This window comes from Psychrobacter sp. Ps2, from assembly GCF_022129405.1.
Classification (GTDB): Bacteria; Pseudomonadota; Gammaproteobacteria; order Pseudomonadales; family Moraxellaceae; genus Psychrobacter.
Genome location: NZ_JADQAM010000059.1, coordinates 1 through 57,671, shown reverse-complemented (window position 1 = coordinate 57,671; position 57,671 = coordinate 1). Strand labels below are relative to the sequence as shown.

At 43.2% G+C, this 57,671-nt stretch carries 51 protein-coding genes and 1 riboswitch (1 of these 52 running past the window's edge); of the genes, 26 read left to right on the top strand and 25 right to left on the bottom strand.

The window, feature by feature from the left end; genetic code table 11:
* From I3254_RS10415 to I3254_RS10395, 5 genes are all read left to right on the top strand, one after another.
* A protein-coding gene (locus tag I3254_RS10415; RefSeq protein WP_238052807.1) for an ATP-binding protein crosses the window boundary here: on the top strand, positions 1-192 show its 3' end. It extends 1,938 nt beyond the left edge of the window; 192 of the gene's 2,130 nt are visible here — the last part of the coding sequence; its start codon lies off the left edge, out of view; the stop codon is at positions 190-192.
* Between the two features lie 256 nt (positions 193-448).
* Positions 449-1,219, top strand: coding sequence for a methionine ABC transporter ATP-binding protein (locus I3254_RS10410; protein ID WP_057761581.1), 771 nt, complete (start codon positions 449-451; stop codon positions 1,217-1,219).
* Positions 1,220-1,238: 19 nt separating this feature from the next.
* A complete protein-coding gene (locus I3254_RS10405; RefSeq protein WP_057761583.1) occupies positions 1,239-1,925 on the top strand; it encodes a methionine ABC transporter permease in 687 nt (228 codons plus the stop codon).
* 170 nt (positions 1,926-2,095) lie between these two features.
* Positions 2,096-3,073 carry a MetQ/NlpA family ABC transporter substrate-binding protein gene (locus tag I3254_RS10400; RefSeq protein ID WP_238052806.1) on the top strand — a complete coding sequence of 326 codons (978 nt, stop codon included), beginning with the start codon at positions 2,096-2,098 and terminating at the stop codon, positions 3,071-3,073.
* A 339-nt stretch (positions 3,074-3,412) separates the two neighbouring features.
* Positions 3,413-4,261, top strand: coding sequence for an aldo/keto reductase (locus I3254_RS10395; protein WP_238052805.1), 849 nt, complete (start codon positions 3,413-3,415; stop codon positions 4,259-4,261).
* A 100-nt stretch (positions 4,262-4,361) separates the two neighbouring features.
* Here the strand turns inward: I3254_RS10395 and ccmE are convergent, their stop codons facing one another.
* The 5 genes from ccmE to ccmA form a co-directional block, all read right to left on the bottom strand.
* Complete coding sequence (ccmE, locus tag I3254_RS10390; RefSeq protein WP_102091822.1) at positions 4,362-4,862, bottom strand: cytochrome c maturation protein CcmE; 501 nt, start codon at positions 4,860-4,862, stop codon at positions 4,362-4,364.
* Between the two features lie 243 nt (positions 4,863-5,105).
* On the bottom strand, positions 5,106-5,327 hold the full coding sequence (ccmD, locus tag I3254_RS10385; RefSeq protein ID WP_238052804.1) for a heme exporter protein CcmD: 222 nt from the start codon (positions 5,325-5,327) through the stop codon (positions 5,106-5,108).
* A gap of 16 nt (positions 5,328-5,343) precedes the next feature.
* The gene (gene ccmC, locus I3254_RS10380; protein ID WP_238052803.1) at positions 5,344-6,132 is read right to left on the bottom strand and encodes a heme ABC transporter permease CcmC; all 789 of its coding nucleotides are present in this window, start codon (positions 6,130-6,132) and stop codon (positions 5,344-5,346) included.
* Positions 6,133-6,418: 286 nt separating this feature from the next.
* Complete coding sequence (locus I3254_RS10375; RefSeq protein WP_238052864.1) at positions 6,419-7,126, bottom strand: heme exporter protein CcmB; 708 nt, start codon at positions 7,124-7,126, stop codon at positions 6,419-6,421.
* A gap of 84 nt (positions 7,127-7,210) precedes the next feature.
* Entirely contained in the window at positions 7,211-7,840 is a 630-nt protein-coding gene (gene ccmA / locus I3254_RS10370; RefSeq protein WP_238052802.1) for a heme ABC exporter ATP-binding protein CcmA, read from the bottom strand.
* 162 nt (positions 7,841-8,002) lie between these two features.
* Between ccmA and I3254_RS10365 the strand changes: the two genes are divergently transcribed.
* The 3 genes from I3254_RS10365 (at position 8,003) to I3254_RS10355 (ending at position 10,997) form a co-directional block, all read left to right on the top strand.
* The gene (locus I3254_RS10365; RefSeq protein WP_238052801.1) at positions 8,003-9,106 is read left to right on the top strand and encodes a hypothetical protein; all 1,104 of its coding nucleotides are present in this window, start codon (positions 8,003-8,005) and stop codon (positions 9,104-9,106) included.
* Between the two features lie 30 nt (positions 9,107-9,136).
* Positions 9,137-9,955, top strand: coding sequence for a YbjN domain-containing protein (locus I3254_RS10360; protein ID WP_238052800.1), 819 nt, complete (start codon positions 9,137-9,139; stop codon positions 9,953-9,955).
* A gap of 127 nt (positions 9,956-10,082) precedes the next feature.
* Entirely contained in the window at positions 10,083-10,997 is a 915-nt protein-coding gene (locus I3254_RS10355; protein WP_238052799.1) for a histone deacetylase, read from the top strand.
* A gap of 58 nt (positions 10,998-11,055) precedes the next feature.
* Here I3254_RS10355 and I3254_RS10350 read toward each other — a convergent pair whose 3' ends face one another.
* Both I3254_RS10350 and coaBC read right to left on the bottom strand, forming a co-directional pair.
* Entirely contained in the window at positions 11,056-11,838 is a 783-nt protein-coding gene (locus tag I3254_RS10350; RefSeq protein ID WP_101206033.1) for a sulfite exporter TauE/SafE family protein, read from the bottom strand.
* Positions 11,839-11,918: 80 nt separating this feature from the next.
* On the bottom strand, positions 11,919-13,334 hold the full coding sequence (gene coaBC, locus I3254_RS10345) for a bifunctional phosphopantothenoylcysteine decarboxylase/phosphopantothenate--cysteine ligase CoaBC (protein WP_238052798.1): 1,416 nt from the start codon (positions 13,332-13,334) through the stop codon (positions 11,919-11,921).
* A gap of 128 nt (positions 13,335-13,462) precedes the next feature.
* Here coaBC and radC point away from each other — a divergent pair, with 128 nt between their 5' ends.
* From radC to I3254_RS10330, 3 genes are all read left to right on the top strand, one after another.
* Positions 13,463-14,146 (top strand): DNA repair protein RadC, encoded by a 684-nt coding sequence (radC, locus tag I3254_RS10340; RefSeq protein WP_238052797.1) that lies wholly within the window; start codon positions 13,463-13,465, stop codon positions 14,144-14,146.
* A gap of 349 nt (positions 14,147-14,495) precedes the next feature.
* Positions 14,496-17,429: an acyl-CoA dehydrogenase gene (locus tag I3254_RS10335; RefSeq protein WP_238052796.1), complete on the top strand. Its 2,934-nt coding sequence runs from the start codon at positions 14,496-14,498 to the stop codon at positions 17,427-17,429.
* A gap of 515 nt (positions 17,430-17,944) precedes the next feature.
* Positions 17,945-19,321, top strand: coding sequence for a dicarboxylate/amino acid:cation symporter (locus tag I3254_RS10330; RefSeq protein ID WP_101206037.1), 1,377 nt, complete (start codon positions 17,945-17,947; stop codon positions 19,319-19,321).
* A gap of 117 nt (positions 19,322-19,438) precedes the next feature.
* Here I3254_RS10330 and I3254_RS10325 read toward each other — a convergent pair whose 3' ends face one another.
* On the bottom strand, positions 19,439-20,194 hold the full coding sequence (locus I3254_RS10325) for a TSUP family transporter (RefSeq protein ID WP_057761611.1): 756 nt from the start codon (positions 20,192-20,194) through the stop codon (positions 19,439-19,441).
* Between the two features lie 464 nt (positions 20,195-20,658).
* Here I3254_RS10325 and nhaA point away from each other — a divergent pair, with 464 nt between their 5' ends.
* From nhaA to I3254_RS10310, 3 genes are all read left to right on the top strand, one after another.
* Positions 20,659-21,861 (top strand): Na+/H+ antiporter NhaA, encoded by a 1,203-nt coding sequence (gene nhaA, locus I3254_RS10320; protein WP_179799353.1) that lies wholly within the window; start codon positions 20,659-20,661, stop codon positions 21,859-21,861.
* 200 nt (positions 21,862-22,061) lie between these two features.
* Positions 22,062-22,664, top strand: a complete 603-nt coding sequence (locus I3254_RS10315) for a DUF2799 domain-containing protein (RefSeq protein ID WP_238052795.1) — start codon at positions 22,062-22,064, stop codon at positions 22,662-22,664.
* A gap of 77 nt (positions 22,665-22,741) precedes the next feature.
* Entirely contained in the window at positions 22,742-24,130 is a 1,389-nt protein-coding gene (locus I3254_RS10310; protein ID WP_238052794.1) for an oxygenase MpaB family protein, read from the top strand.
* A gap of 132 nt (positions 24,131-24,262) precedes the next feature.
* On the opposite strand, the gene I3254_RS10305 is transcribed toward I3254_RS10310, so the two are convergent.
* Positions 24,263-24,997 carry a CoA pyrophosphatase gene (locus tag I3254_RS10305; RefSeq protein WP_238052793.1) on the bottom strand — a complete coding sequence of 245 codons (735 nt, stop codon included), beginning with the start codon at positions 24,995-24,997 and terminating at the stop codon, positions 24,263-24,265.
* 557 nt (positions 24,998-25,554) lie between these two features.
* On the opposite strand from I3254_RS10305, the gene I3254_RS10300 reads away from it, so the two are divergent.
* Positions 25,555-26,118, top strand: coding sequence for an NUDIX hydrolase (locus I3254_RS10300; RefSeq protein WP_238052792.1), 564 nt, complete (start codon positions 25,555-25,557; stop codon positions 26,116-26,118).
* An 82-nt stretch (positions 26,119-26,200) separates the two neighbouring features.
* Here I3254_RS10300 and I3254_RS10295 read toward each other — a convergent pair whose 3' ends face one another.
* Positions 26,201-29,266: an insulinase family protein gene (locus I3254_RS10295; protein WP_238052791.1), complete on the bottom strand. Its 3,066-nt coding sequence runs from the start codon at positions 29,264-29,266 to the stop codon at positions 26,201-26,203.
* Between the two features lie 296 nt (positions 29,267-29,562).
* Here I3254_RS10295 and I3254_RS10290 point away from each other — a divergent pair, with 296 nt between their 5' ends.
* Together I3254_RS10290 and I3254_RS10285 are read left to right on the top strand one after the other, a co-directional pair.
* Positions 29,563-30,024, top strand: a complete 462-nt coding sequence (locus I3254_RS10290) for a universal stress protein (protein WP_238052790.1) — start codon at positions 29,563-29,565, stop codon at positions 30,022-30,024.
* A 99-nt stretch (positions 30,025-30,123) separates the two neighbouring features.
* Complete coding sequence (locus tag I3254_RS10285; protein WP_057761630.1) at positions 30,124-30,585, top strand: universal stress protein; 462 nt, start codon at positions 30,124-30,126, stop codon at positions 30,583-30,585.
* Between the two features lie 107 nt (positions 30,586-30,692).
* Here I3254_RS10285 and I3254_RS10280 read toward each other — a convergent pair whose 3' ends face one another.
* Positions 30,693-31,628, bottom strand: a complete 936-nt coding sequence (locus I3254_RS10280; protein WP_238052789.1) for a LysR substrate-binding domain-containing protein — start codon at positions 31,626-31,628, stop codon at positions 30,693-30,695.
* Between the two features lie 220 nt (positions 31,629-31,848).
* On the opposite strand from I3254_RS10280, the gene I3254_RS10275 reads away from it, so the two are divergent.
* Entirely contained in the window at positions 31,849-32,970 is a 1,122-nt protein-coding gene (locus I3254_RS10275) for a YeiH family putative sulfate export transporter (protein WP_238052788.1), read from the top strand.
* A gap of 240 nt (positions 32,971-33,210) precedes the next feature.
* Here the strand turns inward: I3254_RS10275 and I3254_RS10270 are convergent, their stop codons facing one another.
* Both I3254_RS10270 and I3254_RS10265 read right to left on the bottom strand, forming a co-directional pair.
* Entirely contained in the window at positions 33,211-33,420 is a 210-nt protein-coding gene (locus I3254_RS10270; protein WP_045453470.1) for a cold-shock protein, read from the bottom strand.
* 243 nt (positions 33,421-33,663) lie between these two features.
* Complete coding sequence (locus tag I3254_RS10265; RefSeq protein WP_238052787.1) at positions 33,664-34,086, bottom strand: YbaN family protein; 423 nt, start codon at positions 34,084-34,086, stop codon at positions 33,664-33,666.
* A 433-nt stretch (positions 34,087-34,519) separates the two neighbouring features.
* A riboswitch (TPP riboswitch) is annotated at positions 34,520-34,636 on the top strand.
* 171 nt (positions 34,637-34,807) lie between these two features.
* Between I3254_RS10265 and I3254_RS10260 the strand changes: the two genes are divergently transcribed.
* Positions 34,808-35,704 (top strand): ABC transporter substrate-binding protein, encoded by an 897-nt coding sequence (locus I3254_RS10260; RefSeq protein ID WP_238052786.1) that lies wholly within the window; start codon positions 34,808-34,810, stop codon positions 35,702-35,704.
* Between the two features lie 120 nt (positions 35,705-35,824).
* Here the strand turns inward: I3254_RS10260 and I3254_RS10255 are convergent, their stop codons facing one another.
* The 5 genes from I3254_RS10255 to I3254_RS10235 all read right to left on the bottom strand — a co-directional run bounded on the left by I3254_RS10255 (position 35,825) and on the right by I3254_RS10235 (position 43,680).
* Complete coding sequence (locus I3254_RS10255; protein WP_238052785.1) at positions 35,825-37,120, bottom strand: VWA domain-containing protein; 1,296 nt, start codon at positions 37,118-37,120, stop codon at positions 35,825-35,827.
* A gap of 547 nt (positions 37,121-37,667) precedes the next feature.
* Positions 37,668-39,377 (bottom strand): hypothetical protein, encoded by a 1,710-nt coding sequence (locus I3254_RS10250; RefSeq protein WP_238052784.1) that lies wholly within the window; start codon positions 39,375-39,377, stop codon positions 37,668-37,670.
* The gene (locus tag I3254_RS10245) at positions 39,370-39,978 is read right to left on the bottom strand and encodes a hypothetical protein (protein ID WP_238052783.1); all 609 of its coding nucleotides are present in this window, start codon (positions 39,976-39,978) and stop codon (positions 39,370-39,372) included. The genes I3254_RS10250 and I3254_RS10245 overlap by 8 nt, the downstream gene beginning before the upstream one ends.
* 139 nt (positions 39,979-40,117) lie before the next feature.
* Complete coding sequence (locus tag I3254_RS10240; protein ID WP_238052782.1) at positions 40,118-40,558, bottom strand: hypothetical protein; 441 nt, start codon at positions 40,556-40,558, stop codon at positions 40,118-40,120.
* 152 nt (positions 40,559-40,710) lie between these two features.
* Complete coding sequence (locus I3254_RS10235) at positions 40,711-43,680, bottom strand: valine--tRNA ligase (RefSeq protein WP_238052781.1); 2,970 nt, start codon at positions 43,678-43,680, stop codon at positions 40,711-40,713.
* 260 nt (positions 43,681-43,940) lie between these two features.
* Here I3254_RS10235 and I3254_RS10230 point away from each other — a divergent pair, with 260 nt between their 5' ends.
* Complete coding sequence (locus I3254_RS10230) at positions 43,941-45,083, top strand: formate/nitrite transporter family protein (RefSeq protein WP_238052780.1); 1,143 nt, start codon at positions 43,941-43,943, stop codon at positions 45,081-45,083.
* Positions 45,084-45,273: 190 nt separating this feature from the next.
* Here the strand turns inward: I3254_RS10230 and I3254_RS10225 are convergent, their stop codons facing one another.
* From I3254_RS10225 to I3254_RS10200, 6 genes are all read right to left on the bottom strand, one after another.
* Positions 45,274-46,197 (bottom strand): bile acid:sodium symporter family protein, encoded by a 924-nt coding sequence (locus I3254_RS10225; protein WP_101206055.1) that lies wholly within the window; start codon positions 46,195-46,197, stop codon positions 45,274-45,276.
* 306 nt (positions 46,198-46,503) lie between these two features.
* Positions 46,504-47,010 carry a heavy metal-binding domain-containing protein gene (locus tag I3254_RS10220; protein ID WP_238052779.1) on the bottom strand — a complete coding sequence of 169 codons (507 nt, stop codon included), beginning with the start codon at positions 47,008-47,010 and terminating at the stop codon, positions 46,504-46,506.
* Between the two features lie 93 nt (positions 47,011-47,103).
* Positions 47,104-47,544 carry a YbjQ family protein gene (locus I3254_RS10215; RefSeq protein ID WP_238052778.1) on the bottom strand — a complete coding sequence of 147 codons (441 nt, stop codon included), beginning with the start codon at positions 47,542-47,544 and terminating at the stop codon, positions 47,104-47,106.
* 108 nt (positions 47,545-47,652) lie between these two features.
* Positions 47,653-48,210 carry a YecA family protein gene (locus I3254_RS10210; protein ID WP_201568674.1) on the bottom strand — a complete coding sequence of 186 codons (558 nt, stop codon included), beginning with the start codon at positions 48,208-48,210 and terminating at the stop codon, positions 47,653-47,655.
* 307 nt (positions 48,211-48,517) lie between these two features.
* Positions 48,518-48,754, bottom strand: coding sequence for a hypothetical protein (locus tag I3254_RS10205; RefSeq protein WP_057761656.1), 237 nt, complete (start codon positions 48,752-48,754; stop codon positions 48,518-48,520).
* Between the two features lie 186 nt (positions 48,755-48,940).
* Complete coding sequence (locus I3254_RS10200) at positions 48,941-50,392, bottom strand: hypothetical protein (RefSeq protein WP_238052777.1); 1,452 nt, start codon at positions 50,390-50,392, stop codon at positions 48,941-48,943.
* Between the two features lie 449 nt (positions 50,393-50,841).
* Between I3254_RS10200 and serB the strand changes: the two genes are divergently transcribed.
* From serB to hemJ, 6 genes are all read left to right on the top strand, one after another.
* Entirely contained in the window at positions 50,842-52,032 is a 1,191-nt protein-coding gene (gene serB / locus I3254_RS10195) for a phosphoserine phosphatase SerB (protein ID WP_238052776.1), read from the top strand.
* 204 nt (positions 52,033-52,236) lie between these two features.
* The gene (locus I3254_RS10190; RefSeq protein ID WP_238052775.1) at positions 52,237-53,232 is read left to right on the top strand and encodes a DUF368 domain-containing protein; all 996 of its coding nucleotides are present in this window, start codon (positions 52,237-52,239) and stop codon (positions 53,230-53,232) included.
* A 282-nt stretch (positions 53,233-53,514) separates the two neighbouring features.
* Complete coding sequence (gene aciT, locus I3254_RS10185; RefSeq protein ID WP_238052774.1) at positions 53,515-53,907, top strand: AciT family ciprofloxacin tolerance protein; 393 nt, start codon at positions 53,515-53,517, stop codon at positions 53,905-53,907.
* Between the two features lie 206 nt (positions 53,908-54,113).
* On the top strand, positions 54,114-54,620 hold the full coding sequence (locus I3254_RS10180; RefSeq protein WP_102090478.1) for an SCP2 sterol-binding domain-containing protein: 507 nt from the start codon (positions 54,114-54,116) through the stop codon (positions 54,618-54,620).
* 245 nt (positions 54,621-54,865) lie between these two features.
* Positions 54,866-56,029, top strand: a complete 1,164-nt coding sequence (gene bioB, locus I3254_RS10175; protein ID WP_269117539.1) for a biotin synthase BioB — start codon at positions 54,866-54,868, stop codon at positions 56,027-56,029.
* A 40-nt stretch (positions 56,030-56,069) separates the two neighbouring features.
* On the top strand, positions 56,070-56,504 hold the full coding sequence (hemJ, locus tag I3254_RS10170; protein ID WP_238052773.1) for a protoporphyrinogen oxidase HemJ: 435 nt from the start codon (positions 56,070-56,072) through the stop codon (positions 56,502-56,504).
* A gap of 178 nt (positions 56,505-56,682) precedes the next feature.
* Here the strand turns inward: hemJ and I3254_RS10165 are convergent, their stop codons facing one another.
* Positions 56,683-57,321: a hypothetical protein gene (locus I3254_RS10165; protein WP_238052772.1), complete on the bottom strand. Its 639-nt coding sequence runs from the start codon at positions 57,319-57,321 to the stop codon at positions 56,683-56,685.
* Between the last annotated feature and the right edge of the window lie 350 nt (positions 57,322-57,671).

The window sequence follows — 57,671 nt, the reverse complement described above, 5'->3', positions numbered from 1 at the left end:
CGGGAAGAAGTCTTTAGCCCATTTGTACGTTTACAGCAAAAAAACAAAGGCTCTGGATTAGGGTTATCGTTAGTCTCACAAATCGTTACCGCTCATCAAGGGCGCATTATTACAGATACGCTAAATGGTCATACTAGATTTTTGGTAACCATCCCAATTCATCATGACCCTCATTACAACTATCACGAGTAATCAATCCCCATCATTATATAGATAGCTATCACACTGTCACCTTCATACTTAGCATTTTAACTGCTTATTCTTAATAGCTATTAATCATAAGCCGGACACGTATGTGCATATCCAAAGTGCCTGATAATATGCTATATTACCGCCCCTTATTATACGGTTATTGACTGTTGTCGTTTTGACAAGCTTCTTACATATTGAAAGAGGCCTGATGACGGGTTTTTGACCATTAAAAAATTTATTAAATTTTGAGCCCTCCATGAATGACATGATTGTCTTAAACGATGTGACCAAAAGTTTTTTAAGCGACCGATCAATCAAAGACAAAGACGGCAAGCCACATTGGTTTACCGCTGTTGAGCCGACATCTCTGACTATCAAACAAGGCGAAATCTTTGGTCTAATGGGTTATTCAGGGGCAGGTAAATCTACCTTATTGCGCCTAATTAACATGCTTGAGCGTCCAGATTCGGGTCAAGTCGTGATAGATGGTACTGACCTAACCACGCTGTCTGCCAGTGAGCTGCGTATTGCTCGTCATAATATCGGTATGATTTTTCAGCAGTTTAATCTGATGTCTAATCAAACGGTCTTTGACAACGTGGCATTTAACTTAAAAATCTCTGGTTATCCAAGTCGCGACATTCATAAGCGCGTTATGGATTGTCTTGCGATTGTTGATTTGACCGATCGTGCTGGTCATTATCCTGCGCAGTTGTCAGGTGGACAAAAACAGCGTGTGGGTATTGCTCGCGCGATTGCCCCTAGTCCAAAAGTATTGTTGGCCGATGAGCCAACCAGTGCGCTTGACCCTGCAACGACCCGTAGTTTGCTGACTTGTCTGCGCGATATCAATGAGCAACTTGGCGTGACTATCGTCATTGTGACTCATGAGATGAGTGTTATTCGTAGACTTTGTGATCGCGCAGCGTTATTGCATCAAGGACAACTATTAGAAGTTGCGGATGTGCGAGACGGTCTGATTCAAGCAACCACCCCGATTGGCAAAGGCCTAGTCGTCGAGGACTAATGAGGCAGGAGAAATAGATATGTTAACTGGTACTGAATTATCCGCCTCTATAGACAAGTTACTTGTTTTACGCAAAGAGATCGTGAGCGCGTTTATTGATACGTTTGTGATGCTCGGTATTTCAACCACAGTCGCAATCGTCATCGGTGGACTGTTTGGCGTATTCTTGTTTTTGTCTAGTGATCGACAGTTTTTGCAAAACAAGACGTTGTACGGTGTGCTTGGCGGTATTACCAACTTTATGCGTGCCTTCCCTTTCGTGATTTTGATGATTGCGATGAGTCCGTTTACCAAGGCCATCGTTGGTACGGGTATCGGACCAATTGCTGCATCATTGGTACTTGCTATCGCTGGTTCGTTTTATTTTGCGCGTTTGGTCGAGCAAAATTTACGTGAAGTGCCGCGCGGTATTATCGAAGCAACCGAATCAATGGGTGCACGACCTTTTACCATTATTAAAGTATTACTTAATGAAGCACGCTCAGGTTTAGTATTGTCAGTCACTATTCTTTGTATCAGCTTGCTCTCTTATTCAGCTGCCGCTGGTATGATCGGTGGTGGCGGTTTGGGTGATCTAGCCATTCGTTACGGCTATTATCGCTATCAAACCGAGGTAATGATTTTTATCGTGATTGTATTATCAATCATGGTCGTCTCGATTCAAGCCTCTGGTAACTGGCTCGCCAATCGTTTAGACAAACGTTAAACCGCTTTAGAGAATACTTGACTTTACGAGCGACTAGGTTTATTTTTGGCAACACTCAACCCTTATCTCAGCTCTTACAACAAAAGCAGCATTACTATTTATAATGTTGCTTTTTTAATGTTCAGACGATAAACGTTTTACTCAACCCCATTCATTATTAAGGACATATTATGAAATTAACAGATATCAGCCGTCAGTTAGCTACCGCATTTGCCGCTGTTGGTGTATCAGGTCTAGTCTTAGTCGGTTGCAGCAATTCATCAGCGCCAGAAGCGACTAAAGAGCCAGTAACCGAAGGTGCCACTGCAGAAACTGCCGCTAGCGATATCGATCCTGAACACACCAAAATTGTTATCGGTACGACTGAAGGTGATTTTGCTGATATGGTTCGTAACCAAGTAAAAGGTACACTTGAGGCACAAGGTTATGAAGTTGAGCTAATTGCATTTACTGACTATGTGCGTCCTAACCTTGCATTGGCTGAAGGCGACTTAGACATCAATATCTTCCAGCATAAGCCATATCTTGATACCTTCAAAACAGAGAACAATCTTGATCTCGTTGAAGTATTCCAAGTACCAACTGCACCACTTGGTATCTACTCAGGTAAAAAGACCAGCCTTGATGCTGCATTCAAAGGCATGAGTGTTTCTGCGCCTAACGATCCAAGTAACTTTGCTCGTGCATTGGTCATGATGGATGATTTGGGTTGGATTAAACTAAAAGACGATATCGATCCATTGACAGCATCAAAAGCTGATATCGCTGACAACAGCAAATACGATATCGAAATCGTTGAACTAGAAGCGGCTCAATTACCACGCGCGCGTGATGAAGTTGACTTCGCGGTTATCAATGGTAACTATGCTACTGACTCTGGTATCAAATTGACCGAAGCATTGTTCCAAGAGCCAAGCTTTGCTTATGTAAACTGGTCAGCGATCAAATCTGCTGATACTGGTAAGAAATGGGTTGAAGATGTGACCAACGCTTATAATTCAGAAGCTTTCAAAAAGTATGCTCATGAAACGTTCCCTGGCTACAAGTACCCAAAAATCTGGGGTACTGACCACAGCGCACATATGGACACTGCTGCTAAAACTGAAAACGCTGACGCTCCAGAAACTACAGAAGCTGCTGCTCAGTAAGACTTTAAATCAAAAACACCTAGCTTTTTAGGTGTTATGATTAATAGAAACGCCCATCACTTAGAGTGATGGGCGTTTTTTTTGTCTTTAATTTTGGGAGTGCTGTCTTCCAATACCGTTATCAAAAGACTAACTGTGCATTAAATAACTATCAAATAACTATCAAAAATCACGTTACAGCCTGTTTGCCCTTTGTAGGAAACCGTCACTCACTCTTCCACTTGTCCTTGGTTTTTCTTATAGTGGACGGGCTCAATAGTAATTTACTCGTTAGACCATACTATTGATGACATTTAAAACTAATGAAAATTATAAGATACACATAACAAGGATAATAATATGAGCGCTAAAAACTATAATATTCGTACCGCTGGACAAGCAAATATCCCAATCCTAGGGCTAGGTACTTGGCAGTCAACTGGACAAGATTGCGTGGATGTGGTCAAAAAAGCGTTAGAAATGGGGTATGAGCATATCGATACCGCTCAAGCTTATGGCAATGAAAAAGAAGTTGGCGAAGGTATCAGACAGTCAGGCGTGGCTCGCGATAAGTTCTTTTTAACTACCAAGATTTTTCCAGATGATATGAAGTTTGAACCAGAAAAACTGGTCGCAGCAGCGAAACGTTCTTTGGAAGATTTGGGTACAGATTATGTCGATCTATTGCTATTGCACTGGCCTGATGACCGCGTGCCATTATCTGAGACCATTCCTGCGCTGTGTGAACTCCAAAAGCAAGGCGTGACGCGTCATATTGGTGTTTCAAACTTCAATATTGCTAATATTATTGAGGCCAAGAAATATGCTGATGTACCTATCGTCGTGAACCAAGTAGAGTTTCATCCGTTCATTAAGCAAAACACATTGCAGACCTTTTTGAATAATCATCATATTCTACTAGAAGCCTACTCACCATTAGCGCGTGGTGATGTATTTGATAACGAAGTAATTAAAGAGATTGCAGATAAGCACAATGTAACACCAGCACAAATTTCACTAGCGTGGATCTTATCAGACAAGCATCGTGTGGCTATTCCAAAAACGTCTAACCCTGATCACTTGCAAGGCAATCTAGATGCCATCAAAGTTGAGTTGAGTACAGATGAGTTAGAAAAAATCGGTAACTTAGCCAGCTCTGACGGTCGTAAAATTGAGCACCCTGACTATAGCCCAGTATGGGATGACTAACAGGGTTAATAAGTACGATTAACTGATTAGCTAAACGCAGCAAAATAAAAAGCCACCGATAATCGGTGGCTTTTTTATATGGTATGAAAATTCACAATCATTACTGTTGTAGCGTTTCAGTCTCGTGAATCTTTTCAGCAGGATTATACTGTTCAGAAGTAGGTATCGCTCCGCTGCGATTGTTTTCTTTCATAGATTTGGCAACTTCTGGTGGCATATAGTTTTCGTCATGCTTAGCCAGTACTTCACCAGCGACGAAAGTATCGCCCTGCATTTTACCCGTAGCAACGACGCCTGAGTTTTCAGCAAATAAATCTGGCAGAATACCTTGGTAAGTCACGGGCACAGTTGATTGAAAATCAGTAATCGCAAACTCAACATTTAATGGATTGTCTGCTGCACGCTGCACACTACCGGCAACCACCATACCACCAGCACGAATACGTTTGTCCTGAGGCGCTTCGCCTTGGGCAATAGCGGTTGCATCAAAGTAGTAGTCAGTTTGCTGCCCGATGGCATAGATAACCAACATAACTGCTACTGCCGCACCTGCCAGCGTAAACATAACCCACGTCAGTTTTTTCCGACGAACTGCATTCATACCACTACCCCATTAATGAGTCACTGTTTTAGGATCCATAATCAATCTATAAAACAGAAAAGTTTGAAGAAACCACCATTAGAAAAACGTTCTAAAAATGTCTTTCTAATCGTACTCTTCTAATCGCTATATGGTAGCATTTTTCAGACAAATCAATAAGCCTCATCACTGCCTATAAGGTCATATTTTTGTCAGTGTAAGGATACGGATTCTTACGCTAAAACCCTGATATTAAGATGATTTTTATTCAGCTTGTTTGATCACAGGCGTTGAGGTTTTGGTGGTTCGCTGGGCTTGACGCGCTTGCTGAATAGTCAGCTGTTTGATAAGTGACTGTCGTTGTCTGCGGCTATAGATAATAAATGCCAACATCACGCCGATCGTTATCGCCCAGCACGACCATACAAAAACCCCATGCTTACCCATGGCGAAAAACTCAGATACGCTATAAAAGTAAGGCTGCATAGTATTTTCCTAGCCGTTATTTGTGTTGACCACGAATGTATTCTTTAACCCACGCTTTGCCTTGATCACGGTATAAAATCAGCGTGTTGGTACGATAAATCGCTAATGTCCCAACCAGTAAATAGCTGCCAATAATCATCAGCAGCAAAGGCATCCACATATCTGCCGACATCTTCGGTGCGGCAGTCAAACTAAAAGTCGCGCCTTGATGCAAAGTATTCCACCACTCTACTGAATACTTAATAATAGGCAGATTCACTGCGCCCACGATAGATAAAATAGCAGCCGCTTTACCGCGATTGGCCGTATGCTCAAAAGCGGCAAACAGTGCCATCACGCCCGCGTACAAAAACGCCAATATTAGCATTGACGTAAGGCGTGCATCCCATACCCAGTAAGTACCCCATGTTGGTTTCGCCCAGATAGAGCCTGTAAGCAAACTGATGACACACAGTAAAAACCCCATTGGGGCAAGTGCCTGCGCGACCAGACTGGCCGTCTTAATCTTCCATACCAAATAAATTACCCCCAAGACCGCAAGGGAAAAATAGATAGAAATGGCAAGACTGGCCGCTGGAACATGGATAAAGATAATGCGATAGCTATTGCCCTGAAGATAATCAGGCGGCGCAAAAGCAAGGCCCCATACGCTACCAATGAGCAAACAGAGACTGGCTAGTATCGCTAACCACTTGACCCAAGGGCTAAAGATACGAAAAAACTGCTTGGTACCCACAGTGGTCAAGAAACCCTGCCAAATGCGCTGCCACAAGCTAGGGGATGAGACGTTATTCAGGTTGGGCATGGGAAGAAACCTATTACACAGCTTACTGGCGATAAAGAATGCGGTCTATAAAGGCACCACTATCAACTCACCTGCTGGCGTTAAACACTGGATAGAATCTACAAAGAGCTGTTTACGTATTCAATTGACTATTATAGCAAAATTGCCAGTTTTCACCACGATGTTAATACATGTGATGCAGATAACTAAATTTCGATGACTGGATTTAGATGGCTAGGTTTAGATAACTGGGTTTAGCTAATCAAATTTCGACAACTGGACTTTAGGATTGCAACAATCAAATCGTTTAATTAAGCCATGACATTTTTAAAGTTGTAGCAATCACCCAAGGCATAACCAAGACAGAAATAATACTTCCTGCTAGTAATAAGGCTAGAATAGGCAAACCGTTCAGCCCAGAGGCAAATAAATCAACCGCACCCGTAGCAAAAATCAATACTGGCAACTGCATCGGTAAAGCAATCAAAGGCACTAATACTGCCCCATTCTTTAACGATAGCGTCAAGCTACTGGCAATCGCGGATAGCATTAGGAGCATTGGACTACCTGTCACGATAGAAGCCATCAATATCCACGCTTCAAACCAACTGAGCTGAAATAACGGCACGGCAAGCAAGCTAAGCGCTGCCACAATACCACTGCTAAAAATCCAATGAATGACCAGTCTAATAAGAACCCATAGCGGTAGTGACGCTTTGGCCACGACCAATTGCGCAAGCGTACCATTATCAAGCGCAGGCTTGAATAATCCATCAACGCCCATTACCAGTGACAGCAACGCAGCAATCCACACTGCTGATACGCCCAGACGCTGCAATAGCGCAGGCTCACTACCGACCGCTAGTGGAAACAAAGTAATAATTACTAAGAACAGCACTAATGGATACAACCATTGTACCGCTCCTTGCTGCTTGACTTGCCATTCACGTCGCCACAGCTGCAGGAAGCCGATACTGCGAGGCACTGCGACAATAGCATTTGGACTTTTATTCATGGCTGCTACTGATCCTACTTGTATTGGACTGTCTGTCATTATTTGTCCTTGCACATATACTGATGGTACTGATAGCAATCAAACTTATACCATGTAGTCTGACAAATCGAGCACTTGATTGGCGACACCAACTGCTTGATGACTGGTCATTAGTATCGACCCGCCAGCCTGTGCAAAATCGCATAACCGCTCTTCCATACGTGCCACCATATCGACATCTAGCGCCGTGAAAGGCTCATCAAGTAACCAGAGCGGTGTCACGTCAGGAGTTAACAAGTACAATCGTGCCAGCGTGATGCGCCGCGTTTGCCCAGCGGACAGATGACTTGAGCTGATCGTTTCAAACCCTTGTAGCCCAACCCATGTGAGCGCATTATCAATATCAGCAGCGCTTGGAGTAATACCATATAAGTTCAGTAGAAACGTTAGGTTTTGTGCTACTGTCAGATTCGGATGGATGCCCAACTGGTGTGAGACATATAAGGGCTGGATAGGCAGGCACGATTGTCCTTGATAAATAACTCTACCTGACAAAACAGGTAACAATCCAGCCAATTGCATGAGTAACGTAGTCTTTCCCGTCCCATTTGCCCCGATTAGATGGCAAATACTACCCGTAGATAGCTGCAACGCAACTCCTTCGCACAGCGGTATCTCACCGCGCTGAACCGTCAGCTCATCAAGTGCAAGTAAAGGCGTATCCAAAACCGTCATCAAAACCTCTGGTTATTTATCAAGCAGCAATCAATATTCATCACAAACACAGGCAATGTTCGTGGCATAATACCCTATGCTCGCTACAAACACACAGTATAACAAATTGTCGATTACTCTGACTTCAAAAAGTACGACCTCAAAAAAATACGACTTTAAAATATGACTTCAAAACCTATGCCGACTTCACAAGATAGCCAAAAACCTAATACTGCTGCAGAGACTGATAACGCAGACACTAACTTGTCAAAAGAGCTATCAGCCAGCTGTTTGACAGTAGATAGCTTGATTGATGCTCAAGTCAACTTTATACAGCAGTGGTTGCACGAGCAAGCTGAGCCACTAGCGATGGAAGCTTGGCAATGGTTTGGTGCGCAGCCTTTAAGCAAATATATTAGCTGTGATCATTTACAGCAGCTGATGAAAGACTGGCTGTTAAATCAGCCGATGACTGAGGTGATGCGTACCGATATCCGTGATATTTTGCACACTGTTATTTATCATCCAGTCAATGACAACGTGCCTTTGTCTGAGCTGGTCGATGATGCTCAAGTTGAAACGCTGGCCAACTATATCGGTAGCCATGAGCAGCAGCGCAACATATTGATTCATACGCTGGTCGGTAACGAAACCTTTGCCGATTTATTGACCCAAACACTCTATCACGCTATCAACGACTTTATGGAAAGCACGCTCGATAAAGCAGGTGGTGTTGGTAAATTGATGAAGCTTGGGCGCAGCTCTTTTGAAAAGGCGACCAACAGAAACCTCGATGAAAAACTGCAAACCTACCTGCATCGCAATATCAAAGATTTGACGCGCAAAGCCGAAGCCAATGCCCAAGAACACTTATCAAATGAAGAGGTTGCGCGTCTGATGGTCATGGGTTGGGATCGTATCAAAGACCAACCCATTAGTGAGCTACAAACCTATTTAAGCGACGAGCCCGGTAACAGTAGCATTGACCATATCGAAGCCAGTATCCAACAAAGCTACAACCGCCTGCGACTGTCACCGTATCTGCACAGCTTAGTCTCGGCAAGCATCGACACTTGGTATGCCAATCATCAGTCTGACACGATGGCGACCATTGCGGCGAGTTTGCACATTGATGAAGCGGCCATGAAGCAATGTAGCACTACACTACTGCCTATCGTGTACGATGCTCTTGAGACGCCTTGGTTAACGGCCCATATTCGTGAGATGCTAGCAGCGTTTTATGCACAGCCTGCTATTAAAGAAGGTTTGGCGCACGGTCACGATTAACTTATAACCCTTACTTGTCAACATACTATTATGAGTCAACGCAATAAACTCAGCTTGTGGCAAAAAATAAAACGGTTACTGACTGCTTCCGCACCGCAGTCAGTCGTCGATGCTGCAAGCGAGCAAAGGCCTGCATCACTTGCTGACAGCGAGGTTAATAATACAAAAAATATATCAGCTGATATTCCTGATATCTCTCATGAGTTAGAGACGAATCAGGGCAGCGAACAGGATAGCAATCAAGCGCAAGCAAATACATCTCAACTTAAAACCGATAACTTAAAAACCGAGAGCGCAAATGCAGAATCTCAAAACCAAAGTGACACGCCTATCGTCGACTGCTTAAAACAATACTTCAATGACAAGCAGTGGCACTACACGCACTATCGACCCAAAACCAACGACAGCCAAAAATCACATCATTTATCCTTAAGAATGCGTCATAAGCAAATAAACTGTGGCTATCTGTTTCGGGTGCAAGAAAAAAATAAGCTGCTGGCAGTTTATGGCATTCTGCCATTTCTGATACCAGAAAGTCATCAAAGTGCCGCGATGCTACTTATTACCCAAATCAACTATGACATGCTAATCGGCAATCTAGAGATGGATGTCAACGATGGCGAAATACGCTACAAAAACGCTATCGATGTCGAAGCAGTTGGGATCGACAATGAGATCATTGAGCATTTATTGCAAAGTGTGGTTGCGATGACCACGGTCGCCAATGAGCTGTTTGGCAACTTGGTTAATAACCAAGACCCTGCTGAAGACATGCAGACGTTACTGTTAGAGCTACGTCAACAGTCAGACGCGCGGACATTCTTTTTGCCGACTCAGTTTGTTCAATAGTTCAGTTTGTTCGATAATTAAGTTCATTCGATGAACCGGTTTTTCAATCAAGCCATAATCTACGATAGCGGATACTTATCTCTTTATTTTTCTATCCTAAAAACCATCAATACTAAGCTAAAATCTTATGCTAAAAATTGCCTACTCTGACGTCTTTCGATATTCCGTGCCAGAAAAGCACCGCTTCCCCATGCAAAAGTACATTCTGATTCCTGAGCGTCTACTGGCAGAAGGCACTATCAGCCAAGATAACTTCTTTGCCCCTGCTCGCTTGAGCGAAGATGAGATTTTGACCACGCATACCGCAGAGTACTGGTATCAGCTTAAGACTCAAACACTGCCGCGCAAGACTGCTCGTGCGATCGGATTTGAGATGACGCCGCAGTTGGTAGAACGCGGTCGTTATATTGCTCATGCAACGTATGAGTGCGCGCTATATGCTCAGCAATATGGCGTGGCTATGAATGTTGCAGGCGGCACCCATCACTCTTTTGCTGGTCATGGAGAAGGCTTTTGCGTATTTAATGATGTCTGTATCGCTAGCAACTTATTGCTAAATCGCGGACAGGCAAAGAAGATTTTAGTTATCGATTTGGACGTTCATCAAGGCAATGGCAACGCCAGTATCATGGCAGATGAGCCACGCGTTTTTGTCTTTAGCATGCATGGGGCAAAGAACTACCCGTTTCGTAAGCAAGTATCAGACTTAGATATTGAGCTAGACAATGATACCAGCGATGCTGAGTATTTACAGATATTAGAAGATACGCTGCCACGTTTAATCGCTGAAGTTGCGCCAGATATGATTTTTTATCAGTCTGCTGTCGACGTGCTCGCTACCGATAAGCTCGGCAAACTTGGTTTGACACAAGCAGGGTGCAAGGCGCGTGATGAATATGTTCTGCAGCAAGCAAAAGCCGCAAATATCCCTGTCGCTATCGTGATGGGTGGCGGCTACTCAGAAGATATCGAAGATGTGGTCGAGGCGCACTGCAATACCTTTCGTTTGGCGCAGCAGATATTTTTTGAAGAATTGGTCTAATAACATATCGCTGAAAGGTGAAGACGATTCCAGAGTTGGAATGGCTCATATGCTCTAGTTATAACAATGCCGTAATGCCTTGCCAACCAACGCGTATTCCAAGCACGATTAAAATCAATAAAATAAGCTGACGAAAACGCGCTTGCGGTAAATAACGACGCAAACGGATTCCAACCAAAAGAGTCACTATAGACAGCACACTCAAAAAAGTAATCAGCTGCCACTCACCACTACTCAGTGCCATGATAGGCTCACGCAACACGATAATTTGAGCAATCTTTCCTAAGAAATAGCACATGTTACCGACTTTGGCGATGGTGTTTTTATCGTCACTGGCAGACAATAAATACATCATCAGTATGGTCGACATTGCATTGGTCGAGCCGCCAATCACGCCTGCACCAAAACCAACGGCAATTAACATAGGCTTGGTGTTTGGTAGACGGATTTGTTTGCCGAGTAAGCTACTCACAACGTAGAAAGCAATGACCGCGGCCAACAATAAGAGAATATAAGCGCTATCAACCCATAGCAATAGTTTCGCACCTAAAATGCTACCCAATAGGCTAGTAAGCGCAAGCAACCAATAGCGTCTGCCGTAGTAGATAAAGTTTTGCCAAATGGTGCGTTCACCGCCTACTAGCCATGTCATCACATTAACGACTAGCGAGGGGAAAATCACTAACACAATGGCGTGTTGCAATGGGTACATACTAGCAAGCGCAGTGGTCGTTACTAGCGTTGCGCCAAGTCCGCTAATACCATGTAGCAGTGAAGCAAGCGCAAAAATGATCGTCAGCACTAGCATCTGAGTGCTATCGTTACCAGCTATATTCATCATATCGGTCACACCATTTTAGGCTCAGCGTCTGTATCTACACACTATCTACATGCTAGCTATCAGATTTAGCGCCTGTAGCTCTAACTATCTTTACGTTGACCGATTGCTTGACCAATAATGCTAGCCAGTTGCTCAGCAATTTTATCTTTACTGGTCTTCTCAAGTGTTACCGCGTCACGCTCATAGCGCTCAGAGAAAAACACCTGCATCGCATTGTCATCACTAGCAAAACCGATATCTGCACGTGAGACATCATTACAGGCAATCATATCTAAATCTTTTGCGACCAATTTACCACGGGCATAACGCTCAACATCTTGCGTCTCTGCTGCAAAACCAACGACAAATAGCTCTGAATGCGCAAGAGAAATTGTCGCTAGAATATCAGGATTTTTAACCAGACTGAGCGTCATGGCATCTTGTGTCTTTTTAATTTTTTGCGGTGCGGCTTCTTCCGTACGATAATCTGCCACGGCTGCGGTCGCAATAAAGATATCTGCTTTCACAAATTGGTTGTTATCATAAGACTGTAGCAAGTCATGACTGTCATTATGATCATGGTCGCTTACATCGTCATCACCGCAACCACAGTCGCCATGATAGTATTCGTGAGTATGGGAATGACTATGATCGTGCGTATGCTCATGAGAATGGTCATGCTCATCTTCACAGACCAATTGAAGCTCGCTATGCGTGCCATCTACACATTGCTGCGCCGCTATCAGCATATCTTCAGCAGACAGCACATCGATCCGTGTGACATTAAGCGGCGTGGGCAATGCCACTTTACCACCAGCGATTAAGACAACGTCTGCACCAGCAGCCACACAGGCGCGCGCCAATGCAAAGCCCATTTTTCCTGAAGAGTGGTTAGATAAATAACGTACAGGATCAATCGCTTCTACGGTGGGACCTGCGGTAATGACCACTCTTTTGCCTGCCAGCAATTGCGGCGTTGTGTTCATCGCTATGAACAGTAAAACCTCACCCAATAACTGCTCAGGCTCAGGCAATCGCCCTGCTCCGACATCACCGCACGCTTGCTCACCGCTAGCTGGCTGGATAATCTGATAATTCATATCGCGCAAGGTTTGCACATTTAGATTGACCGCTGGATGCGCCCACATCTGCTGATTCATGGCAGGAGCAATAATGACAGGCGCTGTAGTGGCAAGGCACACTGTAGTCAATAGATCATCAGCCATACCCATGGCCAGACGCGCAAGCGTATTGGCTGAAGCAGGTGCAATGACGATTAAGTCGGCCCACTTGGCCAGCTCAATATGCCCCATGCCTGCCTCTGCCTGCTCATCGAGCAACGACACGTGCACCTCGTTACCCGTCAACGCCTGTAGAGTCAGCGGTGTGATAAATGCTTGTGCACCTGTCGTCATGATAACGCGCACATCAAAGCCTGCCTTAACTAACAAGCGGGCAAATATAGCAGATTTATAAGCGGCGATACCGCCAGTAATAGCAAGCACAATATTGGACATAAGCGTGGCATCAACAAAAAAGTGAAAAGATAAAATTGCGCTTATAGTAACAATTATGAGATAAATTGGGTAAGATTTTCCGTATCTATCTCAGATAACAAGTATCAACCCATTTTCAAGGAGTGACCATGGCGATCAAAGACTGGCATGAGGATGACAGGCCACGCGAAAAACTTTTAAAATTTGGTGCAGCTCATTTGTCTGACGCCGAGATACTGGCCATATTTTTGCGTACGGGTACTCAGTCTCAATCAGCGATTGAATTAGCGCGGCATTTGATTGATCAGTTTGGTAGCTTAGCCGAGCTATTAGCCGCCCCTCAAAAGACGGTTCTTGCCTGTCATGGTATGGGCCCTGCAAAGTACGCCCAAATATTAGCCTCACTTGAGATGGGTACGCGCTATCTGGACAGTCAACTCAAAACTGGGCAAGCACTCGGCCGTTCACAAGCAGTCAAAGACTATATTAGTACCCAGTTGCGCGGCGAGCACCGTGAAGTATTTGCGGTACTCTGTCTGGATAATGCCCTCAACCTTTTGAACTTCGAGATACTATTTACTGGTGGCATCTCATCTTGTTCCGTCTGTATCAAGCACGTACTGCGGCATGCACTAAGCCACGCTGCCAGTCAACTTATCATCGCCCACAATCATCCTCATACCGATGCCAAGCCATCGACGGCAGATAACTTACTGACCTATGAGCTAAAAAAAGCCTGTGACCTGTTAGATATCTCGCTTGTCGATCACATCATCGTCGGACGTAACGACACTTTATCTTATGCCGAAAGCTGCCTTGCCCCTTTTAACTAGCTATTTGGCTAGTTTTCGATAATGGCTAGCTACGTGTTTCGACTAGACATATAACTAACCTGTAAACAATTGTGTTTGATACATATCATCGACAGAGCGTAGCATTTTGGCTCTTGATAGTTATCGACAACTGTTTCATATTAGTAGCCATTCTTGTCATTTATTTGTCAATTACTTACTAGACCGTTAATACTAGTACTTAAGAGACGTAAAACCGAGCATTTATGGATTAACAAATCATTCGATTTACTTGTAAGACAGTGAATGGCAAGACGAAAAACAATTATAGTTAGCTCTTTCATTCACGTACTTTTCGCATTTTTTATTCAGCGCTTTAAAGGAGATAGTCATGGCAATTGGCTTGTTTATTTTGGCAGTCATCATTCAGTTAGCCGTGGTCTTGGCCATCTTTTTGTTGTCCTTATCACGGGTCACCGGTAGCATCGTCGCCCTGATTACGGTTATCGTTACCGCAATTATCAGCCCATGGTCGCTCATTTTGGGTATACCAATGGCATTACTGTGCTTGGTCTTACTCATTGCACCGCTTCGCCAATCGTTAATCACTAAACCTGTTTATAAGGCGCTGGGCGGTGCGATGCCGAGTATGAGTGATACGGAGCGTGAAGCACTTGATGCGGGTACTAGTTGGTGGGAAAAAGAGCTGTTTATGGGTGCGCCGAATTGGGATACCTTTGCCAATTATCCTTATCCGCAGCTTTCGGAAGCAGAGCAGAGTTTCATCGATAATGAAGTAGGAACCTTATGTGCCATGCTTGATGAATGGCAAATCCAGCATAAAGATAAAAATCTATCACCTGAGGCATGGCAATTTATCAAAAGTAATGGTTTCTTAGGTTTAATCATTCCAAAAGAATTTGGCGGCTTAGAATTTAGCTCTTATGCGCAAAGTCGTGTAATGAGCAAGATTGCTTCGCGCTCGCCGACTGCCGCTGTAACCTGTATGGTTCCCAACTCGCTCGGCCCTGGTGAGCTATTGATGCATTATGGTACAGACGAGCAAAAGCAGCGCTGGTTACCAGGTCTTGCCAAAGGTGATGAAGTGCCTTGCTTTGGTTTAACTGGGCCCGAAGCAGGCTCTGATGCAGGTGCGATTCCTGATACAGGTGTGGTCTGTTACGGTATGCACGAAGGCGAACAAGTGCTTGGCCTGCGCATGAACTTTTCTAAGCGTTGGATTACCCTAGCACCTGTCGCCACTGTGGTTGGTTTAGCATTTAAAATGCATGATCCAGAAGGTCTGCTTGGCAATCCTGAAAAGACCGATTACGGTATTACTTGTGCCCTCGTTCCAGCTAACCACGAAGGTGTGGTAACAGGGCCACGTCACAATCCAATCGGCTCACCATTTATGAATGGTACAGTCGATGGTAAAGACGTCTTTATCCCACTAGATTATATTATTGGCGGTGTCGAGAATGCTGGTCGCGGCTGGCGTATGCTGATGGAGTGCTTGGGCGTTGGTCGAGGTATCTCTCTACCCGCTCTGTCGACATCAGCCAGTGAAATGACTTACCTATCTGTCGGCGCATTCGCAAAAGTTCGCGAACAGTTCAAGATATCAGTAGGTAAATTTGAAGGTGTACAAGACGCTACTAGCCGTATGGCGAGTAACACTTATATGTTAGAAGCGTTCCGTCACTTAGTCACTTGCGGATTAAACCAAGGTGGCACGCCATCTGTCATGACTGCCATGGCCAAATACTATGCGACTGAAACCATGCGTAGCGTCGTCAACGACGGTATGGATGTAGTCGGTGGTCGTGCTGTACAGATGGGGCCACGGAACTTCTTAGCGACACCTTATCAGGCGATTCCTGTCTCTATCACGGTAGAAGGCGCCAACATTTTGACCCGCTCACTCATGATCTTTGGTCAAGGTGCGATGCGTTGTCATCCTTATTTATTCGACGAGCTTCAGTTACTACAAAGCGAAGACAAAGCGGCTGCCACTGAAAAATTCGATACCCTTTTCTTCAAACATTTAGGCTACACGTTTAACCGTGGCGCCAAAGCCTTTGTCGCAGGTTATATTGGCGGTAGCGATAAGGCGCCGAGTTTCGCTGATAGCTTTACTCGTCCCTATTACAAACACATTAACCGTTTAAGTGCGAGCTTTGCCCTAACTGCTGATATGGCATTAGGACTACTAGCAGGAGACTTAAAGCGTAAAGAGATGCTCTCTGGTCGTTTAGCAGATATCCATAGTCATCTATTTATTGCGACTGCTATTTTGCAATTCTATGAGCATGGTAGTAAATCAGAGTCTGAGCGCTTACATGCTGAAGTTGCGCTACAAAACAGCTTGTACACGATTCAAGAAGCCTTCGTGTCATTCTTTGCTAACTTCCCGAATCGTATGGCAGCCAATGTGGTTAGCTTTGTGACTTTCCCAAGTGGACGTATCTTTACCCCAGCAAGCGATGAGCTAAAACGCCAATTGGGTGATACTTTCATGGATGATTTTGCAGCCAACCCGTTCCGCGATTATCTAAAAACCATGGTTTATTACAATACCGATGCAGACGATGTAACTGGTCGTATGGAACATGCTTATCAGACCTTAATCGAAATCGAACCATTGTGGCAGAAGTTCAAAAAGGCAGAGCATCAAGACAGCTTTGAAGGTCTAACCTTTGAAGACCATGTGGTACACGCCAGTCAAAATGGCGGCATTACCGAAGAAGAAGCAGAAGTGCTGATTCAATATAACGCTATGCGTTTTGATTCATTATTGACCGATACGTTTGATAAGCATCTATCGGAAGCGCTAGAACGTGACAATCCACATGCGCTTGAAAATGCAGTTCACCAACTGACTGATTACGCACAGCTAAAAAGACAAGCTCAGAGTAAAAACGGTATCGCTGTGGATACCGATGCATCTGTCGTCGATGAGCTAGCCATCACTAACGAACCAACTATTAATGATCTAGACAGTCCTGCAAACACAGACAATCATACTGGTGATGCTAATCCTAATCATGGTTATGAAAGTGATGGCGATGTAGAGTTGGTCAGTGAACAAGATACTGTCAAAGAAGTAAATTCGCAGACGGATTTTGAAGAGTCAGAGCCTGAAGTAGAGGCACTCGATCATCGCCATCGTGACGCTGAATCACATCTTAACGAGCGTATGGGCAACAATCATAATCGTCATATTTCACCACCTGACGAGATCAATACTGAAGTAAGTGATAATGATATCAAACCTTTAGAACGCCAATCACTCTTATCACGCGAAGAAGACGATAAGGTTTAATGGTCTATTCTGTTTTTAATATTGCTATTAGAAACTGAGTATTATTAGATTTTATAGTAAAACTTTCACTTTTTATTAGCCAGACTACCTATAAACGATAGTCTGGCTTTTTTTGGTCTATTAGAAATTTCAAGCTTAATTAATCATATTCTTTTCTTTACATCTCGATAATTTAAAATCAATGGTTCAATATCAATAGTTTGACATATTCACTTACCCTAAAAACACTTTCATGAATATTTTGTTTCATATGGGAAACAAACCGTTTAGAATAAATATTGACTATATTATGGGCACATAGTTGTAACGAGGCATGTACATTTAGAATAAAATCAGAAAAAAATCTTGCAGTGCCCTTAGCTATTCTTTTATATTGTCCACGAAAATGTGACATCGAGCGACAATCACGGGAACTTAATAGTCATAACAAGCTTTGTAGTAAGGCTGATAAGTACAATCATGTTGGCTAATGAACACTTACTATAAAGCTGTTATGCACACAAAGGATATGAATTATGTGGAAGAATTTGGGACTGACGGGCAAGATCATTGTTGCCATGGTGCTCGGTATTGGACTGGGCCTATTTCTAAACTACTCAGGATTGAACGGCGAAGGTGGCTTTGTTAATACTTATATCACCAATGGCTTCCTTGCCATTGTTGGTAAACTATTTGTCAACTCGCTAAAAATGTTGGTCGTACCTTTGGTGCTTATCTCACTGATTTGCGGTGTATGCGGTATCGGTGATATTCGCCTACTTGGACGTATTGGTACCAAAACGTTCATTATTTATATGATAACCACTGCACTCGCTATTGCGACTGCGATTGGACTTGGCTCGCTATTCGGTATCGGTAAAGGCATGAATATCGGAACGGAAGCCGAGTTTGAAGCTGCGTCAGCGCCGCCTCTACTTGATGTGTTCTCTAACATTATCCCATCGAACCCCATCAGCGCGATGGCAAATGGCGATATGTTATCGATCATCTTCTTTGCTATTTTAATCGGTGTCAGTATCTTGATGGTAGGCAAACCTGCCAAAGGCTTAGTGCAGAGCCTAGAGCTGATCAACGAAGTTATCTTAAAGATGGTCACGATCATCATGAACCTTGCACCATATGGTGTATTTGCTCTATTAACCAAAGCAATGGCAGAGCTCGGTTTAGACTTGATTTGGTCACTACTAGGTTATGTTGCGGTATTGGTCGGTTCATTGGCCTTCCATTTCTTTATCACTATGATGATTGTACTTAAAGTGTCTTCAGGCCTGTCTATCAAGACGTTCTTGGCAAAAATGCGTGAAGTACAGATCTTTGCTTTTAGTACTTCTAGCTCAAACGCGACGATTCCTATTACCTTGCGTACGGTTACCAAGCGTATGGGTGTAAACAACTCAGTTGCGTCGTTCACTGTTCCTTTTGGTGCTACCATCAATATGGATGGTACGGCTATCATGCAGGGTACTGCGACCATCTTTATTGCCAACATTTACGGCATTGATTTGGGCGTGACTGAATACTTAACCGTCATCTTGATGTCAGTACTGGCGTCTGTTGGTACGGCTGGCGTACCTGGTGTTGGTCTAATCATGCTGTCTATGGTATTTGCTCAAGTGGGTCTGCCAATCGAAGGTATTGGTCTAATCTTGGGTGTGGATCGTATCCTTGATATGCTACGTACTGCTGTAAACGTCGGTGGTGATGCTGCTGTTACTACTATCGTGGCAAAATCAGAAGGCAAAATGGATCTGGCTATTTACAACGATCCTAATGCTGGTGCAAAAGACGTATTTGATGGTCATATCGATGAAGACAACGAGCGTGAGTTCTCTGAAGTCTTTAGTGATGGCATCATGGGTAGTGAATACGATGATGTTGATCGTCGCCGCTAACCCACGCCTGCTAGATAGAAGTGCATAAAATAAAAACCTCAGTCAAGTTGGCTGAGGTTTTTTTATGATCAATAACCGGTAACTAATAATGATTGATACGGTTCTATCAATAGCTAATTAGCCAAACACGTACTTGGTCAACATCGCCAGACAGACCAGTACAATCACTGGACGAATCAATTTGCTACCGCCTTTAACCACCATATGCGAGCCAAAATAGGCACCGATGGTTTGTCCAACCATCATCGCTAGCCCCACTTTCCACAGTACGTTGCCACCCAAAATGAAGAAAATTAACGAGCCAATATTGGTCGATAAGTTCAATACTTTTGCCGCACCTGTTGCTTCAATAATTTGACGACCACGTAATGCCACATTGCCAAGCGCAAAAAACATACCAGTACCTGGACCAATATAACCATCATAAAAACCAATCAACGGTGCCACGACTTTTTGCCATTTGCCCTCTGAGATGCGCGGTGCAGCTTCTACTTCACCTAATCTAGGGGCAAATAATGTATAGATACCGATAGCCGCGATTAAAAATGGAATGACCTTTTCAAGCAAGTCAGGTGGTGACATTTGTACAGCGATGGTACCGATAACGGAACCAATAAAAGCGGCGATGATAGCTACTTTGATACGTTGCGGTTTGACGACTCCTTTTCTAATCATAGTAATAGACGCCGCTAGGGCGCCTGATGCCGCTTGCAGTTTGTTGGTACCGAGCGTCAATACTGGTGGGATGTTGGCCAGTAGCATGGCAGGGATAGTCAATAACCCGCCGCCGCCAGCGATAGCATCAATAAATCCTGCCAATGCGGCCACCGCAGTAAGCATTAAAATAATCTCTAACGAGAAAGTTAAGTCCATGACACTGACCTGCAAAATATGATAAGAAGAGAAAAGGAGTTCTGAGACAAGGCTAAAATGTCGTTATCGATAAGCTGACAGCTTACCAGTGCTAGCAAAAGAAATAATGACACGTCGCACAGCGCTGCTCATTATAAAGATAAAACCGTAAAAAAAGCCAAAAACGTAACAAAGTCTGCTAAATTTGTCTAATAACGTTCCGAATATGCTCAGCCAAATAGCGACTTATTAAAAAGATGTAACGACTTACAACTATTGTGCTCGTCAAATCCTCTTTATAATATTGCTATTGTGAATATAAAAAAGTAGACCGTTGGCACTGGCTCAACGTATTTTGTTGTCTATATTGATAAGAGTATGAGAAACTGTTTCTGTCTATTTGCTACCTCAAAATTATAGGTAGCGCAGACATTGATGGATATTTGAGGTTATTTAGTAAATTGTATTTAGCGAATGAGGATGATATGGCAATACGAAGGATTAAGGCATTTTTTGAATTTGAGGCAGCAGGCGGTATCGTCTTAGCATTGGCTGCCATTGCTGCAATGATCATTGCCAACTCCCCTCTTAATGTTTGGTATGAAGGTTTTATTCATGCACCAGTCGCCATTCAGATCGGTGAGTTTGCGATTGCCAAAGACGCTCATCACTGGATCAACGATGGTCTGATGGCGGTTTTCTTTTTCTTGGTTGGATTAGAGCTTAAGCGTGAAGTACTCATCGGTGAGCTGTCCAACGTCAAGCAAATAATACTGCCTGCAGGGGCTGCACTCGGCGGTATGATTATGCCGGCGATTGTCTATCTGCTCTTTAACTACAATGAGCCTGAGTTTTGGAAAGGCTGGGCCATTCCTGCTGCGACAGATATTGCCTTTGCACTCGGTATTTTGAGTCTCTTAGGTAATCGCGTACCAAACTCGCTAAAAGTGTTTTTGGTCTCTATTGCTATTTTTGATGACATTGGCGCGATTCTGATTATCGCTTTGTTTTACACCAGTGAGTTGTCGTTAGAATCATTGGCAGTAGCTGGTTTATGTTTGCCGTTTTTATATGTTCTTAATCGCCGTAACGTCACCAATATCACGCCATATCTACTCATTGGTCTGATCATGTGGATTGCCGTACTCAAGTCTGGTATCCATGCAACATTGGCCGGTGTGGTATTAGCACTGTTTATCCCGATGTTCGACCGCACTGATCCTGAGCACTCTCCGCTTGAAGAGCTAGAGCATGATCTGCACAATACCGTCGCCTTTGGTATTTTGCCAATCTTTGCTTTTGCTAACTCGGGTATCTCGCTCGAAGGCGCAGGTTTTGCTGAGTTATTCCACTCAGTGCCGCTAGGTATCGCCGCTGGTTTGTTTATTGGTAAGCAGTTAGGCGTCATGATTATGTGCTGGCTAATCTTTAAGCTTGGTATCTCAACCATGCCAAAAGGTATGGACTATAAGCAAATCTACGGTGCAGCTCTATTGTGCGGTGTTGGTTTTACCATGAGTTTATTCATTGGTGGCTTAGCGTTCGCTGGCGACACCACTATGTTTGATGAGCGCTTGGGTATTATTATGGGTTCAATCGTCTCTGGTATCGCAGGTTACATCATGCTAAAAATGAGCTTAAAAGACAATGCTAGCGGTACATCGGTCGATTTGACTCGCCCGCATTAATGAAACGTAGAGTAGCTTATAGTGGTACTGCTAAGACACACCACCACTTATAAGCTGCTCTATTTTATTTATATATGCGTTATCGAGATATTTATAAGTGACTTAGCAATTAATGACAAGTCTGCATAATGTGATTGATTGCTAGCATCATTTATTTGTGTTCATAGTTATTATAGTTATCACAGCTATCGGAGCTAACCATGTACCGACCTATATACCATGCTGTACGTCAACTGGCATTAGGATTATCTGTGTTCGGTAGTGTCTATCTGCTAGCAGGCTGTGCAACACTCTCCAAGCAAGAATGTCTCGTCGGTGACTGGCAAGCTATCGGCTATAACGATGGCGTGGCAGGTTATCATTCAGACCGCTTAGCATCTCATACAAAAGCCTGTGCCAAAGCCAATGTCGCACCTGACTATCAAGCATGGGAACGTGGTCGTAAACTTGGTCTGCAACAATACTGCACCATCAATAATGCCTATAACCTTGGCAGACGTGGTCGTCAATTAAACAACGTTTGCCCGATCACTATGGCCAATACATTGCAAGCGGCTAATCAAAAAGGGCTAGACTATTACGCCTTAGACAGTCAGTTAGACAAAGACAATCGCCTCTTAGATACTTACCAATCAGAATTCGATAAGTTAGAAAATGGTGAAATGCTAGATTTTGCTAATGAAAAAGAAGCCCGTGCACGGCTGCTATCTTTATCTGATGAGATTCGTGATACCAAACGCCGTATCCGAACAACACAGCAGCAATTAGATTCATTGAACCAATCCAGTAATTTTTACGAATGACTGGGATGCGAAGCTATCGCAATGCAAGTTTTACGTTCTAAGGCTTGTCCTCACTCTGAAAATGGTACTTGATAACTATGGATAAGAAAATCATCAATACGGCAAGTACTCCAACTGACAAACCTGACTTTCCATCATCGAATGCTCAATCATCGAACGCTTATCAGCGTCATGGACGTACCACTGCTATCAATGACCATAGTGATTTGCAGGTTTTAAAACGCATTAAACGTTATCTATTACCAAAAAACTTTACGATCTCGCCTGCTCTACTTGATGAGATAGTAGCAGGTTATGATATTGGTGATCCGCTTGCAGACGCGTTAGCTGCACAGAGCATAAAATTTGCAAAGCCCTTACAACATACTATTCTTGGCGATAGTCCAAACAATAACCCTGCAAGCAATTATCTTGTAAACAAGGACCTTGTAAACAATCCATCGTTTAGTGCACTCACTGAGCAATTTAGTAGCCATCCTGACTGGTTCGACCCAAAACTTGCTCAAATAGGCGCGGTTGCCTATCGGCGCTACCCATTGATGCTCATTTGGCTACTGCGTAACGTTGCTCTGATGGCCGGCTATAGTATTCCTGCTCTTTCGCTACCACTCATTCAGACGGGTGCACTGATGCACGATGCACTACCGCGACTGATGCGTACTTATGCTTATATCTTGGCTGTGTCTGAACACCCCTCCTCTAATATGAGCACAGTTAATCAGAATAAACCTATTGAGCAAGTATTAGCTATTGGCTCTGAGGGCTGGCGCCAATCGATCCAAGTACGTCAGATACATACTTTGGTACGGCAAAGCTTACTCAAAGGTAAAGGCAATGCTGCTACAGGCGTGATACCAAACGCCGAGCAACATCATAACCCTGACGGTAGTTGGAATACTGACTATTGGGGCATCCCTATCAATCAAACCGATATGATTGCCACCCACTTACAGTTCTCGTTACTAATTATGCGCGGTCTAAGATTGTTAGGCGCACGTATTAGCACAGAAGAAGCTGAAGGTATCCTGCATCTATGGAATCTTGCCAGTTATTGGATGGGTGTTGATCTAGATCGTTTACCAAAAGATGAGGCCGCGTGTTGGGAATGGCTCTATACCTATCTATCGATACAGCAGCTAGATTTTAAGATGGGTCAGCCATTGGCAAAAGCATTGCATGATTTACCGCATCAGCTGATGGGTGAAGACAATCGGCGTGGACGTTTTGTTGAAATGGTCAACGCAAGTGTCACTCGGACTTTGGTCGGTGATGATATAGGCGATGGGCTGGACTTACCAAAATCGAAGATACGCTTTGGTGTATTGTCTTCAGTACCGATTCTTTTTGCGCTCGATACTGCACGGCAGCATAACGCGTCCGTTGCTCATAAGCTAGAAGCATTCCGTGCCAAGCGCCAAGACAATATGAACTGGTGGCTTAAAAAGAACGATGATTATTATAAGTAGATGACCATAGTCATTCCACTATAAAAGCATTACTGCGTTAACCTCGTTTGAAGTATCACATAGACATCTACACTCGGTTGCCTTGTACTACTTTTAAATTGCATCGACTATATTATAAATAGATGACATTTATCAGCGTTTGTTTTCTACGCGGTAATACCATTCGAGCTGTCGATCAAACCCTGTTTCTAATAGGTTAGCAATTACCCGTCCTGTTAGCCCCCACACTGTCTCGCCATCGACCTGCCAGCTCGGCGTCAGTATGGTAGCCATTTGCTCTTGCATCTTATACTCAATCTCATATTCTACCGTTGGTTGAGTGACTAACGACTCTAAATCTGCCCAAAAGATACGTGATATCTCTCCCGCTTCAGGGACGAGTACCAGACCTGGGGCAATAAGCGCGACGATTGGACGTACGCTCATACCACTTTTTGAAGTTTGTATGGGTAGCTGACCAAGCAACTGGACTTTATTGGGCGGTAGCGCTGTTTCTTCACAGGCTTCACGCAATGCGGTAACGACATTATTGCCATCGCCTCGATCATGTTTACCACCCACACAAGACACTTCACCCGCATGACTATTCATATGGGCGGCACGGCGTGTTAATAATAGTTTAGGCCTGCGCTCATGAGTAATCGCGACCAATATCGATGCATCAGCAATGGGTGTCTGATATAAGCTGTCCAAAATACGCGTACTTTGTGAGGTGTTGCCACTCTCGTACATCGCTGGACTCGTCAGCGCGTTCAATGTCTCGTGCTGCACTCGCTCGGCCAGTTTTCTGAGTGTAGGATGACGAATAAAACTTGGAACAGCAACTGACAGGTTATCGAAGCTTACAGCCTCCGGTGGGAGTAACATTATAATTGCCCTATATTTTTATCGTTGCTAAGCGGTATCAACAGCATCTTTCTTATTTTCTATTATTAAAATCGTGACTAGTAAATAAAACCAGCAATCTATTTATTGTTCTCGGCCACGCGACTTGTCAGCGGCTTTGATATCAATAATTACTGAACACTCACTAGACTAGCGTAATATAATAGTGGCTGCATGTTATTTATGTGACTGATTCATTGCTTATCAATGCTCAATAACGGCCCTATTAACTAATAATAGTCAGCCTATCTGTGAAATGATGCGTTACTGTTATCGTGATTCTGTCCGTCGATAATATGTGCTATCTTAAGACGATAGCTGCTCTTTAGAGTAATATCTTATATAGTCGATCTTATATAAGTCAGGTACGTTTAAGTTAGGTTTATCGTCAGGTTCACTCAGTTTACTGCTTGTGGTACTTGTCTCACCGTCCTTATGTCTAACTTATCTCGAAACGATGACAGCAGCACTTCAGAATGTAGGTCTTATAACCTATAAAAAACATCATACACAATAACTTTTATAACAAGGTAGTTGATATGCGCTATTGCCTCCAATGCGGTCATGAAGCAGAACGAAAAATCCCACCTACGGACAATATGCCGCGTTTGGTATGCCCCAATTGCCACTATATCCACTACGAAAACCCAAAAGTTATCTGTGGCTCGCTGGTGGTACATGAAAATAGAGTACTACTCTGCCGCCGTGCCATTGAGCCACAATATGGGCTATGGACGATACCTGCAGGTTTTATGGAAAATGGCGAGACCATGGCTGAAGGCGCAGCACGCGAGAGCTACGAAGAAGCTGATGCCATCGTACTGAATCCGCATCTATACTGCATTTATGACTTACCAGATATTGGGCAGATCTACTCTATCTATCTGGCCGATCTAAAAGATGGCGCGTATGGTATTGGCTCAGAAAGTCTTGACTGTGCACTGTTTAGCGAAGAAGATATCCCATGGGATACACTGGCGTTTGAAGCCATTCGCCGTACTTTAAAAAGCTACTTTACTGATCGCAAGCAGTTCAGTGAATTATCTGAGTTCCCGATTCATCAAGACAAAATTGGCAAAGATTTGAGTATCAAGCGATATTAGTCAATTACCTAACCGCAAAAAGCCAAGCATGATGCTTGGCTTTTTTGTGCTTAACTTTTAATCAAGAACAAACCTAATCGTCTTAGCTCTTAATTCTACAAACCTCAAAGCCAAGACCTTTTACTGCCTCTTCTTTGTCGTAAGGCGCTAGCACTGCACGTACATGCTTTTGACCTTGCAGATATTGCTTGGCAACGCGCTGCAAATCAGCAACCGTGACGGCCAATATCGACGCACGCATTTTACGCTGCCAGTCGACACCGCGATGATGTAGATTTGCAAAGCAGGCTTTGATTGCTTCTCCTGCAGGAGAGCCCGGTTTATCCATACCTGAGATGATACCTAGGATAGCTTCTTCTAATTGCTCATCGGTTTGTGGCTCGTTTAATAGCCATTCGATACTGGCGTCAAAGTGAGCAAAGGTCTCAGCGCACTGTGGATCACGATAGCTAAAGAACTTAAAGGCACAAGCATTGGCATCGTAACCTGCACCGCCACCGTAGGCACCGCCGCGCTCACGAATCGCACTGTGCAAATAGCCGTTACGTAAGTAAGGCGCTAATACCATGAGTGCAGCGGTATCAGGATGGTCAGCAGCAGGTACAGTATAAGCACTGGCATTGTGATAGACGTTGGTTGGTACTAGCCATGCTAAATCTGCAACATCAAGCGCTACCCCATTTTCTAATGCTTTGACTGTATCAGTCGCACCATTTAACGCAGTATCTAATTGCAGGTTTGCAAACTCACTTGGGATATTTGCTACTGCGTTCGTTAAGTTACTAGCAGACTTTGCTGCTTGGCTATCTGTCCAGCTATCAACGATTAAGCTGCTTAAACGTTCGGTTTGCTCTGCTTCACAGATAATAACGGCATGCTTAGGCAAGCTGATCAGACGTTGATGTAAATCCATCAAGCTCGTAGCCAGTTGATCCCATTGAGCATCATCTGTACTAGCATGTGCCAAGAAATCTTTAAGTGCGTTCAATGCTGGTAGACCGCTGCGCACATATTCCAACTGCGCTTGGCGACTCATACCGCGACTGGCCGTTTGCATCGCGTATGAATGACCAGATCCTGCTAGGTTTGATTGCCAACCTGCTTGACGCTGCTGCAAGATTTCTTTGATACGGTCATGCTCAGAGAAGATACTGTGCTCCATCACTTCCTTGAGCAAATCAATTGCTTCAGGCTTACGATTTAGCGCACGCGTTGCCACGACAAAGTAGCTGCTAATCGCTTGGCTATCATCGACATTGGTACGTTGGCTAATACGAGCGGTCACACCAGAAGAATGCGCGGCCTGTTTTGCCTGCATCTCATGAGCACTAAGCGAGTCAGTACCTAGCTCAGACAATAGACTTAAATAAATAGGCAACAATGGATGATTGATCACATCATTGACTGGTAGCGCATCTGCGCTCGCATTACCAATTGCTTCAGTGAGTGGGACAATCACTTGATAGTAATAAATGCCATTAGTGCCAGCTTCATACTCAAATAGCGTGCTGTCTTGCCCGCTCAAACGCACCTGCTTTTGCGTGCCTTCTTTAAAGCTAATATCCGTTGGTACGTCTTCTAAACCAACTTTTGGCAACAAGCTCAAATCATCTGGCGCAGCTTGACGTGCAGCCAAATCTAAAGCTTGTTGCTTTAAAATAGCTTTGTCATCAGCAGTCAAATCCATCGCGATAGTATCTAAACGAGTCTGTTCAGCTGCTGCCAAACGGGCTGTTTTTTCGCTATCAGGGGTCATCGTTACGCGTACACGATGCTGATTGTCCAATAAATGCGTTTTAATCAAGTTCGGTAGCCACTGCGGATCGACGACTTGCTCACGTAGCCATTGTAGATGCTCATCCACTTCCCAAACGTCGATAGGGTTACCATCATGAATAGCGGTACTAAAGCCCTCTAGCATAAGGTTTAGACCATAAGGAATGCTATCGCCGCCGATGTGACGCTGATCAATCTCAATCTGATGCAGAATGGTTTCGATTGTCTCATCATCAACTGGTGAATTGGCCACTTCGGTCAGCAAGTCAATGATGCCCTGCTCTACTGCTTCGGCATGTTCAGGGTTAGAACCGCGCAGTCCCGTATAAAAGACCATCTCATAATGACTGTCATCGAGTCCCAATAGCGGACTTGGCGCTTTACCCAGCGGATGACTGTCAAGATAGGCACGCAATGGCGAACCTGCATGCTCAATCAGCACGCCCTCTAATAGACGCAATGCCAAACGCTGCTTAGGATCGGTAATCGATGGTAGTAACCAAGCAACCACGTGATGCGTCTGATCTGGGCCGGCTTCGTCAGCAGTATAAGTATCAACCGCGCTGATTGGCGCAGACAAACGTTGCTCTGGACGCGATACATGCTTTTTGCCTGCTTCAAATTGAATCAAAGCATCTTCGTGTATTTTCGCTTGCGTCTCAGCAACAGGGATATTACCAAAACTCATGATGACACTGTTTGACGGATGATAATGGCTCTGGTGAAACTCGGTCAGCTCAGTGTGCGTCAAGTCAGGAATATCGGCAGGATCGCCACCTGAATTATAATGATAGGTCGTCGTTGGGAACAGATGATGAGCAACCGTATGATATAGCTGATCAATCTCGCCACTCATCGCGCCTTTCATTTCATTAAAGACGATACCTTTAAACTGTGGTTTGTCATTTTCGTCAAGCTCTACGCGGATGCCTTCTTGGGCAAAATCGAGCGGATGGATATTTGGGAAAAACGACGCATCCAGATAGACAGCAAGCAAGTTAAAATAGTCGTTTTTGTTTTGCGTCGCATACGGATAGGCCGTCCAATCAGCTGCGGTCATCGCATTCATAAACGTATTTAACGAACGTTTAATCATTGAAAAGAACGGATCACGTACTGGGAACTTGTTCGAACCACACAATGCCACGTGCTCTAAGATATGCGCCTCGCCTTTTGAATCCATTGGCTGGGTGCGAAAACCGACTAAAAACGCATTTTCATCACTTGGGTGTGCCAGATGATAATGCATCGCTCCTGTTTTTACATGCTGACTGATCAGCACATCCATCGATAGCGCCTCAATATGGCGATGCTCAATCAGCTCAAATGCTGGATGCAAGGTTAAATCAGCAGTAAATGGCGTGTCCGTCATAGTTATCCTTATCGCTTATTATGCGTATAGTGCCCTGACTGTCAGGGAAAATAGAGTAATAAATTGGCTAAAAAAGAGTTGGCTTAGCGCTATTAGTGGGGCTGCGACATGGATAAGTCAAGGCAACAGCCATGCAATAATCCACCACATAATCTACGCGGCTATCAACTTTAACTATTAATCCCTTATAGTTACAAATTCATCAATATCCACAATTTTATTATGGATTTATCACTTAACAAAGACAGCCTGCGCTGCTACTATAAAGTTAACTATTAACAGGAGTGGAGTACTTTATGAGCTACCAACACGTTTTACTGGTCACTGACTTGCTGTCTGATGCGGACAAAGTGGCGCTAAAAGCCAAGCGTATTCTCGCAGGCTCTCCTGAAGCCAGACTGTCTGTCTTGCATATAGTCAAGGATGACATGGTGCGCTTCGGTTATGAACTCGTGCCATCCTCTAGTCTCTCAGGTGATGTCGATAGTGAAAAGTGGCAAGAAGCACGGGCTAAATTAGCGCAATTTTTGGCACGTAATGAGCTGGAAGCGATCAACTCTGAGGTCACCGCTGCCATCTCTAATAGTAAAGGTATCATTAATTACTGCCGTGAAAAAGACGTCGATTTACTTATCATTGGACGTCATGAGCGCCATGGTATCGCTGCTTGGTTGGTAGGAGCCACTGCCGATAGTATCTTGCCAAATGTCCCTTGCGACAGTTTAGTGGTGAAGCTTGATCAGCCTGTCTTGGAATAATTGGCATTGCTCCAATCCGCTGCTAAAGACGACAAGCTTTACTTAACAGCGCCCTAGAGTAGTGATATAGTAAATACTATCTGACATGAGGAAGACGCTATGAGTTACGAACATATTTTATTGGTCACCGACTTACTCTCTGATGCAGATATAGTCGCCCAAAAGGCCAAGCGCATCGTCGAAAACCGTCCAGGCTCTAAGCTATCTGTTTTGCATATTGTCAAAGACACCATGGTTGGCTTTGGCTATGAGCTGGTGCCTGCCTCTAGCCTATACGATGAGATTGATGATGAACGCTGCCAAGAAGCGCGTGCAAAGCTGGCACAATTCCTTGAACGCAATCAGCTAAATGCAGCAACGTCGGAAGTCACAACTGCCATTTCTAGCAGTGAAGGTATCGTCAGCTACTGTCATAAACACGATGTCGATCTATTGGTCATCGGTCGTCATAAGCGTACCGGTATCGCTGCATGGATCAGTGGGGCAACTGCGGATAATATCTTGCCCAATGTACCTTGCGACAGCTTTGTGGTGCGACTGGACAAACCTGTTTCAGCATAACAATATGCTTTGATTGTCTTATATTATCTAAAGCATGTCTCAAAAAAAGCGCAGCGTAACTTTTAACGCTGCGCTTTTTTATGGCTAATAGTTTTTAGAGTCATCGTTTAACTCTGTTGAATAATATCTATAAAGGTTTGCCAAATGGGGCTTTGGTGACGGGCTTTATGCCAGACTAGCCACCATGTACGCGATAGATCAATTCCCGCCACGTTCACTTGTACTAGCTCACCTGTCGCCAGTTCTGTCTCAATTACATGCTGTGATAGACAACCAAGACCAATATCTGCATTCACCATGTGCTTGATGGCCTCTGATTGATGTATCGCCTTCACCACTTCTGCATTAGGTAGATACTTAAGCAATTGCTCATCGATAATCTGCCGTGTGCCTGACCCTGCCTCGCGCACCAGTAACGGCAACTGCGCTAGCTGATTAATGCTCAGCTGATAGCAGTCCTTATCTTGGCTATAGGTAGCTATACCCTTTAGCCACTTGCTATCACGCTTGGCAAATATCATTAGCGTATCGGTACGCCATTCACGCTGCTCAATAACTTTCATATCTACCGGACGCGGCATTCCTTCTACCAGCGCGATATCGATATTTAGTTGCTCAACCTCGCTAACTACCTCTTGAGTATTGGCAATATACATATCGACATTGGCATCGGGCAGCGCTTCATATAGCTTACCAAGTAAAGATGGCAGCACGTAATTGCCAATAGTGGTGCTGGCACCGATATGAATCTGCCCTGCTTGATACTGATGATAATGCTCAAGCGTGAGCGACTGACCCAAGATAGCCTGTGCCTGTATATAAATAGGATGGGCATTAGGGTGTTGATTAAGCCTGCGACCGACGCGCTCAAATAGCGGCATCTGTAGTCTAGACTCTAGCTCTGTCAATGCGCTGCTGACTGCTGATTGTGATAAATGCAGCTCCTCACTGGCGCGACTGGTGCTGCCTGTCTGATAAATACTGACAAAAACAGCAAGCTGCTTAAGCGTAATCTTTGGCACTGTCTGCACAGATTTTTTCATAATATTGATATTGCCTTATGCCAGTTTTTGCGCTGTTTTATTCGTGACGTTTGTCTTTTTTGATGCTTATGCGCGGTACATCGACTTCTATCATAAACTTTAACCTAAAAAATCGATAGTTTATATCTTATTAATCTGTTTTTATTATAAATGTAGCGGGCATATACTGTCTATTCATAAGCTTATGCTTATCTTAATATAAGTAATAGGATGCCGCATCATGCACACACTCGTCCAATCAGTCAGCAACTCCGTTCATAACTATACCCCTAATCACCGTCACTTGGCGGGATTGGTAGTTGTTCTAATCGGTAGTTTATTTTGCTTATGGTTGGACAGTAGTCTGGATGTATGGTCAAACGGACGTATCGTTGGACTATCCTCTTTAACGCTAGCGATTTTGCTAGGCATGATCTTGGGCAATACCGTCTATCCCAAATTCACTGAACGTTTAAACGGCGGCGTTTGCTTTGCAAAAGGTCAGATACTGCGACTTGCGATTATATTTTATGGGTTTAAGCTGACCATGACACAAGTTGCGAGCGTCGGTATGCCAGCGATTATGACTGACGCACTGGTACTGACGTCAACCTTCATGCTGACCTATTGGTTAGGTACTAGATGGTTAAAAGTCGATAAAGAAACGGTTATCTTGATTGGCTCAGGGGCAAGTATTTGCGGTGCTGCTGCCGTTATTGCTGCAGAGCCAGTCGTCAACGCGCAAGCTCATAAAGTCACTATCGCCGTGGCAACTGTGGTGGTGTTTGGCACTATCGCAATGCTGCTGTATCCTTTTTTATATCATCTTGGTTGGTTACAGCCTTGGCTCAGCGCCCAGCAGTACGGCATGTACACTGGCTCAACCGTTCATGAAGTGGCGCAAGTCGTAGTCGCAGGTAATGCAATCAATACTGAGATTGGCGATACCGCAGTCGTGACCAAGATGATACGCGTCATGATGCTCGCGCCTTTCCTGCTTGTGTTATCGTTTGCGCTAACCAAAGATCGCACCGTAGATAGTGCAGCTGTAGAAGAAGATAATAAAGACGAGACAGCGTCATTTATGACTCGTGTCAAACAAGTCAAAGTGCCATGGTTTGCGTTTATCTTTATCGGCATTGTGTTGATACATACTTGGGTGCCGATGTCTGAGAGTATCGTACGCAGTATGGTTATGTTGGACGATGTGCTACTTACGATGGCCATGTTTGCATTAGGTTTGACCACGCATCTAAGTGCGATCAAGCAAGCTGGCGTTAGACCGCTTATCTTGGGTGCTATTATGTTTGGTTGGTTGATACTGGGCGGCGGTCTGATCAATATTGGCATTAGCTTTATGTAATAATCTGACTGTTCATTCTTAGCTTTTTACTTCATCATATAATATAAAAGGCCTCCAACTATCTATAGTCGGAGGCCTTTTTGCATTGGTCGCGGTCTAATATGATTAGTTAAAACCTTTCAAATAAGACTTCTACTCGCTTAAGTACTCATATCTTAAATATTAAATCGCAGACGAAAAAAAACGAACCCGAAGGTTCGCTTTTCTACATCTATTCATCTATCTGTCTATAAAGACAAATTAGATAGCAACGATGTTATGTGCTTGTGGGCCTTTTTGGCCTTGAGTTACAGTGAACTCAACTTCTTGGCCTTCAGCCAAAGTTTTGAAACCTGAACCAGTGATTTCGCTGTAATGAGCAAAAACGTCTGCGCCAGTTTCTGGAGCGATAAAACCAAAGCCTTTAGCTTCGTTGAACCACTTAACTGTACCTTTTTGAACGTCTGACATAGTATAATCCTACTTTTAAATTTATTAATGGTCTAGTGACCGGTAACGCTTGCAAATAGCTACTGAACGATAAATATTAAAACGAAGGATTATAACTAATACTACGAGGTAATGATTTGGTGCAGAACTGCTCTTAAGCTTGGGCGTATTATAAGGGGTACATCCCAGTATCGCAAGTCTTATCTCATGTTTCGTGTAACCAGAGCCGTTTATTGGCTGATTTTGGCGCAAACTGCAACGGATTTAGGCATTTGGTAAATGGAACAAATATATCGCTACCCCACTACAGACAGCGGCTACCGCCCATGCCATCCACATCATATCGGCAGGCAAACGATAAAATAACATAATTGTCGATGCTGCCATCATAACCGTCGCTAAACACTTGGCATAAAGCGGAACGGCATGATTTTCTTCCCAATCACGGACGAATTTACCAAAATATTTATGATTAATTAGCCAAAAATGAAAGCGTCGAGAACTACGCGCCCAGCAGCCTGCTGCTAACAGGATAAAAGGCGCGGTGGGCATCACTGGCAACAATATACCGATAATACCTAAGATAAAAAACAACCAACCAAGCGTCACAAAGGTCCAACGCAGCATTGGGCTATTGGATTGATCGGTCTTAGGTCGGTAATAGAACACTTTTTTATTATCGGTCATATAAGTTGTCGGTCATGTAAGTTGTCAGTTATGCCAAATGTCGATTGTCTAGAGTAACGCCTATTATATAAGCAGCGGTATAGAAGGCTAATCATGCAATATCGCCCGTCTACGCACAAGACTATTTATATAAGGTTTTTGCTATTGATAGGTGTGTTTGGTTAGTAATTGGGTAAGTACCAATGATAAATACTGCAGTCTTTTATTAACATGTCGATTGAAAGCCCTTATAAAAAGTTACGACAAGCCGTGATAAACAACAGCTATCATAAAGAGCGGTTAACGAACACCAGTCATCACCTGCCATCGTCTTTCCCGATACGCTTGCATCACGTCTCGTAAGTCGTCTATGATGACGCATTAGCTATCGATAATAGCCATTCGCAGTACTGATCAAAAACAGCAGTACTACTCAGAAACAATGCAATACCAATCAATCTTGTCGGGGTGCTTTGATTTAATGCTGTAGACACAGCCCATATCATCGCTGAGACACACCCGTGAACCTGAAGCAGTTAGCACTGACGTAGGAAACAAGCGTGACATACCCTCAGAGGTCTATAAATAAGAGCAGTCTATAGATGATGTACTCGTGATACCTATATCAAACGCCGAGCATCTGACAGTTAGCATTGCGACCTCACTTTTCTTATTTGGCCTTTCTTGTTTTACTTTAATAGTATCAGTCTGATTGTTTTCCATACCTAAAAAGGAAACAACCATGCAGCCGACTACCAAACTTACTCTGACCCTCGAATGGTTTTTAAACCCTGATCACCTGCCCTTTATCGCTGGTGTGACTACGGGCGCATATGAGCAAGCAGGGCTCGATATCACCATTATCGAGCCAGATGACCACTATGATGGCTTTGCCGAATTACAGAACCAGAGCATCGATCTGCATGTCAATGAGCCTATCCATCTGTTTGAACATTACGCGCCTAATCTACGTGCACTGGGCTGCTTTTTTGAGACCGATGGCGGCATATTGATGCAACGCGCTAGCATGGATAAATTAAAAAACAATCAGCCAATCCGCATCTGTACCCCTGCAACTGAGGAAAAAACCAATCGTATTGGCTTTGAGATATTAGCGCGCTATGCCAAGAAAAATGGCTTTAGTATCAGCCGTGATAATGTGAGCTTTGTACAAAAAGACTTTTATCATATAAAAAACCTACAAGAAGACCCAAGCCTAGATGGTGCATGGCTGTGCTTTTATAACTTTGAAGGCGTTGAGGCAACTCATGAAGGGTTGGACTTTGAATTTATCGATCAGCATCTGTCACCTTATCCGAACTTTTCGGCGTTAGAGATTCTGACGACGGATGAGATCTATAGCGCGAAAAAGGACGCGATAGATACCTTTATCCAAGTGACCAACCAGATGACGGAGCTGTGTAAAAACGAGCCAGCCACTGCCCACCGCATGTATTACGACTATAGCAAGACCGAGGCAGATACGCTGATGGATGCTATCATTGATAATACGCTGGGCAGATTGATCACACCTATCAAGCCTGATGCGGATAAATGGCAAGAATTGCGCGAGATGCTAGCTGAAATCGATATCGTGACCTTGACTGATGAGCAGTATCAATCGCTGTGGGCGCTGTAGATATTTTATAAGTTAAGATATTTTGAAAAATAAAAAACCGCCATAGCATTTGCTGTTGCGGTTTTTTAGTTCGTAATAATTAGCCAGTCATACTTAGTCAACGATAATAGAATGACAAGATTATTGCTGCACGATACCAAGCTGCTTGGCTTCTTTGAGCCACATTGGGAACTCTTCTAGCATGTTTTCATACAAAGCTTCTTCGCTAATGTCATCCAAATCGTCAAGTTCAAAAAAGTCGCAATTATCAATTACGCGCCCTGTCATGTCGTCTAATTTCTTAAGAATGCCATAACCGCGACCACCCAGTCCCACAAATTGCCAGAATATCGGCAGTTTCGCCGCTTCCGTCATGACTCTCGTGATACCGCGATTGTCATTCACCCCGCCATCACTGATAAATAGCACGTAGATAGGCACATCTAAGCCATCTTTTTGATAAAACTCCGTCACGGCTTTCATGACCTCTGCTTCATTGTTGATGCGCGGGCCAAGTGCCCATTTGCGCCAGCCGCCATGAGCGTTATTGATAAAACCGTCATAATTGCTCAGCCCAATCTCACCCAAATACTGCGGATCTCGGGCAAACGCCCAGCAGTCTAGTGCTTGGTCGTCATCGAAGTTCACTGCCAATGGCAATATGCGATTGACCACCTCTTGCACGCGGCCTTTTTTGTACTGTCTGTTCATTGATCCTGAGGCATCTAACACCAATGCTACCTTTGCGGTTAGTTGCTGTAATTGGCGTTTCTCAAGCGATATCGTGGCTTTTTTGGCCAGATTGACCAGTTTTGGCGCTTTGTCTAGCATGACCTTCTCTAACGACGGTTTTGCTTGGACTGGCGTAACGGTTACGTCAGCTGTTGTCGAGCTGCTCTCTTCTACATCACCACCGAAATGCTGCACGATGGCGGCAAGTCCACCATTAAAGCCTTGCGCGACGTTGGATACTCGCCAAACGCCACCCTTACGATACAGCTGCATCAACATACTGGCTTGCTGCTGTGCAAAGTCTGCTGCTTGATATTCCGCCTGCGCCTTTTGCGACTGCTGCCAAATGCCAATCTCTAACGATTGAATTTGATTCAGCGGCGTGTCGGCTGATAATACAAAAAACAAGCTGTCTATATTAGTCGCCAGTTTGGATAAATTAACTTCAAACTCGGCTTGGATACCTTTATTCGCTGTTGGCTGCGATTCATAATGGGTGAGCTTGATTTGCCCGCACGGTGAGGTTGGCTGATTATAAAACACCATGTAATCATCATTGATCAGTTTGCCCGCTGCGTCTAAGGCAAAGCAGCTGATGTCCATCTCTATTGGGCTTTGGCGGGTGAACTTAAGCGTTATTGGTACGGTATCGTCAATAGCAAGGTTACTTAAGGGTAAGCGCTGTCCAACGGTGAGATGGTTCATTGTGCTCCTTACGTTAAAGTGTTATTCCTTTGAAGATAATAGACTAATTACTGATATTGAAAAAATGCTCACCTTGAAAGAAATCACGATTTATGAATTAAAAAACTATATTTTACAAGTAAATATTTTCACTGTACAAAATTAATGGCTATTATAAATATAGTCATATACCTCATCTAGTGTAAATAATATGAAGTATACTAAATCAATGCCTCCAACAGACAAAGTATTATAATATCTACCTGAGTCCACATTGAGCTTGTCACATACTCGCTTGTCAAAAGTGACACAAACCTTTGTTCTTAATTTTACAGAACTATCACTTTTAAGCGCATCAAACATAATATTTTCATAAAAATAGTTGAACTTAATATTTCTTTTTTTAAAATCTAAATAAGTTATTTGGTTTTCAGGTTCTATATATGAAAAATCGCTTATACTAAGTTTGTTTAAAAAACTCCTGACTACTTCGTTAATATATTTTGATGATATATCATTTTTTATATTGGAATTGAAATCCAATATATAGTTACTTTCAAAGCTGGAGTTATGCATTTAAATATACACTCTGTATTTTATTGAAGTTCATCTTACATATTTGAATACCTTGTAGTGAACTATCTTCATCATTATGAAGCTGAAAATATTCATCGCTGCAAGTATAATAAGGTATACCAAATTGACTCTGAATACTCTTATTCTCACAGTATGGGTTATTATGAAGACAAAAATCATATGTTAATTGTTTAGTTATATTTAATTTTAGCTCTGGCGAATTCTCTTCAAAGTAACCTAATGGTAGGTATTTCCAGTCTATACAATGAATATCTGGATTAGAATGTCGATTTCTATCATCTTCGAAAATATCATTCATTTCAGCTAAAAAAATAGATTCGGAAATACCATTTAAATGATATAGCTTTGAGTTTATTTTTTTCACAATCAGACTGTTATATTTTTTAGATATTTTTCTAGGATTTCTAAACCCCATTACTTCAAACTTATTTATAAATTTATTGAAAGCACTTATTTTCATCTGTTCAGAAGCTTCATAATTAATTAATTTTTTAGATGAAAAACTGACAATTATATATTCATTATTGAATATATTTCTATTCTTTTCTACTTTATAAGATATAACTCCCTCATTAAATAATAGCTCTATAAAAGATGATATATCATTATTTTTTACCACTAAATCAGGTCTCATCCATCTTTTACTTTCATTAAACTTTATATAAAAATTATTGTCAAAATTTCTATCTACCAATATACTGAAACCACCAAAATTTCTTCTTATGATATTATTTAACTTGTTTTCAAAATTTAATTCCGAATCACAATAAAGTATTTCACTTTTATCTAAATTATTAATAAAAAAGGTATTACACATATCTTCCCATATTTGAGAGAAGTTATTTATACCCCAAAATCCTTCTTCATTTTCATTATCAAATATCAGACCACTATATAGAAATTTCTCGACGGCATCGTATATTAACCAGTAAGACGAGTCTTTGTAAGCGGTATATCTATGTACTAAATCCAAACGATCTTTTAATATTGTTATAGTAGATTCAAAAGTATGTTCGTTAAAAAGCCCTTGCTCGGCTGTTAAATTTTTGTAGGAAAAGTTATAAGCAATATCTTTTACTCTGTCATTTATATCGTAATCAAGCTCATCTAGTAACTCATTGTATATATAACAGTAGATTTCTATGATTTCTGCTGGAATACCTTGAATAATATTTCTTTCACCAACCATAAAATCAATAAGAATACTATGATTTTTCAGAAAAACCCCATTATTTATTAAATTATCAATTCTAGAGTAATCAATTTCTTCTACTAGACCTGATTGCTGTATCAAAGTTTCAATATCTAGCTCTTTATGTACTTCTATCATACCTTCAATCATTTCAATTTTACTGTACATAATAACTTCGTTATCATTACTATCAGTAAAACGATATGAACCATTACCTTTAACAGAAATGTTATCTTTTGACTGGGGCTTATCATCAAGAATTTTTTCTACATTATCCCTTTCATCTACAAATTTTTTAAAAGTTTTATACATGTTAAAAAATAAATATTTTACATTATTATAATTAGGATCAAAATCCTCAAAACCTCTCGGTAAAATGAAATGCATTTCTTTTGTATCTCTATCTCTTCTAATACCTACAAAAGAACCACACCTTCTTTCCTCTAACTCCTTACCTTTGATTATCTTTAATTCATGAAAATTAAACATTGTAACTTTCAACTCTTTTAATAAAATTATCAATTTTTGTAGAAAAATCTCCAAAAGTTATTAACTCATTTTTATCTTTAATATCTAGTAATTCCAAAAGAGGCTTTTTATCTCTGGTAAATACACTGTCCCAAATAAAGAACATCAGCTTACTTTGTACTACTGATTTTGAAATCACGTCACCCTTTATAAAGTACTTTCCCACTTGCTTATCTTCTATTCCCCGAATGTAGGAATGGTTATCTTTAATAAATGAATTTAACTTTCTAATAAAATTCTCCCAATCCGACCTGTTATTAAATGCAGTACCTCCAGACTTGATTAGATTTGAATTTATATCAATGAACTCCCAATCCCAACGTCTCTTAAATGCACTATCCATATAATAGATAGAGCTATCAGAAGTATTCATAGTGGCTATTATTGATAAATTTGGTGGAATTTTTATAGTTTTATTTATTAAATCGAAATTTAAAAATTTTAATTTTTGTTGTAAACTCATAATGCTCTGGCTATTAAAAGGAGGAATACTTAAATGAGTAATCTCATTATTCTTCTTTGAAAAATCTCCATCTAATAATTCTAATAACTTAATGAACATTACACCATTAATATAGTCGATTCAATTTAAAAAGAATACAGTGCTTCTAGGATAAATTTTTCGAAGCCTCTGGAGTGCGAAGCACACAGCAAGCGAGGAAAGTTTATACTAGCAGAACACTATTTTAAACGTACCTCTTTTATATTGAACTGACTATACTGGTTGTATAGCTAGACCAGCCATCTTCCTCTCTATCTAATAATTGGAATATAGAACCAAAAATAGCAGAAGAGTTTCCTCTATTTATCTCATCAATAACCAATGCTACATTTTCTACCTCTTTACCCTCAATCTTGTTTTCATGCTTATCATAAGTACTCAAAATATTCTTATAAGCTTGACTTAACGCTTTTAAAAAGTGACCTTCATAGAAATTATATTCTACCTGCCCATCTTGCGTCATGGGTAATAATTTACCCATAAAGTCACCATGAGTATATTCAGGATGAAATACTGCCTTAATGATGTTTTCAGGTTTATTTATTTTAAGGTCTTCAGGTATGATTGTTTTATCAATCATATAACTTTTACCAGTACCAGGACTGCCAAAAATTATTTTTTGAATAGGTTTAGAACTCATTATATTTTCTCTAGACTGCATGATTGATTTGTAATATTTGAATGTATATTACTGTATCACAAACTTTTGTTGTGCTCTATTTATATAAATCATCTAATGACGAATGTATTCAGATAATGTATTCGTCATTAAACTATAAATGCTAATTAGTTTCACAACGCCTTTAACTCTTCCATCTGCCCCGCCATAGCCGTCAACTGCCCTTCTAACTCAGCCAACTTAGCCTTCTCTGCATCGACTACTTCGACTGGCGCTTTACTGACAAATCCTTCATTACCGAGCTTGCGCGCGATACCTTCGGCTTGCTTTTGTAGCTTCTCATGCGCTTTGCCCAGACGTGCCAGCTCAGCCGTTGGATCAATCAGACCTTTCATCGGTACGAGTACCCGTAGCTGACCGACCATACTTGATGATGACAATGGCACCTCATCGCCTTCTTTGACGATCTCTAAGCTCTCGACTTTGGCAAGCGCTTTGAACTGGTTTTTGATACGGGATAGACGCGCATCTTCGTCGCTAGAGACGTTTTGTAGTAGCACTGGCAGACGTACCGAATTGCCCAGTTTCATCTCACCACGGATGTTACGGACGCTAGCGATTAGCTCCTGTAGCCATGCCATATCCGCTTCAGTCTGCTCACTAATTTGGCTATCATCGGTCTGTGGATAATCAGCGACCACGATGCTGTCGGTGTTTTTACGACCCAGTAGCGGCGCGATGGTCTGCCAGATTTGCTCAGTCAGATACGGCATGATTGGATGGGTGAAGCGTAGCGCCGTCTCTAGCACGTGCAGTAGCACATAGCGGATTTGCGCTTTGCGCTCGTCGGATACCGAGTCATCATTTAGGCTGGCTTTGGCAAGCTCAACGTACCAATCACAGTACTCATTCCAGATGAACTCATAAATATCTTGACTGACCATATCGAGACGATACTGGGCGAAATGTTGATGAATGTCTTTGATGCTAGAGTTTAGACGACTCATAATCCATTTTTCTGGCAATTCCCATACGTCAGGATTCGCCGTTTGGTCGATAGGCTTAGCACTGCCTTCGCCATCGACACAGTTCATCAGTACAAAACGGCTGGCGTTCCAGATTTTATTACAGAAGTTACGATAGCCCTCAACACGCTTTAGATCAAAGTTGATATCGCGACCAGTACTGGCCAATGAGGTAAAGGTAAAGCGCAGTGCATCCGTACCATACGCTGGGATGCCTTCTGGGAACTCTTTACGCGTTTGCTTCTCAATCTTGGCTGCGTCTTTTGGATTCATCATGTTGCTAGTGCGTTTTTCGACCAACGCTTCTAGCTCAATACCGTCGATTAGATCGATCGGATCTAAGACATTACCTTTTGATTTTGACATTTTTTGACCATTGCCATCACGTACCAGACCATGCACATAGACGGTCTTAAATGGTACTTGTGGCGTGCCATCTTCGTTTTTCACGAAGTGCATGGTCATCATGATCATGCGGGCAACCCAAAAGAAGATAATGTCAAAACCTGTCACGAGCACGCTGGTTGGGTGGAAGGTGTCCATCACGCGTGGATCAGCGTTGACGTCTGCCCAGTCAAGTGTACTGAACGTCCATAGACCAGAGCTAAACCACGTATCGAGCACATCATCATCTTGGCGCAGTTTTACATCGTCGCTTAAGTTGTATTTGCTACGCACTTCCGCTTCGTCACGGGCGACATATATTTCACCTGTCGCATCGTCATACCATGCAGGGATACGATGACCCCACCACAGCTGACGACTGATACACCAGTCCTGCAAGTCGGTCATCCACGCCATATACATGTTTTTGTACTGTGCAGGGACGAACTCAATGCTGCCGTCTTCTACTGCGTCAATCGCAGGCTTGGCAAGCTCTTTAACCGCGACATACCACTGATCGGTCAACCACGGCTCAACGATCGTGCCGCCACGCTCAGCACGCGGGGCTTTTAGCGCATAGTCTTCGATATCTTCTAACCAGCCCTGCTCGCCTGCTTGCTCTACAAGGAACTTACGCGCCGCAAAACGCTCAAGTCCTGCGTACTCACTAGGCGTGGTCTCTAATTCTGGCTCACGCGTTTGCAGATCAGGATAAACTTCCATCGCTGGCAAGATATTAGCGCGCTCATCAAGGATATTAATCAATGGCAAGCTATGACGACGACCCAATTCATAGTCGTTGAAATCATGCGCTGGGGTGATTTTGACACAACCTGTACCGAAGTCTTTTTCGACATAATCATCAGCGACGATAGGCACGACACGACCCGTAATTGGCAAGGTAATAGTTTTTCCGACTAAATGCGCATAACGCTCATCGCTAGGATTAACTGCGACAGCGGTATCACCAAGCAATGTCTCAGGACGCGTAGTCGCAACGACCAGATAGTTTTTACCATCTTGAGTTAGTAGCTCTGTATCTGTGAAATGATAACGGAAATGCCACAAGCTACCTTTTTCGTCGTGGTTTTCTACTTCTAAATCAGACAGCGCGGTTTGGAACTTTGGATCCCAGTTGACCAAACGCTTACCACGATAAATCAAACCATCGTCGAACAGACGAACGAACACTTCTTTTACCGCATTAGACAGACCATCATCCATGGTAAAGCGCTCACGCGACCAATCAACCGAGCTGCCCAAACGGCGAATTTGGCTAGTGATATTGCCGCCCGACTCTTCTTTCCATTCCCAGACTTTATCGATGAAATCTGCACGCGTCATATCACGGCGCTTGATACCTTGCGCTTCCAGACGACGCTCAACGACCATCTGGGTTGCGATACCCGCATGATCCGTACCCGGCTGCCACAGCGTATTGTCACCATCCATACGGTGATAACGGGTGAGCGCATCCATGATCGCATTGTTAAAACCATGACCCATGTGTAGCGAACCAGTGACGTTTGGCGGTGGCAAGGCAATAGAAAATGACTCGTCTTTATCAAAAGTCGGCTGAAAATAGCCGCTTTCTTCCCAGCCTTGGTACATACCTGCTTCAACTTCCGCAGGGTTATAGGCGCTCTCTAATTGGCTTAGCGCCGCTTGGATCGACTGGGTCAGATTGGTTTTCGCATTGCTATCAATGCTGGTATCGGTATTAGGATTGCTCATAATAGGGTTATCTTATTGTTGATAATGAATTTGGTCAAAATGAGATAGCGCACAACGCTATAAAAACAGGAAAAATAGTTGATAGTGTGATTTTAACGCAGATAGGCAGATTTTGTTAGATGGTAAGACAATTTATAAAGCCTGAAGGCGATTTATTACCTAAATTGTTAATCAATTAACAACAGCAATCAGAAGAATGGGAAATATAATAGAGATTACTTATGCAACAAAATCATTAGCCTATAACCAGCGAGCCAACCGTGTCCCAAGATACCGAGCATGACCATGATTCTCAGGCTAATCTATCAGACAGCGAGCGTGTGAGCGTGAACACCACCCCTCCTATGCCTAAAGATAATCATACGTTAGAAGAAAGCAGCGACTCTTCCCAAAGCGGTAAGATAGATAAGGACGCAGACGACACTACAGACAGTCATGCAAACGAAACTTCAGATAGTGACGCAGACGAACCTATCAAAGCCACCGAAGACTTAGAAAATGACGACCTGCCAGAAGAAATCAGCGACGAAGACAAAGAAACCATTAAAAAGGTTGCCAGTGATGACAATTTAAGCCAAGCGAAAAGCTACGCCAGTATCTTAGTCGAGCAAGTTATCCACGCAAAAGAAACCTTTGAGCGTTCACTTGGCTCGCTATTTACCAGCGCCTTTACAGCTGGTCTAGAGATTGGCATCAGCTTTTTTATGATTTTATCAGCGTTTGCCCTACTTAATGACGTGATACCAAGTCGCTATGCCATGGTGCTGTCGTCACTGCTGTATCCGATCGGCTTTATTATCGTGGTGATTGGTCAGTCGTTATTATTTACGGAGCAGACTTCCCTCTTAAGCCTGCCTGTCTTAAATAAAATTGAACCGCTGCACAAACTGCTGCGGCTATGGGGCATTGTTATCGCTGGTAATATCGTTGGTGGCTGTATCTTTGCGGCACTAATGATTGGTCTAGGGCTGCATATGCATCTGTTTACAGACCATGCTATCGATGTTTATGCCGAGCATATCTTAGGTTTTGAGTGGTGGGTTATTTTTGGTAGCGCCGTGCTGGCAGGTTGGATGATGGGTGTAGCCGCATGGCTGGTGACCTCTGCACGAGATACGCTTAGCCGTATCGTACTGGTGACGCTTATCACTGGTAGCATTGGATTTTTAGGCTTGCATCATAGTATCGTGGGTAATATCGAGGTATTTTCAGCACTGCTATATGGCAATACCGTCAGTCTCTGGCGCTACTTGGTATTTTTAGTTGTGGTACTGGTGGGCAATACGGTCGGCGGTGTGGTATTCGTCGCGGTACTTAAAAATCGTACGTTCTTATTTGAAATTGAAAAAGTCAAAGAACAAGCCGCCGAGGCAAGAGCGAAAATGGACAGACGAAGATTCTAAGTTTGAGCTAAACTGATTTGAGATAAAACTGATTTGAGTTAAAACGAGCGTTAAACGCAAAAGCCCATAACCTGCTTCATTATACAAAGCGGATTATGGGCTTATTTTATCGCATCATACACTGTTGATTTTTTGCCAAGTACTGTCTCAACTGGCGCAACAATGCGTTACTACGATTATCTTAAATCTCTTACATTCTACGTGCTGCCAATACGCTGTTTTCTATCTCGGTTCTTTTGGCTTTATTGTGCTGGGCAGTAAATACTCTGACCATGATACCCGCGGTCAAGAACATGATTAGCGTATAAATGGCTGGCGTCATCGACATCTTATAATTGGCCAATAGCGTCAGTGCCATAAACATTGAAAGCGTACTGTTTTGTAGGCCGACTTCCATAGTAATCGAGCGTCTTTGTGCAGGGTTTAGACCGAACCATTTACTGGTGTAATAACCAAGCGCCATCGTCGATACGTTCAATATCAATGCCACAGGGCCAGTAGCGATTAACGCTTCAACGATAATGTCTCGTTGCACATAGCTTAAGAAAAGTACCAAGAAGCTCAAGAATATCACGCCAAAACGAGACACCATCACCTGTCCCTTGTCTGCCGCGTTAGGCGCATAACGTTTGATCAACATACCAATACTGACGGGTAAAATAGTCAGAGCAATTAGGCTGATCATGGTCTTGACCACTGGCAGCTGGAACTCACTACCCGCACCCATAAAGTATACGAGCGAAAAACTAAGGACGATAGGAATGGTAAATACGGTAATGACACTGGCAATAGCGGTCATGGTGACCGAAAGTGCGACGTCACCTTTGGCTAGATAGGTAAATAGATTCGATGTCGTGCCACCAGGACACAGTACCAACAACATAACCCCAACGGCATACTCTGGCTCGAGAGACATGGAGGTTGCCAAAGCAAAACCTACGAGCGGTAAGAATATTAGCTGATTGGTCAAGCCTATAGCGACTGCTTTAGGGTATTTGACGACTCTCTTAAAATCATTGGTAACTAAGGACAATCCCATCCCCATCATAATCAAAAAGATACTAATGGGAATGACTTTTGCATTTATAAACGTGACTAACTCAACACCTTCCATAACTACATCCTTGTAGATAGAGCCCTTACACGGGCAGGTTTATGACAACCTCGTCATGCTCAATCAGCCAATCCTGCTGATATCTTGGGTAAAAGCCACCGACGTTGTCAGCTCTTTATATGACACTTTTCCATACAGTCGTGTTCTTTAAACCGACAATTTTTGATAAAACTGGTTACTACGAACCGAAATAATAACGGAACGGCAAAATTCAGTATATCGTTGTAAAAGTGTATGGTTTTGATTTTTCTGACTACTCGTCAGTCAATTATAGGTTTTTACACTTGATAAAAAAGTAGAAATGATTTAAGCGGGGATTTTGTGATTTACAGCAGATGTAGAGTGAATATGGTCAATACTGATAACAGCTGTACCGTAGGCAATGGCTTCGACCATACTGCCTAATTGGTTGACATTGGTTACCTCAAGACGTAATCCGTAGATATGCGTGTAGCCTTTGGCTTTTGCCTCAGTCCGCATACGAACGATGGCTTCGCGGCGTGCACGATCTAACAAAGTCTCATAGGTGGTTAAGTTTTTGCCGAAGACACTTAATACGCGAGCGATGATCATTTTGAAGTAATCTTGAGCGATGACGACACTACCAAGCACAAGCTCGCCTTCACTACCCGCTGCTAACTTGGGACGATATAGACGTTCGCTTGAGACAGTGATATCGCCCAATGCTTGCTCTGCTACTGTTAGCTGTGCCAAATGCTGACGCTCATGGCGTGACCCGAAGAACCAGCCAGCCGCGAATAAGAAGACAAACGGCCCATAATTGATGAGCACTTGCGTGAGTGAATCATTCATAGCACGTTTCTCATCGTAAAAAGCATCGGTGCTTTTAGCATTATAGGATTCGGTATTGTAGTTTTTAGTATTGTAGCTTTCAGTATTATAGGACTAACCAAAAGGGTTGAAACGCGGTAAGTCATCAGGTGCGACTTGGGTCTGAGTACTCACATTTTGATTAGAATGGTTGTAACCATCGCTTGGTGGGTTTTGATATTGCTCCTGTGATATCGGCGCGACCTTGACCGCCGTACCATAGACAAACAACTCTGAGGCACCTTGGGCGATACTAGAAGTCGAAAAACGCAGACCGACCACCGCATCAGCACCTAACGCCTCTGCTTTGACAATCATGCGATCGATTGCTTCTTGACGTGACTCTTCTAATAGCTCGGTATAGGCCGTCAGCTCACCGCCAACGATGTTTTTTAACCCAGCAAACAAGTCTTTACCGACGTGCTTTGAGCGCACGGTACTACCGTACACCACGTCTAGGCGTTCGGTAATTTGATAGTTAGGTAAGTGTTCAAGGTTAGAGAGTTGCACAGTCATAGGATGACCTTATCGGTGACTTATAAAATACGTGGTAAACCAAAGCGCTGCGATACAGCATAGACAAGACAGAAACAGCACCGTTAACAGCGCTGTTTCTTAGCTTTATTAATCGTTGGTATGAAACAACAAAAACAGCTCAGTCAAATTGCCTTCGATGCTATTGGCCATCTGTACCATTTTGTCTTCGTCTTTACGCATCTCAGACAGCTCTGGATCTTCATCATCGATACCGCTTAGTACGATCATTGGCAAAGTTAACACAGCCACGTCTTCTGCCGTCTCTTCGTCTTCAAACCAATCGCTTGCTTCATCACCATACATGGCATCGACAAAACCAATTGACCAAGCAACGATGTCTGACTCGTCAGAGAAATCAACCGCCACTTCTTCGTTACCAGCATCTTCACCAAATGGTAATTCAATAGGCGTCTCATTTTTTAACTCAGCCATGATCGAATCGCGCCAGCGTTTGATGCCATCGATAACGTTTTCTGGAATCTCACTTACGTGACCTTCGAACAGGGCATCCATCCAGTTAGGCAATGGACGACCGATGACTGTCGCTGTCAAAAAACCATGCGCTGCGACACTATCTAGCACAAACTGGCTTTCTTGATTGTCCAAATAGTCTAGTAATTCATCAAAACTTAGTTGGTTACTCATAATTTGGTTTTCCTTAGCAGATAGATGTCATCAATCGCAGTGGGCGATCGGTTAAATAAAAGAGGACGATTACTTAAGTAGAGACTAAAGGCTGCTTAGTTAATCAAACTCAAGCAACCTCTATCAGGTAAGTATTATCGAAATGAACTGGTTGCAAGCAACCTAGAAAATTAGAAAACAGCAGGCAACCAGTTTGATTGGCTAAATGATTTTAGTCATTAAAATAGTCGCTGTCATTAAAGTAATTACCGTCATTAAAGTAGCCACTAAAGCACTTTAGTCCACTGAAACGACTGATGCCGATAAATTAAAAATCGTCATCATCCCAATCATCGCCGTCTTCATCGAAGTTGTCTATGTCGTCTAGGTCGTCTTTTAACTCTTTAGCCAAACGCTTTTCTTCTAGCAAATTATCGATTAGCCGACGTTTTTCAAGACTACTTAAACGTGTGCGTACGCTCGTCTCAGCTTCTTCAACCATCTTTGCATCATCATCGTCGACAAAATCATCATCAAAATCGTCGTCAATATCAGCGTCACTCATGACAAACTCCTATCATTTTTAGGCAAGGGTATTAAGAATACATCAATATATATATGCCTTATAAAGTCTCTATTGAATGTTGTCAATCCTTTTTCGCAGTATGGTACATTTCAACCTTACGATTAAGATAGTCCAGTAGGCTATATAACAGACAATTGTAATATAAATGACCAAATACAGTTGGCATTAAATGTGTAGCTCGTCCTCATCTTCAATCATCAGAACTGCGTTGCGCACATCGGCCAAACGCTGAATCAATGAGTCGTTAGCCCCATCAAATATCGCACACTCACGCTCATAGACAGTCGTTGGACGCATGATGTTATGTACTTGTACATGATTGCTGATTTGCTTGAGGCCAGCATTTGGCAATAGTATTAATAGCTGCTCTTTTTTGCCGATACTCTGGAGCAAATGAGTCATTGGCTCTGACTGCGCCTCATCACTGACGCCCGCTTTTGCTGGTAAGGCAAAGCGCGACAGCTCAATATGCTTATCGTGGATAATTTTGTTGAGCATTAAGTATAGCTTGGCAAGCATCACGCCTGCGAGTGCCACTTTTGCATGGCTATTATCAGCCTTTAGTACCACACTTGCGCCATTATCTTCGAAATGTGCTTCATTCATCGCGCTCACGCCCAACAGCAATGGTTGTCTTAGCAACTCAGTCACGGCTTGATTCAGCAGCTGAGTGCAGAGCGCTAGATATGGAAGACGCTGCGCAGGTGCAAGGCGTTCAAGCATATTGAACTCATCATGGAATACAATTTGAACTTTGACGCTATCAACAGACCGTGTGGCAGACAGTTTAGACGTATGGCTGGTAACTTGAGAAGCAACACCGTCTGTATCCGCTATTTCGCTACCTTCACTCGCACTCGCTAGATTGTCAGTATCGCTACCTGTCTCTTGGTTTTGCTGAGTTCTAAGGTACTCATTCACTTCATTATGCACATTAAACTTGCGGGTATTAGTCATTTCGTCATCTGCTGCGCTTGCAGTATTATCAGTCGCTACTTGACTGTCTGCTAAATGAGACGCTGGTTGACTCGTTGACTGGCGCTCAAGTTCACGGTCATAGCCGCGTTGATCGACTGGTCTGTATTGGTCACGATACAGCTCTTGGATATCTCGACTTAATGCATTGATTTGCTCTTTGGTCGGACGAGCGAGGTAACCATAAATCAGCCAAAGCAGTAAATGTAGCAGCATAGTACCGATGACAAACGGCCATTGCATGGCGATAATCTCGCCTTTGCTAACGTCTTTCAAAGTCAATGCAACGCTACCGATAACTGCATCGCCATTGGTGGCGATTTGACGAATAGTGTCACCTTGCTGCATCGGCGCATTGCCTACTGGCACCAAGATATCGTCGTTGTTGTCCTTAATCAGTATCCGTGTGACGTCTTGCTCGCTGGTATAGCGATTGGCAATAACGCTTAAGCTCACGCGGTCTTTATTTTCTAAAGACAACCTTGCTTCATCAATCAGCTGGGCGACCATCTGCTCGCCTTTTAACGCACGACTATTGCTCAGCTGTTGGTCAGTACTAATGACCAATAACAGCGTCTGCAAACAAAAACTAACCAGAAGAATAATGGCAAACAACCCTTGCCGCGGCGCTAAATACGTCATGATATGTTAAACTTTTTTGGAGAGAAGAAATTAAAAAACGAGGCTACTGCTCATTTTTTGGCTAATTTTTAAACAATTTTGATGTGCGCCAACTGTGATGCGCACATAGTGTTAAAGCAGTACTGATTATTAACGACTATCAACAGCATCAATATTGTTGCCAACTTCGCTATCTTTTGCCTTATTATATTTTGCGAAGGCATCGTTAATAAGAAAGCACCGTTGATAAACAGCCAGCTTATCTCATCTACTATATCACCATAATAAGCCTTATAGCGTGAGCGCTTTATAAATTTATCATAATAACTTTCTTGCATTTTCTATGGCTTCTTACGCCATAAAATCTGTTTTTTAGCATCATTGTTACTTTGCGCGTCATCTATAGGCGCTGCCCAGTAAAACTGTTATTATTCCTAATCTTATATGAGCATACAAGGGACAATTGAGCCATGCCAAAAAATACACCTTATTCGTTACCAAAAGACAGCAAAGCATGGCAACAAGCCGTTGATTCTATTGCGGCATTATTACCCGAAGATACCAATTTGCAAGACTTTGATGCGCTACAGTCGCTACCTGTTTTTGCGCTCATCGTAGTACTGCCGACTCAGGTATCTGCATTAGATATTCATCAGTACGTTCAGTCGTGGGTCGATGAACAGCCAAGTTGGCATCTAGTGACCGTTGCCGAAGATACTGACGCTAGCTTCGTCAATATCACAGTATCTGATACAGAGCCTACAGCAGCAGACGCACAACGCCTACCCTTTACCCATACACAGGTCTATCGTTATCTGCTAGTACCAGTTACTGACACGCTGATGCACCCTGGCAAAAAAACCGCAGCCGCTCACATCATTGATGATCAGCTGACCGCTCGCTTGCGTCATGACCTAACTGAAGAATATAACAATACACGCAGTGCAGATAGCACAGGCAACATAAACGTCGTAGACTGTCATATATTGTCTGTCGGTCATATGCTGCGGACGCACAAACTTGCCTGCTTTGATATGGACTCAACCTTGATTGAGCAAGAAGTCATCGTAGAGCTGGCAAAAACGGCTGGGATTGGCGAGGAAGTAGAAGCCATCACTGAAGCAGCAATGCGCGGCGAGATTGATTTTGATGAATCGTTTGCTCAGCGTGTGGCCTTGCTAAAAGGGACTTCTACTGATGTGCTTGATGATATCTGTAGTCGCTTAACGTTATCGACTGGTGCGCGTACGACGATCAGCGCGCTAAAAGCACTGGGCTATCATACGGTGCTAGTTTCAGGCGGCTTTACTTATTTTGCCCGTTATATCGCTGAGCAGCTGGGTATTGATGAAGTGCATGCCAATGCTTTAGATATTGAAGAAGGTGAAGTCACTGGTCATGTACAGTGGCCTATTGTCAATGGTGCCAAAAAAGCCGCTATCGTTGAGCATACCGCTGAGCGCTTAGGCATTGAGATGTCACAAGTGGTCTGTGTCGGTGATGGGGCCAATGACTTACCGATGATGGCACTGGCTGATCTGGGTGTGGCCTATCATGCCAAACCAATCGTTCAAGCACGTGCTGATGCCGCTATCAACGTGACAGGGCTTGAAGGTACTCTGTACGCTCTTGGCTATCCTGCACTGGCGCCTACTGAGTAATTGCAGAACGCCTTATGCCATTCAATAAGCTAGGTTAATGTTTTGTCATTAATCTGGCTTTTATGCTTTAGGGCGTGGCTTAGACAAGAAAAATAGCGTAGATAGTATCGGTATATTAACTAGCTATCTGGCGATGTTTGACAAGATTTAACCGTTTTTAATCCACTTAGATGACACTTATTTTTAAATGATAAAGGAATGCCCATGACGGCACCACAATCTCCACGGCCAACTCAGCCGTCAGCGCCAACACCATTAGAGCCAGATACGGTACCTGTACGTACCGATAGCCCGAAGCAGCTGGTAGGTATCTATGTCAAAGGTATGGCCATGGGAGCAGCTGATATCGTACCTGGCGTCTCTGGCGGCACTATTGCGCTGATTGCAGGGATTTACGAGCGCTTGATTAACGCGCTTGGTAGTATCGGCCCCAATCTTTGGACGATATTTCGTCAGGAAGGTGGCATCAAAGGATTCGCTGCAATTTGGCGCCAAGTAGACGCGACGTTTCTATTGTGTTTGCTACTGGGTATTGCCACTAGCTTTGCGACCTTAGCCGGTATCATTAAGCATTTATTGGACAATCAACCATTGCTTATTTGGTCATTCTTTTTTGGACTGGTCGTTGCAACGGTATTTATCTTACTCAGTGAGATAAAGCGCTGGAATATAGGACGTGTCGTACTGTTCGCGACTGGACTTATTGCCGCCGTAGTCATTAGTAGTATGCCGTTACTCACGACCACGCCTAGCTTACCGTATCTGTTTTTTGCAGGGGCAATTGCTATTTGTGCCATGATCCTACCGGGAATATCAGGGTCGTTTATTTTGCTATTGCTAGGCGCTTACGATGCAGTATTAGAAGCAGTCGATACGATGAATCTGAGTGCCATTTTCACAGTCATTGCGGGTATGGCGACTGGGCTATTGCTATTCACGCGCGCACTTAAGTGGCTGCTCTCGCATTATTATCAGGCTACCTTAGCATTGCTGACAGGCTTTATTGCAGGCTCTCTAATAAAAGTATGGCCATGGAAAGTAGATGCGCTAGGCTCACTAAATACTGAAGCTGTCCATAACGTAATGCCGTGGCAATATCCTACTGGCGCACAGTGGTCAACGACAGTAGGACTTATGCTACTCGGTGCTATCTTAGTTTCGCTATTATCTTGGTGGGGTAATCGTACCAATCGAGTCTAAGTATTCAACGAACTGTCAGTCCTATTTGCTAGTTTGGCATGGTTTGCTAGCTAATAAACACCCTCCCGAGCAAACAAAACCATTTCCATATCACTCAAAATAAGCGCCACCCCTCACGGCGCTTAGCCTAACATCTAGCCATCAAATATCGCAAAACAAGCTAAAAAACCAAACGTCAACGGTTGTCGCAAAGTCGCCTGTACCCTCTTCAGCTTTACTCAATAACCTCTCATAATAGTCTCATTGGAATTCACCTTATGAATAGCGAGATGAATGATGTTAATGACTATATTTTCTTTTATCGGTGTAGAGGCATGGAGCGGCTCGGCATGGCTTGGTTATGGACTGCTAGCCAGTTTAGTAGGGGTGCTTGCCGTATCGTCATATCGTTGGCTACTGCTATATCTGTTTGGCGGTATGGCTTACTGGTTCACCGTTGAGTTGATTCAAAATATATTAGCCGGTCGTCCTATGTTGATGGAGCTATCGTCATGGCATCGCTATATCATCGCTATGGGCATCAGTTGGTTACCGTTGGCAGCTTGGGTACTGTATCGGGCATTACGCTATGATGATGTGAGTCAGACCGTTAGTCAGCAACGTGAGCTAGAAGCCGCACGCTATATCGAACACACTCCTGTCTACGATGATAACTATCAGCCACGTTTCCGTTAAAACTGTCCTATTTATACCTCTGTTTGTTTATATCAATACCTTACTTACGTCAGTGACATCGAATGTTACAAGATACTTAACGCTCTCTACTTAACTCCTAAAGAGTTGGCACCCTGTGATAGTTTATAATCCAGTTATATATTTGTCATAAAAACTGGTATAAAGTACGCTTTATTTTTATGCCTCATTTCTTTAGGAGTTCTGCTATGTTTACTGTTCCTGTATTAGATATCAAATCTGATCCATTAGATGCTTTATTAGCTGTCGTTGGCTATCGTTTGTCTATGTTAGCTGATAGCGATAACGAAGACGTCAAAGCGTTGTTCGCTGATCGTCAAGTTACGATTGAGTTTGCTAGTACTGAGTCTGATATTGCCCGTTCTTTTAGCTTTGACAATGGACAATTCAGTCAACAAAGCGGCCATGCAAAAGAAGCCGATTTGACCATCACTTTTAAAGACTCTATGACTGGCGTTAGATTGCTAACCAAAGGTAGCTTACCTGCCTTTATGACTGCTGTACAAGAAGGTAACTTGAGCATCGAAGGCGACTATAGCCTAATGATGTGGTTTAACAAACTTGCTAAGCATATCGTTCCAGCTATTCCAGAAGAGTGCAAACCATATATCCAAAAAGCCAAACCTTACGCCTATAAAGCACAGAAATTTGCTGAGCATTGGGTTGGTATCGCTAAGCACAAACTTGGTAAATAAAAAGAATGGTGCACTGAGCGGTAGTCATTGGTAGAATGGATGATATAGAATTAAATAGCCAAACGTATAGTTACTATTTATGTGCGCTACTGTGACAATTATACATACTGTCTAGCAGTGTTCTGATTTTCTAAAAAGGTTGCGGTATACTATACGGCAACCTTTTTTGTTACCTTATAAATGACAATAGATAAAAACATTGGTTTTATTTAATACCCTCTAATTCTTATAAAAGGACTTACCTTATGGCAGGATTGCTTAGCATCTCCGAACCTGACGCCACCCAGCCAACTGATGTAGCCACTCAGCCAGATACGACCAACAGTGATTTTTTGGCCAATCTAGCCACAGACGCGACTCAAACTGATAGTAAAGTAGCTACGACATATAACCGTGAAGAAATCGCGCAACTGTTTGATTTACCTCTAATGGACTTGCTGTTACAAGCGCAAACCATCCATAGAAAGCATTTTACTGCCAATGAAGTACAAATCAGCACGCTACTCTCTATCAAAACGGGTAATTGCCCTGAAGATTGCGGCTACTGCTCGCAGTCAGGCCACCATCGCGACACCACCAAACTACAAGCAGAAAAGCGCATAGAAGTTGACAAAGTCATCGCAGCGGCCAAACGCGCCAAAAATAGTGGCTCATCGCGCTTCTGCATGGGTGCCGCGTGGAAACACCCAAGTGCCAAAGATATGCCTTATGTGGTTGAGCTAATCAAAGAAGTAAAAGCATTAGGACTTGAAACTTGCATGACACTAGGCATGCTCGATACCAATCAAGCGACACAGTTGGCCGATGCAGGGTTAGATTATTACAACCATAACCTAGATACTTCGCGCAGCTACTATGAACAAGTCGTCAGCACGCGTAGCTATGATGAGCGTTTGGACACGATAGAAAACGTGCGTAACTCTGGCATTAATGTCTGTAGTGGTAATATCGTTGGTATGGGCGAAAGCCGTGACGACCGCATCGACTGGGTACTTGAGCTGCTAAAAATGCCAAAAGCGCCTGAATCAATTCCAGTCAACTTGCTGGTGCCTATTGCAGGTACACCGATTGGTGATAAAGTATTGGCCGAAGGTCAGCTGTCTGTACTTGAGTGGATTCGTACTATTGCGGTCGCCCGTATTTGCTGCCCGACTAGCTACGTGCGTTTATCTGCTGGTCGCGAAAGTCTATCTGATTCTGAGCAAGCGTTGGCATTTATGGCAGGTGCTAACTCATTCTTTTATGGTGATAAGCTTCTTACCACTGGTAACGCGAGCCAATCAGGCGATGATAGACTCATGCGTGAGCTTGGCCTAACCAAACAGTTTGCCGCACCAAGAGCGCCTAAAGTACTGCCTGTGATGGATGCTATGAATGGTCATCAAACACAAGTTGTGTTGGCAGAGTAGGCCCAAGCTAAAAAATACAAGTTAAGCAAGAGAAACTACGATGGCAGATTATTTTAACTGGATTAAAGCGGCGCACATTATCTCGATGGTCTGCTGGTTTGCGGCGATATTCTATTTGCCGCGCCTGTTTGTCTATCATGCGATGAGTGACGATAGCATCAGCCATGAGCGCTTTGCCATTATGGAGCGCAAGCTATATCGCGGTATCATGACCCCATCGATGATAGCGACATGGATTTTTGGTCTATGGATGTTGGGGCTGGGCTGGGATGTGTACAAAACCCAAGGTTGGCTACATGTTAAATTGCTCTTAGTCGTGCTGCTATCAGGCTATCATGGCGCTTGCGGCTTATATCGTAAAAAGCTGATTGATAACCCACATTATAAAACGCATAAGTTTTGGCGCTGGTTTAATGAAATACCAGTGTTTGCATTGATATTTATCGTTATTTTAGTCGTGGTAAAACCGTTTTAGGTTCAGAAAAATCATCTAACCTGCAAAAAAACGTCCGTCACTTTAACCAGTGACGGACGCTTTTTTTTGAATTTAATATAGCTTGTAGATTAGATAGAATTAATACCGTTAGCTGTATATTTTGAACGTGCTATTCAATTGTAACTGCTGCTAAATCTTAAATCCTGCACACTGAGTATCAGACGCTAGGGCGCATAATTTGATAAACATTACTTAAATCGTAAACGCGATAACGAGCTGGTTCACGGCGATTTTCGCCAGCATAGCTCAGTATCAATGCTTGCTTGGCATGCTCATCGACCCAACCGACGAACAGTCCACTATGCTCGACGCCATTGTAGCCATGGTTAATATAATAGAGCCAGTCGCCTGCTTCAATCTCGCTGCTACTAGCATAGGGCCCTTGCGCATAAGTGCCTTTGTGTATGGTATTACGCAATACCCCTGCCCGATTAAATACAGCATTTAAATAGTCCCAGCAGCCACCCTGAATAATCGTGCGCTCGTTAAGTGCCATTTTGCGGGCGGTACTGACCACCTCACGTGCTGCCATACTACTCTGCGTCTCTGCATTGCTCAGCAGCGGTAGGTACTCGCTATCAACATTGTCATAGCTGCCTGATAAAAACGCCGGTAAGACTGTAGGCGCTTGACGTGTTACCTCAGGATAACGATAGAATGTATTCGTCGTTGATTGAGCTGATTTCTGAGCGATAAGCATACTCATACTATCTGCATGGGCTTGCCCCATCATGCCGCAGGTAAATAAGAATAAACCGCACGATGCGGCGACTGACGGTATAGACAAACGCAGCATGACTAACTCCTTGTCAATCAGATCTCAATGACAGTGTCGATAATAGTAAGAATGAACTTTATAATCCTACTTATAAACCATTTGCGCACAAATCTGCAAGCACTATTCGCCTGCGATAGGTGATAGACGGTATAAATATACTGATAGATGACAATATTGGAGAGGCGCGTCGAGTGAGGTTTAAAATGACACTTAAGTTAGAAGTTTAGATAATACGAAGATAATAGCTATGCTTTGGTAAAGTACGAAATTAAGAAAAGATACTAATTACTCGGGAGTTTCCTAAAAACTGTGTAACTGCTTATAATCCATTAACAGGAGAATAAGCAATGACTACTCAATCTGACATT

What these genes read in the sequence shown, in the direction of transcription:
- I3254_RS10410 (WP_057761581.1), top strand. Translation starts at nt 449, where the DNA reads ATGAATGACATGATTGTCTTAAACGATGTGACCAAAAGTTTTTTAAGC.
- I3254_RS10405 (WP_057761583.1), top strand. Translation starts at nt 1,239, where the DNA reads ATGTTAACTGGTACTGAATTATCCGCCTCTATAGACAAGTTACTTGTT.
- I3254_RS10400 (WP_238052806.1), top strand. Translation starts at nt 2,096, where the DNA reads ATGAAATTAACAGATATCAGCCGTCAGTTAGCTACCGCATTTGCCGCT.
- I3254_RS10395 (WP_238052805.1), top strand. Translation starts at nt 3,413, where the DNA reads ATGAGCGCTAAAAACTATAATATTCGTACCGCTGGACAAGCAAATATC.
- ccmE (WP_102091822.1), bottom strand. Translation starts at nt 4,862, where the DNA reads ATGAATGCAGTTCGTCGGAAAAAACTGACGTGGGTTATGTTTACGCTG.
- ccmD (WP_238052804.1), bottom strand. Translation starts at nt 5,327, where the DNA reads ATGCAGCCTTACTTTTATAGCGTATCTGAGTTTTTCGCCATGGGTAAG.
- ccmC (WP_238052803.1), bottom strand. Translation starts at nt 6,132, where the DNA reads ATGCCCAACCTGAATAACGTCTCATCCCCTAGCTTGTGGCAGCGCATT.
- I3254_RS10375 (WP_238052864.1), bottom strand. Translation starts at nt 7,126, where the DNA reads ATGAATAAAAGTCCAAATGCTATTGTCGCAGTGCCTCGCAGTATCGGC.
- ccmA (WP_238052802.1), bottom strand. Translation starts at nt 7,840, where the DNA reads ATGACGGTTTTGGATACGCCTTTACTTGCACTTGATGAGCTGACGGTT.
- I3254_RS10365 (WP_238052801.1), top strand. Translation starts at nt 8,003, where the DNA reads ATGACTTCAAAACCTATGCCGACTTCACAAGATAGCCAAAAACCTAAT.
- I3254_RS10360 (WP_238052800.1), top strand. Translation starts at nt 9,137, where the DNA reads ATGAGTCAACGCAATAAACTCAGCTTGTGGCAAAAAATAAAACGGTTA.
- I3254_RS10355 (WP_238052799.1), top strand. Translation starts at nt 10,083, where the DNA reads ATGCTAAAAATTGCCTACTCTGACGTCTTTCGATATTCCGTGCCAGAA.
- I3254_RS10350 (WP_101206033.1), bottom strand. Translation starts at nt 11,838, where the DNA reads ATGATGAATATAGCTGGTAACGATAGCACTCAGATGCTAGTGCTGACG.
- coaBC (WP_238052798.1), bottom strand. Translation starts at nt 13,334, where the DNA reads ATGTCCAATATTGTGCTTGCTATTACTGGCGGTATCGCCGCTTATAAA.
- radC (WP_238052797.1), top strand. Translation starts at nt 13,463, where the DNA reads ATGGCGATCAAAGACTGGCATGAGGATGACAGGCCACGCGAAAAACTT.
- I3254_RS10335 (WP_238052796.1), top strand. Translation starts at nt 14,496, where the DNA reads ATGGCAATTGGCTTGTTTATTTTGGCAGTCATCATTCAGTTAGCCGTG.
- I3254_RS10330 (WP_101206037.1), top strand. Translation starts at nt 17,945, where the DNA reads ATGTGGAAGAATTTGGGACTGACGGGCAAGATCATTGTTGCCATGGTG.
- I3254_RS10325 (WP_057761611.1), bottom strand. Translation starts at nt 20,194, where the DNA reads ATGGACTTAACTTTCTCGTTAGAGATTATTTTAATGCTTACTGCGGTG.
- nhaA (WP_179799353.1), top strand. Translation starts at nt 20,659, where the DNA reads ATGGCAATACGAAGGATTAAGGCATTTTTTGAATTTGAGGCAGCAGGC.
- I3254_RS10315 (WP_238052795.1), top strand. Translation starts at nt 22,062, where the DNA reads ATGTACCGACCTATATACCATGCTGTACGTCAACTGGCATTAGGATTA.
- I3254_RS10310 (WP_238052794.1), top strand. Translation starts at nt 22,742, where the DNA reads ATGGATAAGAAAATCATCAATACGGCAAGTACTCCAACTGACAAACCT.
- I3254_RS10305 (WP_238052793.1), bottom strand. Translation starts at nt 24,997, where the DNA reads ATGTTACTCCCACCGGAGGCTGTAAGCTTCGATAACCTGTCAGTTGCT.
- I3254_RS10300 (WP_238052792.1), top strand. Translation starts at nt 25,555, where the DNA reads ATGCGCTATTGCCTCCAATGCGGTCATGAAGCAGAACGAAAAATCCCA.
- I3254_RS10295 (WP_238052791.1), bottom strand. Translation starts at nt 29,266, where the DNA reads ATGACGGACACGCCATTTACTGCTGATTTAACCTTGCATCCAGCATTT.
- I3254_RS10290 (WP_238052790.1), top strand. Translation starts at nt 29,563, where the DNA reads ATGAGCTACCAACACGTTTTACTGGTCACTGACTTGCTGTCTGATGCG.
- I3254_RS10285 (WP_057761630.1), top strand. Translation starts at nt 30,124, where the DNA reads ATGAGTTACGAACATATTTTATTGGTCACCGACTTACTCTCTGATGCA.
- I3254_RS10280 (WP_238052789.1), bottom strand. Translation starts at nt 31,628, where the DNA reads ATGAAAAAATCTGTGCAGACAGTGCCAAAGATTACGCTTAAGCAGCTT.
- I3254_RS10275 (WP_238052788.1), top strand. Translation starts at nt 31,849, where the DNA reads ATGCACACACTCGTCCAATCAGTCAGCAACTCCGTTCATAACTATACC.
- I3254_RS10270 (WP_045453470.1), bottom strand. Translation starts at nt 33,420, where the DNA reads ATGTCAGACGTTCAAAAAGGTACAGTTAAGTGGTTCAACGAAGCTAAA.
- I3254_RS10265 (WP_238052787.1), bottom strand. Translation starts at nt 34,086, where the DNA reads ATGACCGATAATAAAAAAGTGTTCTATTACCGACCTAAGACCGATCAA.
- I3254_RS10260 (WP_238052786.1), top strand. Translation starts at nt 34,808, where the DNA reads ATGCAGCCGACTACCAAACTTACTCTGACCCTCGAATGGTTTTTAAAC.
- I3254_RS10255 (WP_238052785.1), bottom strand. Translation starts at nt 37,120, where the DNA reads ATGAACCATCTCACCGTTGGACAGCGCTTACCCTTAAGTAACCTTGCT.
- I3254_RS10250 (WP_238052784.1), bottom strand. Translation starts at nt 39,377, where the DNA reads ATGTTTAATTTTCATGAATTAAAGATAATCAAAGGTAAGGAGTTAGAG.
- I3254_RS10245 (WP_238052783.1), bottom strand. Translation starts at nt 39,978, where the DNA reads ATGTTCATTAAGTTATTAGAATTATTAGATGGAGATTTTTCAAAGAAG.
- I3254_RS10240 (WP_238052782.1), bottom strand. Translation starts at nt 40,558, where the DNA reads ATGAGTTCTAAACCTATTCAAAAAATAATTTTTGGCAGTCCTGGTACT.
- I3254_RS10235 (WP_238052781.1), bottom strand. Translation starts at nt 43,680, where the DNA reads ATGAGCAATCCTAATACCGATACCAGCATTGATAGCAATGCGAAAACC.
- I3254_RS10225 (WP_101206055.1), bottom strand. Translation starts at nt 46,197, where the DNA reads ATGGAAGGTGTTGAGTTAGTCACGTTTATAAATGCAAAAGTCATTCCC.
- I3254_RS10220 (WP_238052779.1), bottom strand. Translation starts at nt 47,010, where the DNA reads ATGAATGATTCACTCACGCAAGTGCTCATCAATTATGGGCCGTTTGTC.
- I3254_RS10215 (WP_238052778.1), bottom strand. Translation starts at nt 47,544, where the DNA reads ATGACTGTGCAACTCTCTAACCTTGAACACTTACCTAACTATCAAATT.
- I3254_RS10210 (WP_201568674.1), bottom strand. Translation starts at nt 48,210, where the DNA reads ATGAGTAACCAACTAAGTTTTGATGAATTACTAGACTATTTGGACAAT.
- I3254_RS10205 (WP_057761656.1), bottom strand. Translation starts at nt 48,754, where the DNA reads ATGAGTGACGCTGATATTGACGACGATTTTGATGATGATTTTGTCGAC.
- I3254_RS10200 (WP_238052777.1), bottom strand. Translation starts at nt 50,392, where the DNA reads ATGACGTATTTAGCGCCGCGGCAAGGGTTGTTTGCCATTATTCTTCTG.
- serB (WP_238052776.1), top strand. Translation starts at nt 50,842, where the DNA reads ATGCCAAAAAATACACCTTATTCGTTACCAAAAGACAGCAAAGCATGG.
- I3254_RS10190 (WP_238052775.1), top strand. Translation starts at nt 52,237, where the DNA reads ATGACGGCACCACAATCTCCACGGCCAACTCAGCCGTCAGCGCCAACA.
- aciT (WP_238052774.1), top strand. Translation starts at nt 53,515, where the DNA reads ATGACTATATTTTCTTTTATCGGTGTAGAGGCATGGAGCGGCTCGGCA.
- I3254_RS10180 (WP_102090478.1), top strand. Translation starts at nt 54,114, where the DNA reads ATGTTTACTGTTCCTGTATTAGATATCAAATCTGATCCATTAGATGCT.
- bioB (WP_269117539.1), top strand. Translation starts at nt 54,866, where the DNA reads ATGGCAGGATTGCTTAGCATCTCCGAACCTGACGCCACCCAGCCAACT.
- hemJ (WP_238052773.1), top strand. Translation starts at nt 56,070, where the DNA reads ATGGCAGATTATTTTAACTGGATTAAAGCGGCGCACATTATCTCGATG.
- I3254_RS10165 (WP_238052772.1), bottom strand. Translation starts at nt 57,321, where the DNA reads ATGCTGCGTTTGTCTATACCGTCAGTCGCCGCATCGTGCGGTTTATTC.